This window comes from Candidatus Pelagibacter sp. HIMB1593 (assembly GCF_052047755.1).
Classification (GTDB): Bacteria; Pseudomonadota; Alphaproteobacteria; order Pelagibacterales; family Pelagibacteraceae; genus Pelagibacter.
On sequence record NZ_JBNAJK010000001.1, the window covers coordinates 692,060 to 747,888 of the forward strand.

Annotated in this window: 64 protein-coding genes (2 of these 64 running past the window's edge); 34 read left to right on the plus strand and 30 right to left on the minus strand. The window is 30.5% G+C overall.

Annotated features, from left to right (window positions below):
* Window positions 1-451, minus strand: partial view of a tyrosine--tRNA ligase gene (tyrS, locus tag ACTTA0_RS03530; protein WP_440676123.1) — the 5' end (the start) only. The gene continues 779 nt to the left of window position 1, outside the view; only the first 451 of its 1,230 coding nucleotides appear in the window; its start codon is at window positions 449-451; its stop codon lies off the left edge, out of view.
* A gap of 45 nt (window positions 452-496) precedes the next feature.
* On the opposite strand from tyrS, the gene ACTTA0_RS03535 reads away from it, so the two are divergent.
* Entirely contained in the window at window positions 497-1,642 is a 1,146-nt protein-coding gene (locus ACTTA0_RS03535) for an anhydro-N-acetylmuramic acid kinase (RefSeq protein ID WP_440676124.1), read from the plus strand.
* On the opposite strand, the gene ACTTA0_RS03540 is transcribed toward ACTTA0_RS03535, so the two are convergent.
* Complete coding sequence (locus ACTTA0_RS03540; RefSeq protein ID WP_440619478.1) at window positions 1,639-2,283, minus strand: alpha/beta hydrolase; 645 nt, start codon at window positions 2,281-2,283, stop codon at window positions 1,639-1,641. The genes ACTTA0_RS03535 and ACTTA0_RS03540 overlap by 4 nt on opposite strands.
* Before the next feature lie 148 nt (window positions 2,284-2,431).
* Here ACTTA0_RS03540 and ACTTA0_RS03545 point away from each other — a divergent pair, with 148 nt between their 5' ends.
* The 9 genes from ACTTA0_RS03545 (at window position 2,432) to ACTTA0_RS03585 (ending at window position 8,829) form a co-directional block, all read left to right on the plus strand.
* Window positions 2,432-2,857 (plus strand): Rrf2 family transcriptional regulator, encoded by a 426-nt coding sequence (locus ACTTA0_RS03545; protein WP_440614619.1) that lies wholly within the window; start codon window positions 2,432-2,434, stop codon window positions 2,855-2,857.
* Window position 2,858: 1 nt separating this feature from the next.
* Window positions 2,859-4,301: a Fe-S cluster assembly protein SufB gene (gene sufB / locus ACTTA0_RS03550; protein ID WP_262589522.1), complete on the plus strand. Its 1,443-nt coding sequence runs from the start codon at window positions 2,859-2,861 to the stop codon at window positions 4,299-4,301.
* Entirely contained in the window at window positions 4,302-5,036 is a 735-nt protein-coding gene (gene sufC / locus ACTTA0_RS03555) for a Fe-S cluster assembly ATPase SufC (protein WP_440618646.1), read from the plus strand.
* Complete coding sequence (gene sufD, locus ACTTA0_RS03560) at window positions 5,036-6,274, plus strand: Fe-S cluster assembly protein SufD (RefSeq protein ID WP_440676125.1); 1,239 nt, start codon at window positions 5,036-5,038, stop codon at window positions 6,272-6,274. Before sufC ends, sufD begins: the two co-directional genes overlap by 1 nt.
* Entirely contained in the window at window positions 6,271-7,491 is a 1,221-nt protein-coding gene (locus ACTTA0_RS03565; protein ID WP_440676126.1) for an aminotransferase class V-fold PLP-dependent enzyme, read from the plus strand. The genes sufD and ACTTA0_RS03565 overlap by 4 nt, the downstream gene beginning before the upstream one ends.
* Window positions 7,488-7,952 (plus strand): Fe-S cluster assembly sulfur transfer protein SufU, encoded by a 465-nt coding sequence (gene sufU / locus ACTTA0_RS03570; RefSeq protein ID WP_262589517.1) that lies wholly within the window; start codon window positions 7,488-7,490, stop codon window positions 7,950-7,952. The genes ACTTA0_RS03565 and sufU overlap by 4 nt, the downstream gene beginning before the upstream one ends.
* A 2-nt stretch (window positions 7,953-7,954) precedes the next feature.
* Window positions 7,955-8,254 carry an SUF system Fe-S cluster assembly protein gene (locus ACTTA0_RS03575; protein ID WP_075506523.1) on the plus strand — a complete coding sequence of 100 codons (300 nt, stop codon included), beginning with the start codon at window positions 7,955-7,957 and terminating at the stop codon, window positions 8,252-8,254.
* Window positions 8,254-8,586, plus strand: coding sequence for a HesB/IscA family protein (locus ACTTA0_RS03580; RefSeq protein ID WP_075506524.1), 333 nt, complete (start codon window positions 8,254-8,256; stop codon window positions 8,584-8,586). The genes ACTTA0_RS03575 and ACTTA0_RS03580 overlap by 1 nt, the downstream gene beginning before the upstream one ends.
* 72 nt (window positions 8,587-8,658) lie before the next feature.
* Window positions 8,659-8,829, plus strand: a complete 171-nt coding sequence (locus ACTTA0_RS03585) for a hypothetical protein (protein ID WP_262589515.1) — start codon at window positions 8,659-8,661, stop codon at window positions 8,827-8,829.
* A 7-nt stretch (window positions 8,830-8,836) separates the two neighbouring features.
* Here ACTTA0_RS03585 and glnA read toward each other — a convergent pair whose 3' ends face one another.
* Complete coding sequence (gene glnA, locus ACTTA0_RS03590; RefSeq protein WP_440676127.1) at window positions 8,837-10,243, minus strand: type I glutamate--ammonia ligase; 1,407 nt, start codon at window positions 10,241-10,243, stop codon at window positions 8,837-8,839.
* Window positions 10,244-10,383: 140 nt separating this feature from the next.
* Here glnA and ACTTA0_RS03595 point away from each other — a divergent pair, with 140 nt between their 5' ends.
* Both ACTTA0_RS03595 and ACTTA0_RS03600 read left to right on the plus strand, forming a co-directional pair.
* Window positions 10,384-10,866 (plus strand): YbaK/EbsC family protein, encoded by a 483-nt coding sequence (locus tag ACTTA0_RS03595; RefSeq protein WP_440676128.1) that lies wholly within the window; start codon window positions 10,384-10,386, stop codon window positions 10,864-10,866.
* Complete coding sequence (locus ACTTA0_RS03600) at window positions 10,863-11,744, plus strand: DMT family transporter (protein WP_440676129.1); 882 nt, start codon at window positions 10,863-10,865, stop codon at window positions 11,742-11,744. The genes ACTTA0_RS03595 and ACTTA0_RS03600 overlap by 4 nt, the downstream gene beginning before the upstream one ends.
* Window positions 11,745-11,763: 19 nt before the next feature.
* On the opposite strand, the gene ACTTA0_RS03605 is transcribed toward ACTTA0_RS03600, so the two are convergent.
* Both ACTTA0_RS03605 and ACTTA0_RS03610 read right to left on the minus strand, forming a co-directional pair.
* Window positions 11,764-12,354, minus strand: a complete 591-nt coding sequence (locus tag ACTTA0_RS03605; RefSeq protein WP_440676130.1) for a putative 2OG-Fe(II) oxygenase — start codon at window positions 12,352-12,354, stop codon at window positions 11,764-11,766.
* Window positions 12,355-12,390: 36 nt separating this feature from the next.
* Window positions 12,391-13,137: a sulfite exporter TauE/SafE family protein gene (locus tag ACTTA0_RS03610; protein ID WP_440676131.1), complete on the minus strand. Its 747-nt coding sequence runs from the start codon at window positions 13,135-13,137 to the stop codon at window positions 12,391-12,393.
* A gap of 15 nt (window positions 13,138-13,152) precedes the next feature.
* On the opposite strand from ACTTA0_RS03610, the gene ACTTA0_RS03615 reads away from it, so the two are divergent.
* On the plus strand, window positions 13,153-13,653 hold the full coding sequence (locus tag ACTTA0_RS03615) for a molybdenum cofactor synthesis domain-containing protein (protein ID WP_440676132.1): 501 nt from the start codon (window positions 13,153-13,155) through the stop codon (window positions 13,651-13,653).
* On the opposite strand, the gene ACTTA0_RS03620 is transcribed toward ACTTA0_RS03615, so the two are convergent.
* From ACTTA0_RS03620 to moaA, 8 genes are read right to left on the minus strand one after another with little or no spacing between them, the layout of a single operon-like run.
* Window positions 13,634-14,050, minus strand: a complete 417-nt coding sequence (locus ACTTA0_RS03620; protein WP_440618637.1) for a YqaA family protein — start codon at window positions 14,048-14,050, stop codon at window positions 13,634-13,636. The genes ACTTA0_RS03615 and ACTTA0_RS03620 overlap by 20 nt on opposite strands.
* Window positions 14,051-14,071: 21 nt before the next feature.
* Window positions 14,072-14,317 (minus strand): DUF1244 domain-containing protein, encoded by a 246-nt coding sequence (locus tag ACTTA0_RS03625; protein ID WP_075506533.1) that lies wholly within the window; start codon window positions 14,315-14,317, stop codon window positions 14,072-14,074.
* Complete coding sequence (locus tag ACTTA0_RS03630) at window positions 14,310-14,894, minus strand: sulfite oxidase heme-binding subunit YedZ (protein ID WP_440676133.1); 585 nt, start codon at window positions 14,892-14,894, stop codon at window positions 14,310-14,312. Before ACTTA0_RS03630 ends, ACTTA0_RS03625 begins: the two co-directional genes overlap by 8 nt.
* Window positions 14,894-15,799 (minus strand): protein-methionine-sulfoxide reductase catalytic subunit MsrP, encoded by a 906-nt coding sequence (msrP, locus tag ACTTA0_RS03635; RefSeq protein ID WP_440676134.1) that lies wholly within the window; start codon window positions 15,797-15,799, stop codon window positions 14,894-14,896. The genes ACTTA0_RS03630 and msrP overlap by 1 nt, the downstream gene beginning before the upstream one ends.
* Complete coding sequence (locus tag ACTTA0_RS03640) at window positions 15,786-16,238, minus strand: molybdopterin synthase catalytic subunit (RefSeq protein ID WP_440651172.1); 453 nt, start codon at window positions 16,236-16,238, stop codon at window positions 15,786-15,788. The genes msrP and ACTTA0_RS03640 overlap by 14 nt, the downstream gene beginning before the upstream one ends.
* On the minus strand, window positions 16,238-16,507 hold the full coding sequence (locus ACTTA0_RS03645) for a molybdopterin biosynthesis protein MoeD (protein WP_440654510.1): 270 nt from the start codon (window positions 16,505-16,507) through the stop codon (window positions 16,238-16,240). Before ACTTA0_RS03645 ends, ACTTA0_RS03640 begins: the two co-directional genes overlap by 1 nt.
* A gap of 5 nt (window positions 16,508-16,512) precedes the next feature.
* Complete coding sequence (gene moaC, locus ACTTA0_RS03650) at window positions 16,513-17,058, minus strand: cyclic pyranopterin monophosphate synthase MoaC (RefSeq protein WP_440676135.1); 546 nt, start codon at window positions 17,056-17,058, stop codon at window positions 16,513-16,515.
* Window position 17,059: 1 nt separating this feature from the next.
* Entirely contained in the window at window positions 17,060-18,052 is a 993-nt protein-coding gene (moaA, locus tag ACTTA0_RS03655) for a GTP 3',8-cyclase MoaA (RefSeq protein ID WP_440676136.1), read from the minus strand.
* Window positions 18,053-18,085: 33 nt separating this feature from the next.
* Between moaA and ACTTA0_RS03660 the strand changes: the two genes are divergently transcribed.
* The gene (locus ACTTA0_RS03660; RefSeq protein WP_440676137.1) at window positions 18,086-18,925 is read left to right on the plus strand and encodes a phytanoyl-CoA dioxygenase family protein; all 840 of its coding nucleotides are present in this window, start codon (window positions 18,086-18,088) and stop codon (window positions 18,923-18,925) included.
* A 35-nt stretch (window positions 18,926-18,960) separates the two neighbouring features.
* On the opposite strand, the gene ACTTA0_RS03665 is transcribed toward ACTTA0_RS03660, so the two are convergent.
* From ACTTA0_RS03665 to ACTTA0_RS03680, 4 genes are all read right to left on the minus strand, one after another.
* Window positions 18,961-19,923 (minus strand): aldo/keto reductase, encoded by a 963-nt coding sequence (locus ACTTA0_RS03665; RefSeq protein WP_440676138.1) that lies wholly within the window; start codon window positions 19,921-19,923, stop codon window positions 18,961-18,963.
* 3 nt (window positions 19,924-19,926) lie between these two features.
* Complete coding sequence (locus tag ACTTA0_RS03670; protein ID WP_440676139.1) at window positions 19,927-20,769, minus strand: amidohydrolase family protein; 843 nt, start codon at window positions 20,767-20,769, stop codon at window positions 19,927-19,929.
* A gap of 19 nt (window positions 20,770-20,788) precedes the next feature.
* Complete coding sequence (locus ACTTA0_RS03675) at window positions 20,789-21,643, minus strand: SDR family oxidoreductase (RefSeq protein ID WP_440614598.1); 855 nt, start codon at window positions 21,641-21,643, stop codon at window positions 20,789-20,791.
* Between the two features lie 75 nt (window positions 21,644-21,718).
* On the minus strand, window positions 21,719-22,723 hold the full coding sequence (locus ACTTA0_RS03680; RefSeq protein ID WP_440651178.1) for a substrate-binding domain-containing protein: 1,005 nt from the start codon (window positions 22,721-22,723) through the stop codon (window positions 21,719-21,721).
* 142 nt (window positions 22,724-22,865) lie between these two features.
* Between ACTTA0_RS03680 and ACTTA0_RS03685 the strand changes: the two genes are divergently transcribed.
* Window positions 22,866-23,885, plus strand: a complete 1,020-nt coding sequence (locus ACTTA0_RS03685) for a LacI family DNA-binding transcriptional regulator (RefSeq protein ID WP_440614596.1) — start codon at window positions 22,866-22,868, stop codon at window positions 23,883-23,885.
* Here the strand turns inward: ACTTA0_RS03685 and ACTTA0_RS03690 are convergent, their stop codons facing one another.
* From ACTTA0_RS03690 to iolG, 3 genes are read right to left on the minus strand one after another with little or no spacing between them, the layout of a single operon-like run.
* A complete protein-coding gene (locus ACTTA0_RS03690; RefSeq protein ID WP_440614595.1) occupies window positions 23,886-24,923 on the minus strand; it encodes an ABC transporter permease in 1,038 nt (345 codons plus the stop codon).
* Window positions 24,920-25,660: an ATP-binding cassette domain-containing protein gene (locus ACTTA0_RS03695; protein WP_440614594.1), complete on the minus strand. Its 741-nt coding sequence runs from the start codon at window positions 25,658-25,660 to the stop codon at window positions 24,920-24,922. Before ACTTA0_RS03695 ends, ACTTA0_RS03690 begins: the two co-directional genes overlap by 4 nt.
* 1 nt (window position 25,661) lies before the next feature.
* Complete coding sequence (gene iolG / locus ACTTA0_RS03700) at window positions 25,662-26,663, minus strand: inositol 2-dehydrogenase (RefSeq protein ID WP_440676140.1); 1,002 nt, start codon at window positions 26,661-26,663, stop codon at window positions 25,662-25,664.
* 138 nt (window positions 26,664-26,801) lie between these two features.
* Here iolG and iolE point away from each other — a divergent pair, with 138 nt between their 5' ends.
* Window positions 26,802-27,704: a myo-inosose-2 dehydratase gene (gene iolE, locus ACTTA0_RS03705; protein WP_440676141.1), complete on the plus strand. Its 903-nt coding sequence runs from the start codon at window positions 26,802-26,804 to the stop codon at window positions 27,702-27,704.
* A 43-nt stretch (window positions 27,705-27,747) separates the two neighbouring features.
* Here iolE and ACTTA0_RS03710 read toward each other — a convergent pair whose 3' ends face one another.
* Window positions 27,748-28,713: a hydroxyacid dehydrogenase gene (locus ACTTA0_RS03710; protein ID WP_440676142.1), complete on the minus strand. Its 966-nt coding sequence runs from the start codon at window positions 28,711-28,713 to the stop codon at window positions 27,748-27,750.
* Between the two features lie 112 nt (window positions 28,714-28,825).
* Between ACTTA0_RS03710 and ACTTA0_RS03715 the strand changes: the two genes are divergently transcribed.
* The 3 genes from ACTTA0_RS03715 to ACTTA0_RS03725 all read left to right on the plus strand — a co-directional run bounded on the left by ACTTA0_RS03715 (window position 28,826) and on the right by ACTTA0_RS03725 (window position 31,850).
* Entirely contained in the window at window positions 28,826-29,422 is a 597-nt protein-coding gene (locus ACTTA0_RS03715) for a TRAP transporter small permease (RefSeq protein ID WP_440614590.1), read from the plus strand.
* Window positions 29,422-30,711 (plus strand): TRAP transporter large permease, encoded by a 1,290-nt coding sequence (locus ACTTA0_RS03720; RefSeq protein ID WP_440614589.1) that lies wholly within the window; start codon window positions 29,422-29,424, stop codon window positions 30,709-30,711. Before ACTTA0_RS03715 ends, ACTTA0_RS03720 begins: the two co-directional genes overlap by 1 nt.
* Window positions 30,712-30,797: 86 nt before the next feature.
* On the plus strand, window positions 30,798-31,850 hold the full coding sequence (locus ACTTA0_RS03725; protein WP_440614588.1) for a TRAP transporter substrate-binding protein: 1,053 nt from the start codon (window positions 30,798-30,800) through the stop codon (window positions 31,848-31,850).
* A gap of 40 nt (window positions 31,851-31,890) precedes the next feature.
* On the opposite strand, the gene ACTTA0_RS03730 is transcribed toward ACTTA0_RS03725, so the two are convergent.
* Complete coding sequence (locus ACTTA0_RS03730) at window positions 31,891-32,361, minus strand: tetratricopeptide repeat protein (protein ID WP_440614587.1); 471 nt, start codon at window positions 32,359-32,361, stop codon at window positions 31,891-31,893.
* Between the two features lie 105 nt (window positions 32,362-32,466).
* Here ACTTA0_RS03730 and ACTTA0_RS03735 point away from each other — a divergent pair, with 105 nt between their 5' ends.
* Complete coding sequence (locus ACTTA0_RS03735; RefSeq protein WP_440676143.1) at window positions 32,467-33,699, plus strand: cytochrome-c peroxidase; 1,233 nt, start codon at window positions 32,467-32,469, stop codon at window positions 33,697-33,699.
* A 31-nt stretch (window positions 33,700-33,730) separates the two neighbouring features.
* A complete protein-coding gene (locus tag ACTTA0_RS03740) occupies window positions 33,731-34,813 on the plus strand; it encodes a Gfo/Idh/MocA family protein (protein WP_440676144.1) in 1,083 nt (360 codons plus the stop codon).
* Here ACTTA0_RS03740 and ACTTA0_RS03745 read toward each other — a convergent pair.
* From ACTTA0_RS03745 to ACTTA0_RS03765, 5 genes are read right to left on the minus strand one after another with little or no spacing between them, the layout of a single operon-like run.
* Entirely contained in the window at window positions 34,806-35,729 is a 924-nt protein-coding gene (locus ACTTA0_RS03745; RefSeq protein WP_440614584.1) for a hydroxyacid dehydrogenase, read from the minus strand. The two genes, ACTTA0_RS03740 and ACTTA0_RS03745, sit on opposite strands and share 8 nt — an antisense overlap.
* 37 nt (window positions 35,730-35,766) lie before the next feature.
* The gene (locus ACTTA0_RS03750) at window positions 35,767-36,687 is read right to left on the minus strand and encodes a DMT family transporter (RefSeq protein WP_440676145.1); all 921 of its coding nucleotides are present in this window, start codon (window positions 36,685-36,687) and stop codon (window positions 35,767-35,769) included.
* A 10-nt stretch (window positions 36,688-36,697) separates the two neighbouring features.
* Window positions 36,698-37,681, minus strand: a complete 984-nt coding sequence (locus tag ACTTA0_RS03755) for a phytanoyl-CoA dioxygenase family protein (protein WP_440614582.1) — start codon at window positions 37,679-37,681, stop codon at window positions 36,698-36,700.
* Window positions 37,682-37,712: 31 nt separating this feature from the next.
* Window positions 37,713-38,582 (minus strand): 2OG-Fe(II) oxygenase, encoded by an 870-nt coding sequence (locus tag ACTTA0_RS03760; protein ID WP_440614581.1) that lies wholly within the window; start codon window positions 38,580-38,582, stop codon window positions 37,713-37,715.
* Window positions 38,582-39,526: a ketopantoate reductase family protein gene (locus ACTTA0_RS03765; protein WP_440676146.1), complete on the minus strand. Its 945-nt coding sequence runs from the start codon at window positions 39,524-39,526 to the stop codon at window positions 38,582-38,584. Before ACTTA0_RS03765 ends, ACTTA0_RS03760 begins: the two co-directional genes overlap by 1 nt.
* A gap of 87 nt (window positions 39,527-39,613) precedes the next feature.
* On the opposite strand from ACTTA0_RS03765, the gene ACTTA0_RS03770 reads away from it, so the two are divergent.
* From ACTTA0_RS03770 to ACTTA0_RS03780, 3 genes are read left to right on the plus strand one after another with little or no spacing between them, the layout of a single operon-like run.
* Window positions 39,614-40,591 (plus strand): DUF1907 domain-containing protein, encoded by a 978-nt coding sequence (locus ACTTA0_RS03770; RefSeq protein WP_440614579.1) that lies wholly within the window; start codon window positions 39,614-39,616, stop codon window positions 40,589-40,591.
* Between the two features lie 28 nt (window positions 40,592-40,619).
* Window positions 40,620-41,033, plus strand: a complete 414-nt coding sequence (locus ACTTA0_RS03775; protein WP_262589473.1) for a MarR family transcriptional regulator — start codon at window positions 40,620-40,622, stop codon at window positions 41,031-41,033.
* Window positions 41,033-41,848 carry a 3-methyl-2-oxobutanoate hydroxymethyltransferase gene (locus tag ACTTA0_RS03780; RefSeq protein WP_440676147.1) on the plus strand — a complete coding sequence of 272 codons (816 nt, stop codon included), beginning with the start codon at window positions 41,033-41,035 and terminating at the stop codon, window positions 41,846-41,848. Before ACTTA0_RS03775 ends, ACTTA0_RS03780 begins: the two co-directional genes overlap by 1 nt.
* Here the strand turns inward: ACTTA0_RS03780 and ACTTA0_RS03785 are convergent.
* Both ACTTA0_RS03785 and ACTTA0_RS03790 read right to left on the minus strand, forming a co-directional pair.
* Window positions 41,845-42,639 (minus strand): HpcH/HpaI aldolase family protein, encoded by a 795-nt coding sequence (locus ACTTA0_RS03785; protein WP_262589470.1) that lies wholly within the window; start codon window positions 42,637-42,639, stop codon window positions 41,845-41,847. The genes ACTTA0_RS03780 and ACTTA0_RS03785 overlap by 4 nt on opposite strands.
* A gap of 2 nt (window positions 42,640-42,641) precedes the next feature.
* The gene (locus tag ACTTA0_RS03790; protein WP_440676148.1) at window positions 42,642-44,084 is read right to left on the minus strand and encodes an NAD-dependent succinate-semialdehyde dehydrogenase; all 1,443 of its coding nucleotides are present in this window, start codon (window positions 44,082-44,084) and stop codon (window positions 42,642-42,644) included.
* 94 nt (window positions 44,085-44,178) lie between these two features.
* On the opposite strand from ACTTA0_RS03790, the gene iolD reads away from it, so the two are divergent.
* From iolD to ACTTA0_RS03805, 3 genes are read left to right on the plus strand one after another with little or no spacing between them, the layout of a single operon-like run.
* On the plus strand, window positions 44,179-46,023 hold the full coding sequence (iolD, locus tag ACTTA0_RS03795; RefSeq protein WP_440614575.1) for a 3D-(3,5/4)-trihydroxycyclohexane-1,2-dione acylhydrolase (decyclizing): 1,845 nt from the start codon (window positions 44,179-44,181) through the stop codon (window positions 46,021-46,023).
* Window positions 46,024-46,029: 6 nt separating this feature from the next.
* Window positions 46,030-47,187, plus strand: a complete 1,158-nt coding sequence (locus ACTTA0_RS03800) for a Gfo/Idh/MocA family protein (RefSeq protein WP_440676149.1) — start codon at window positions 46,030-46,032, stop codon at window positions 47,185-47,187.
* An 18-nt stretch (window positions 47,188-47,205) separates the two neighbouring features.
* Complete coding sequence (locus ACTTA0_RS03805) at window positions 47,206-47,967, plus strand: SDR family NAD(P)-dependent oxidoreductase (protein WP_440676150.1); 762 nt, start codon at window positions 47,206-47,208, stop codon at window positions 47,965-47,967.
* Window positions 47,968-47,970: 3 nt separating this feature from the next.
* On the opposite strand, the gene ACTTA0_RS03810 is transcribed toward ACTTA0_RS03805, so the two are convergent.
* Entirely contained in the window at window positions 47,971-48,972 is a 1,002-nt protein-coding gene (locus ACTTA0_RS03810) for a 4-hydroxythreonine-4-phosphate dehydrogenase PdxA (RefSeq protein ID WP_440676151.1), read from the minus strand.
* A gap of 160 nt (window positions 48,973-49,132) precedes the next feature.
* On the opposite strand from ACTTA0_RS03810, the gene ACTTA0_RS03815 reads away from it, so the two are divergent.
* The 7 genes from ACTTA0_RS03815 to ACTTA0_RS03845 all read left to right on the plus strand — a co-directional run.
* Window positions 49,133-50,107 carry a Bug family tripartite tricarboxylate transporter substrate binding protein gene (locus ACTTA0_RS03815; protein ID WP_440614563.1) on the plus strand — a complete coding sequence of 325 codons (975 nt, stop codon included), beginning with the start codon at window positions 49,133-49,135 and terminating at the stop codon, window positions 50,105-50,107.
* Window positions 50,108-50,130: 23 nt separating this feature from the next.
* The gene (locus tag ACTTA0_RS03820; RefSeq protein ID WP_440676152.1) at window positions 50,131-50,637 is read left to right on the plus strand and encodes a tripartite tricarboxylate transporter TctB family protein; all 507 of its coding nucleotides are present in this window, start codon (window positions 50,131-50,133) and stop codon (window positions 50,635-50,637) included.
* Window positions 50,638-52,110, plus strand: a complete 1,473-nt coding sequence (locus ACTTA0_RS03825; RefSeq protein WP_440633985.1) for a tripartite tricarboxylate transporter permease — start codon at window positions 50,638-50,640, stop codon at window positions 52,108-52,110.
* 3 nt (window positions 52,111-52,113) lie between these two features.
* On the plus strand, window positions 52,114-52,863 hold the full coding sequence (locus ACTTA0_RS03830) for an SDR family NAD(P)-dependent oxidoreductase (protein ID WP_440676153.1): 750 nt from the start codon (window positions 52,114-52,116) through the stop codon (window positions 52,861-52,863).
* A 5-nt stretch (window positions 52,864-52,868) separates the two neighbouring features.
* Window positions 52,869-53,771: an ROK family protein gene (locus tag ACTTA0_RS03835; protein WP_440676154.1), complete on the plus strand. Its 903-nt coding sequence runs from the start codon at window positions 52,869-52,871 to the stop codon at window positions 53,769-53,771.
* A gap of 177 nt (window positions 53,772-53,948) precedes the next feature.
* Window positions 53,949-54,854: a sugar ABC transporter substrate-binding protein gene (locus ACTTA0_RS03840; protein WP_440676155.1), complete on the plus strand. Its 906-nt coding sequence runs from the start codon at window positions 53,949-53,951 to the stop codon at window positions 54,852-54,854.
* Window positions 54,855-54,926: 72 nt separating this feature from the next.
* A protein-coding gene (locus tag ACTTA0_RS03845; protein ID WP_440676156.1) for an ABC transporter permease crosses the window boundary here: on the plus strand, window positions 54,927-55,829 show its 5' portion. The gene runs 693 nt beyond the window's last position; the window shows 903 of its 1,596 coding nt (coding positions 1-903); its start codon is at window positions 54,927-54,929; the stop codon falls past the right edge of the window.

Here is a 55,829-nt window from a genome sequence, read left to right on the forward strand (position 1 = left end):
TAAGCATTCTATTGATGGTAAAATGTTTTCCTATATCTCTTAGAAAAGAAATATAATTTAAATCTTTAAGCCAGGTATAATTATTGACATATATAGGTTTTGTTTTTGGATCGTCATTATCTAGAAATTTTTTTAGGATATTTTGAATATTTTTAATATTTTTTTCAATTTCACTTTCATCTAAAATTTTTCTTGTTTTGTCTTTTCCTGAGGGATCACCTATTCTTGTTGTTCCACCTCCTAATAATACAATTGGTTGATGTCCATTTTTTTGTAGCAACCTCAAACACATAATTTGCAATAAACTACCAACATGTAAACTTTCAGCAGTACAATCAAATCCTATGTAAGCTTTAATCTTTTCTTTATCTAATAAATTAGATAAGTCAGTTTCACTTGTGCATTGATAGAAATAACCTCTATCTTTAAATTCTTTTAAAAATTTATTCATAAGATTATAGTTACTATATACAAATTTTTTTTAAAAATAATATCAATGAAAAAAAAATTATTTTCAGCAATGGGCTTAATGAGTGGCACATCCATGGATGGGGTAGATGTTTCAATAATTAAATCTGATGGATATGACGAGGTAGAACTAATTTTAGATAAATATTTTAAATACGATACTGATCTCTATAGGCAATTATCAACTTTGAGAGACAAAATTAAAAGTAGTGAAGATTTGATAAAATATTCTAAAGAATTAAGTAATTTGGAGAGAGCTTTGACTATTTTTCATGCTGAAAAAATCAGCAAAATAACATTAAAAAATGAAATAGAAATTGATCTTATAGGTTTTCACGGCCAAACGATTTTCCATAACCCTCAGATTAAAATTACTAAACAACTAGGTGACGGCAATTTGTTATCTCAATTGTTAAAAAAACCAGTAATTTACAATTTTAGACAAGCAGATATCAACAACGATGGTCAAGGAGCACCACTAACACCAATTTATCACAGATTATTAGTTAATAATTTTTTAAATAAAGAAAAAGATAATTCAACCCAACCTATTTGTATTGTTAACATTGGAGGAATATCTAATGCTACAATAATTAATAATATATCCAATAATATAGAAGATGATTTGATTGCTTATGATATTGGTCCAGGTAATTGTTTAATAGATGAATGGATCAGGAATAATTCAAATTTTACCTTTGATGAAGATGGTAAGATTGCAAAATCTGGAAAAATTGATCAATTAATTCTAAATCAAGCAATAGATAATTTCAAAATTGAAACTTATTCAAAATCACTTGATGTAAAAGAATTTGATATATCTTTTGCAAGAGGTTTATCTTTAGAGGATGGGTGTTCAACAATTACAGAATTCACAGCATATTTGATTGCAGAAGGAATAAAATTTTTAAATAAAAATAATTCTAACAAATATTTGTTTTGTGGTGGAGGTCGAAAGAACCAATTTTTGATTGAATCAATTATTAGAAATTCAAATTTAAATAAAAATAATTTTGATATGATAGATAATTTTGAGCTGAATGGAGATTATATCGAGTCCCAAGCGTTTGCTTATTTAGCTATCAGATCTAAATTAAATTTACCAATTTCTTTCCCAAACACGACAAGATGTAATGCCCCGGTTATTGGAGGCAAGCTCACAAATAATTATTAATATAAAGCTGTTTCTTTTTTTATATATTTATCCAAAGTTTTTGTTAAAGCATCATCAGTTTTAGAAAAGAAATGATTTGCTTCGGTTATTGTTTGGAATTCAACTTTGATACCTTTTTGAGCGCTTAATCTTTTATCTAATTCAGTAATATATTCTACTGGCACCAATTCATCTTTTTTTCCATAAACAACCATCCCAGATGTTGGACATGGAGACAAAAAAGAAAAATCATAGACATTAGGTTGTGGAGATATTGCTATAAATCTATTTATTTCTGGTCTTCTCATAAGTAGCTGCATTGCAATCAAAGAACCAAAAGAAAATCCTGAAACCCAACATTGCGAATTATCAAAATTTTCTCTTTCCAGCCAATCTAATGCTGCTGCAGCATCCGCCAGTTCACCTTGACCATTATCAAATTCTCCATCACTTTTTCCAACTCCTCTAAAGTTTACTCTGCAAACTGAAAAATCATTTTCCATGAATGTATGAAATGTATCTACAACTACTTTATTGTTCATAGTTCCCCCATACTGCGGATGAGGCTGTAGGACTAATGCAATAGGAGAAGTGTTTTTTTTACTTTTATAATATTTAGCTTCTAATCTACCAGCAGGTCCAGGTATAAAAATTTCTAAAATTTTATTATCCATATATGCAATTGATTATTGTTCTCAAAAAAAAGGTACGTTTATCACAACTGAGCGACAAAATGGTAGTCTTTTTTTACTTTATAAACTTGACCATTTTAGTCGGGTATGTATAAAAAGCCAGATTTTAAGGGTAAAAATGAAACTAACATCAAAAGGAAGATATGCCGTAATGGCATTAGTTGATCTAGCAAGGTTTGATAATATCAATCCTGTATCATTAAGAGATATTTCTTTAAGACAAGGAATTTCATTAGATTTTTTAGAGCAAATATTTTCAAAACTTAAAAAAAATCAAATTGTAAAAAGTATTAGAGGTAATCAAGGAGGTTACATTTTATCAAAAGACCCAAGTGAAATAAAACTTACAAATATTTTCAATGCAGTAGATGAGAAAGTTAAAACTGTTCAGTGTAAAAAAGAGTCTAAAAAAGGTTGCAATGGTAAAGCAACAAAATGTATTACACACAATCTATGGGATGAGCTTGAGGTTCATATTAATACTTTCTTTGAAAATAAAAGCTTAAACGACTTATTAAAAAATAATAAAGAGAACAGAGTATAGTATGGATAGTAGACAGAAAGAAATAGATAGTTTGAAAGATTACAAATATGGTTTTTCAACAGATATAGAAAATACAAAAGCTCCCAAGGGTTTAAATGAGGATGTAATAAAATTTATCTCCAATATTAAAAAAGAGCCTCAGTGGATGCTAGATTTTAGATTAAAAGCTTTTGAAAGATTTAAACAATTAAAAGAGCCTGATTGGCAGAAACCGAAATATCCTAAAATAGATTATCAGGATCTTTACTACTACTCAGCTCCCAAAAGCATGAAAGATAAACCAAAAAGTTTAGATGATCTTGATCCTAAATTATTAGAGACATATAAAAAATTAGGAATTCCTCTTCAAGAGCAAGCAAGATTAAATGGTATTGCTGTGGATGCAGTTTTCGACTCTGTTTCTGTTGCAACTACTTTTAAAGAAGAACTTACTAAGCAAGGTATTATATTTTGTTCGATGTCTGAAGCTATTCAAAAGCATCCTGAGTTAGTTAAAAAATATCTTGGATCAGTTATTCCTACAACTGATCATTTTTTTGCAACTCTTAATTCTGCAGTTTTTACTGACGGCTCATTTGTATACATTCCAGAAAATGTTAAATGTCCTATGGAACTGTCTACTTACTTTAGGATTAATGCATCAGAAACAGGACAATTTGAAAGAACATTAATCATAGCTGATAAGGGAAGTTATGTAAGTTACCTAGAAGGTTGCACAGCTCCAATGAGGGATGAAAATCAATTGCATGCAGCTAATGTTGAATTAATTGCTCTTGACGATGCAGAAATAAAATATTCAACAGTTCAAAATTGGTATCCAGGAGATAAGGATGGAAAGGGTGGTATTTATAATTTTGTTACTAAAAGAGGATTGTGCAAAGGTAAAAATTCTAAAATTTCTTGGACACAAGTAGAAACTGGTTCAGCAATTACTTGGAAATATCCAAGCTGTATTTTGAAAGGTGATAATTCAGTAGGTGAGTTTTATTCTATAGCGATTACAAACAATCATCAAAAAGCTGACACTGGTACTAAAATGATACACTTAGGAAAAAACACAAAAAGTAAAATAATTTCAAAAGGAATTTCAGCAGGTAAATCAGATATGATGTACAGAGGATTGGTAGATATATCTTCAAAAGCCGATAATTCTAGAAACTTTACTCAATGTGACTCTTTACTAATGGGCAACAAATGTGGAGCTCATACAATTCCTTATATTAAGAACAAAAATCTTAAATCAAATATAGAACATGAAGCAACAACATCAAAAATAAGTGATGAACAACTATATTACTGTAATCAAAGAGGATTAAATCAAGAAGAGGCAGTTAGTTTAATTGTAAATGGTTTTTGCAAAGAAGTACTGCAGCAGTTACCAATGGAATTTGCAGTAGAAGCACAAAAACTTGTTGGTATTAGTTTAGAGGGGAGCGTTGGATAGATGTTATCAATAGAAAATCTCAAAGCAAAGATTGATGAAAAAGAAATATTAAAAGGATTAAATTTAGATATTAAACCAGGAGAAGTTCATGCAATTATGGGTCCAAACGGATCTGGAAAAAGCACATTATCAAATATTTTGTCAGGTAAAAAAGGTTACGAAATAAATGGTAAAGTTACATTTGATGGAGAAAACTTATTAGAATTAGAAACAGAAGAAAGAGCTCATAAAGGAATTTTTTTAGCGTTCCAATATCCAATGGAAATACCAGGTGTTAATACAAACACTTTTTTAAAAACATCAATAAATGCAATTAAAAAAGCTAGAGGCGAAAAGGAGCTAGATGCAATTGAATTTTTAAAATTAATAAAAGAAAAATCTGCAGAATTAAAATTTGATGAAAAAATTTTAAATCGACAACTTAATGTTGGATTTTCAGGTGGAGAAAAGAAAAAAAATGAAATTTTACAAATGTCTATCCTAAATCCAAAATTATCAATCCTAGATGAAACAGACTCAGGATTAGATATAGATGCTTTAAGAATAGTTTCAGAAGGAGTTAATTCACTAAGAAATAAAAACAATTCTTTTTTAATAATAACTCACTATCAAAGATTATTAGATTATATCAAACCTGATTTTGTTCATGTTCTTAAAAATGGACAAATTATAAAATCAGGTGATTTTGAATTAGCAAAAGAATTAGAAAAAGTAGGTTATGAGGATTTTAATTAATGCAAAATGAACTTAAATTAAATTTTGATAAAATTATTAGTCTAAATAATTTTTCTGATAGTCAGAAAAAAATTAAACAAGAAAATTTTAATAATTATTTTGAAAAAGGTTTACCAAATAAAAGAAATGAGGATTGGAAATTTTCAGATATAAATCAAATTATTTCAAAAAATTTTGACAATTTAAACTTTGTTGTTGATCAAAAAAAAGTTTTTGAAGAAAAAGATTTTCCACTAGATTTTGAACATAATAAAATAAGTTTTGTTGATGGAAAATTATATGATTTTGATTTTAAACATGAAGACAAAGATAAAATCTTAGTTGATCAAGATTTAGACTTAGATGATACTATTTATCAAAATACTCTTTTAAATTTGAATTCAGCCTTTCTTACTAGTGTTTCGAATATTACTATTAAAAAAGGTTATAATGTTAAAAAACCATTGATTTTATTTAATTATTTGAGTGATGGTTTAAAATCTTCTGCAATTAATTCTAGAGTAGATATTAATTTAGAAGATGACAGTTCATTATGTGTAGTTAATTTTTTAAATGAAAATTCTGAAAAAAATTTCATTAATTTTAGACAAAAAATTAAGATTGGAGTGAATTCAATTTTAAAAAATTATAGTCTAGATTCAAATACTTCAGAAAATATAAAGTATTTCAACAAAGATATTAATTTATCTAAAAATAGTCATTTAGAATATTTTATCTTGTCAGAAGGTTCTAAATTTATAAAACAAGATATCAATTGCAGTTTAGATGATGAATATGGTTCTATTGCATTAAATGGAATTATCAATTTAGAAAATAAAAAACATCATGAAATAAAAACTGTAATTAATCATAAAAAAGAAAATTGTAAAAGTTATCAATTAATTAAAAGCGTATTGAATGATAAATCAAAAGGTATTTATCAAGGTAAAATTTTTGTAAGTCCTGAAGCGCAAAAAACAGATGGATACCAATTAAGTAGAGCGTTATTGTTAAATGAAAGTGTTGAATTTAATGCGAAACCAGAATTAGAAATATATGCAGACGATGTTAAATGTTCACATGGATCTACATCAGGAAATATTGATGAAAATTCAATTTTTTATTTAATGTCTAGAGGTCTCAGTTATTCAGAGTCAAAAAAATTATTAACAAATGGTTTTCTTAACGAGGTAATTGAAAAAATTTCTAATGAAGATGTAAAAAAATTAGTTAAAAAATTATCAGGTATAAATGTATGAACATAGATCAAGTTAAAAAAGAATTTCCAATATTTGATGAGAAAATCCAAAATAATGATTTGGTTTATTTGGATAGTGCAAATTCATCACAAAAACCAAAAGTAGTGGTAGAAAGAATTAATGAATTTTATACCAAACAATTTTCTAATGTTGGTAGAAGTGTTCATTATCTTGCGGTTGCTGCAACAAATTTATATGAAAATACTAGAACATCAGTTCAAAAATATATTAATGCTAAAGATAAAAATGAAATAGTATTTACTAAAGGTGCTACTGAAGCATTAAACCTTGTTGCTAATACATTGGGTCAAAATCATTTAAACGAAGGTGATGAAATATTAATTACCGAATTAGAACATCATTCAAATTATGTACCTTGGCATTTTTTAAGAAAATCTAAAAATATAAAAATTAATTTTGCAGAAATAAATGAAGAAGGAGAAATTACACTAGAAGAAATTGAAAAGAAAATTACTCCTAATACAAAAGTTATTTCAATTACTCATTTATCAAATGTGACTGGAGCAATATTACCAGTAAAAGAAATTACTGATTTAGCACATTCAAAAGGAATAATAGTTGTCGTAGATGGTTGCCAAGGAGCTCCTCATTTGAAGCTAGATATGCAAGACTTAGATTGTGATTTTTATGCAATTTCTTGTCATAAAATGTATGGCCCTACAGGATTAGGTGTTCTTTATGGTAAGAAAAAGTGGTTGGATGAACTTCCTCCTTACCAAGGTGGTGGCGGAATGATTAGAGAGGTTAAAAAAGATAGAATTACCTATGGTGATTTACCTAATAAATATGAAGCTGGAACTATGGCTACAGCGCAAGTTATTGCTTTTGATCAATCAATTAAATTTCTGGAGAGCGTAGGTATTGAAAATGTTATGAGACATGAATCAGAATTAGTTGAGTATGGCCAAGAATTATTAAAAAAAAATAATTCAGTAAAATTAATTGGAAATCCAAAAAATAAAGGTGGAGTTTTGTCTTTCACTTTAGAAGGTGTGCATCCTCATGACATTGCAACAATTTTAGATGAAGACGGAGTTGCGATAAGAGCTGGTCATCATTGCTGTCAAATTTTACATGACAAACTTAATATACCAGCAAGCGCACGAGCTTCTGTTGGAATATATAATACTAAAGAAGATTTAGATAAACTTAATGATGCAATAAATAACTGTAAGAAAATATTTAATTTAAAATGAATTTAAAAGAATTATATCAAGAAATAATTTTAGAGCATGGAAAAAATCCAAGAAATCTTCGTAAGACGGAAGATTTTAATAAAGATGCTAAAGGCAACAATCCACTTTGTGGTGATAACGTTCATGTCTATTTAAAATTAAATGGCCAAAGAATTGTAGAAGATATTTCATTTGAAGGTAGTGGTTGTGCCATTTCTATGGCTTCTGCATCAATAATGACTGATTTAATTAAAGGCAAAAATGAAAATGAAGCAAAAGAAATTGTTGAAGATTTTTTAGGGATGATTAAAGAAAATCCTGAGCTTAAATCAGAAAATCTTAAAGAAGATGAAAAAACAAAACTAATGTGTTTATCTGGAGTAAAACAATATCCAATGAGAGTAAAGTGTGCAACACTATCTTGGCATACACTAGTCTCAGCTTTTGATAATAAAACTGATGAGGTTAAAACAGAAAATTAATTATGTCGAAAAAAGATCAAATTATTGAGGAAATTAGAAAAATTTATGATCCTGAGTTACCAGTTAATATTTATGAACTAGGTTTGATTTATGATATTAAAGTTGAGGATGATAAATTTGCAAAAATTAAAATGACTTTGACCACTCCTAATTGTCCAGTTGCTGAAAGTTTGCCTAAAGAAGTTAAAGATGGTGCAATGCAAGTTGAGGGTATTGAGGACGTTGATCTTGAATTAGTTTGGGACCCACCTTGGAATAAAGACATGATGTCAGAAGCTGCAAAACTGGAGTTAAATTTATAATGAATCCAATTATTAAATTAAGTGATAATGCTGCGGAAAGAATTAAAGAAATTATGTCTAATGCAGAAAAAGATTCTTTAGGTGTAAGAGTTTCAGTTAAATCAGGAGGTTGTGCTGGTATGTCTTACGTCATGGAGTATACCAAAGAAGTAAATCCAAATGATGAAGTCATTGAGGAAAAAGGTGTAAAAGTATTTGTTGATTCTGCAGCTATTATGTATTTGCTTGGAACAGAAATGGATTACAAAAAAGAAGAGCTATCTTCTTCGTTTGTTTTCAATAATCCCAACGAAACAGAGAGATGTGGTTGCGGAGAGTCCTTTAAAATCTAGCAAAAGTTGAATATTCCCATTTAACGCATATCAGTATTGCGTCATATGCATACCTAGTATATATATTTAGGTATGAACAAATTTGAATTTAAAAATCTTGTTAAGAACCTAAAAGACACAATTAAAGAAAGAACTTTCTTTAAAGATTTACGTAAAGAAGTTGAGACCGGTGCAAACGGTACTCAAGATTACGTTGTTAAAAAAGGTATTAACAAAGATACAATTGCAACAACCAAACAGTAATTAAATATTAACTACTGTAATACATCTCAAACTCTACTGGATGAGGTGCATGTTCAAATTTATGAATTTCCTCAAACTTAAGAGCTATATAAGCATCGATTTGGTCGTCAGTAAATACACCACCTTGAGTTAAAAACTCTCTATCTTTATCTAAACTTTCCATTGCTTCTCTTAAAGATCCACAAACAGTTGGTATAGCTTTTACTTCTTCTGGTGGTAATTCATATAAATCTTTATCAAAAGACTCACCTGGATGTATTTTATTTTTAATTCCATCGATACCAGCCATTAACATTGCTGCAAACGTTAGGTAAGGATTACCTGCTGCATCTGGAAATCTAATTTCACATCTTGCACCTTTTTTACTTAAAGTAATTGGAATTCTACATGATGCCGATCTGTTTCTTGCAGAGTAAGCTAGTAATACTGGTGCTTCAAATCCAGGAATTAATCTTTTGTAACTATTAGTAGTAGAGTTAGCAAAAGCATTAATTGCTTTAGCATGTTTTAAAATTCCACCAATATAGTGTAATGCAGTTTCTGAAAGTCCTGCATATGCTTCACCTGAAAATACAGGGGTATCACCTTTCCAAATGGATTGGTGAATGTGCATACCTGAACCATTATCACCTGCAACTGGTTTTGGCATGAAGGTTGCAGTTTTTCCAAATGAATGTGTTACCATTTGAACTACATATTTATAAAGCTGAACATTATCTGCTTGGTCAACTAAAGTTCCAAAATACATACCAAGTTCGTGTTGACTTGGAGCAACTTCATGGTGATGTTTTTCAACTTTGATACCAACTTCTTTTAAGTTTTTTAAATATTCACCACGCATATCTTGTTCACTATCTACAGGTGGCACAGGAAAATAACCTCCTTTGATTTGAGGTCTATGTCCCATATTTCCATTTTCATATTCTTTACCTGAATTATATGGACCTTCTTTACTATCAATTTTAAATCCACTTTCATTCATGTCATTTTTAATTCTTACATCGTCGAAAACAAAAAATTCTGGCTCAGGTCCAAAAAACGCTTTATCACCAATACCTGATGCTTTTAAATATTCTTCTGCTTTTTTCGCAACTCCTCTTGGATCTCTTTCGTAAGGATCTTTTTTGATTGCATCTAAAATATCACAGAACAAAACTACAGTATTATGAGACGTGAAAGGATCCATGAACATTCTTGCAGTATCAGGTTTTAAAATCATGTCAGATTCGTTAATTGCTTTCCATCCAGCAATAGATGAACCATCAAAAAACACTCCTTCTTTAAGCATGTCAGCGTCCACTATTGATGCATCCATAGTTAAATGTTGAAGTTTTCCCCTTGGATCAGTAAATCTTAGATCTACGAATTCTGCTTCTTTTTCTTTAATAAACTTTAAAACGTTTTCTGCACTCATTTTGTCTCCTATGTAATTTTGATGGAGCCTAATTAGCAAAAAAAAGTTAAAAAATAATGCTTATTTAATAAATAACACCTATGCATTTTTTACATAAGTAGTGTATCTACTCAATCAAACTAAAGAATTTAATAAATTCAATGGAATCAATACTAAATAAAGAACCGGTAAAAAGAGTAGAAAAAGCTCTTAAAACATTCGATCAAAATTTAAATGTTATCGTCTTAGAAAAAACAGCAAGAACTGCCAATGATGCTGCTACAGCTTTAGGTTGTAATGTTGGTGCTATTGTTAAAAGTTTACTTTTTAGGGCAGGAGACAATCATATATTAAGTTTGGTATCCGGAGACAAGCGTTGCTCATTAAATAAGTTAAAAAAAATTCTTAATGAAAAAGACGTGTCCATGGCATCTCCTGAAGCTGTTAAAGAAAATACTGGATATACAATTGGAGGAGTGTCACCAGTAGGTCACTTAAAGCAATGTAAAATCTTTATTGATAAAAGTCTTGAGAGATTCCCAGATATATTTGGAGCAGCTGGACATCCAAATGCTGTTTTCAAAATAAATTATAATAAGTTAATTGAAATAACAAACGGATCACCAGAAGATATTATTGAATGAGAGAACCAAAACTAATTGATTATAGTTTATTAACGTTGCTAGCATTAATTTGGGCATCTGCTTTTTTTAATATTAAAATTGCAACCTATTCATTTGGACCTGTTACGATTGCATTCCTAAGAGTTTTTTTTGGTTCAATTCCAGTTTTACTACTTTGTTTTTATAAACAAATTAAAATCGAGGCATTTTCAAAAGATTGGCATTGGTTTGCGATGATTGGATTTATAAATTTAGTAGCTCCATTTTTTTTGATAGCATATGGAGTTAAATCTGTTCAAAGTAACTTAGCAGCAATTTTAATGTCATCAACTTCACTTAGCTCAGTAGTACTAGGACATTTTTACACCAAAAATGAAAAATTTAATTTAATTAGAACAACAGGAGTTTTAATTGGATTTTCAGGAATAGTTTATTTATTTTCAGATAATTTATTAATTAATGAAAATAACTTTACTTCAGCATTATTAATTTTGTTAGGTGCTACTTGTTATGTAATTGGAGGTCTCTTAACATTAAAAATAAGTAAGAAAAAAAATGAAAATGTAACCAGTTCAATTTTGATTTGGGCTACTATTATATTATTACCTTTAGTATGTTTGATTGAACAACCTTGGAAAACTGTTCCAAGATTAGATTCTACTATTTCAGTTATTTATCTTGGGTTGGTATCTACTGGAATTGCTTGGTTATTGAGATTTAGAATCTTAATTAACAATGGTTTAATTTTTCAATCTCAAGTATCTTATTTAATTCCAATATTTGGTACCATTTTAAGTTATATCTTTTTAAAAGAATTAATAACAACGAAAGTTATAATTTCATTGATAGCAGTTGCTACAGGTATCTATTTTGTAAGGAAAGGTACAAAATTTAAATAATATTACTAAAATTTATAAATTATTTATTAAAAATTATTTTAGCATTGAAAGAAAATGATCTTCTTTCTTCTTCAATATTAAATGGGTATGCTGTATGCATTAAGTAGTTAGGAAATATTAAAAGATCACCTGTTTTTGGTATTAAATTAAAAATACTTTTTGAAAGAAAAGCTTTTTGTCCATTTATAAAATCAATTGTTCCATTGGTTTTAATCTTTTTATTTTTAACATTTTTATTTTTAGTCATATGTTTAGGGATTTTTAAATAACCAACTCCCGATAAGTCTCCTTCATGATAATGTATAGGATTATACTCATTTTTGTATTGGCTAACGACCCACAGGTTTAAAATTCTAATTTCTTTAATCTTTTTAATATTTTCTTTAGTTAGAAAAATTTTAATATTTTTTATTAATTCTTTTTCCAAATTTATTTTTATAAAATTTTTAGAAATTTGAACTTCTTTTCTAATTTGACTTGCTAATTTTGGACTATAATCATTCGATTTTGAGAAGATTTTTGTATCAACTTCTTTGTTAAGTTTTTCTAAAAATTTTTTAGAAATTTTAGATTTTCCTATTGAAGGCCCAAATGGTTTAAAATTTTTCATGAGAGATTAAATATATCAAAAAATAATTAATTCAACTTATGCAATAAATATTATGCCCATTCTTATAGCAACAAAAATTACTAGACATGCAGTCATTAGAGCTAATATTTTGTTAGACAGGAATTTTATATTTAAAAAACTTCCAATTTGGCCACCAATTAAGACAGCAATAAATAGTGGCCAGTAATTTAAGAATTCGTTGAAGACTATATCTTTTGTTAATTGTCCACTTATACCAAAAATTGAATTTACTAAAATAAATAAGGATGCAGTACTTGTTATATGCTTTGGAAATCCTGCTTTCATCAAAAATAAAATAGGACTTAAAAATATCCCACCACCAATTCCAACCAAACCAGATATAAAACCAATTATTGATCCTATTAATATTGATAAAACTAGGGGTATTTTTTTAATTATAATTTTTTGTTTGTTAAAGGATTTGCTTTCAATAAGTAAAAAAACTCCAGCTAATATTAAAATAAAGAAAAGTAAAATTTCAAATAAATTTTTGTCAATAGAGATCGATGCTCCTATAAAAGTAAGAGGTATAGAACCAATTAAATAAGGATAAAGTAAATTAAGGTTAATATTCTTTGATTTTAAAAAATTTATGGAATTTCCAGAAACTACAATAATATTACAAATCAAAGCTAAAATTGGAAAAATATAGTATGGTACATCCCAAATTAAAAGCAAAGCAAGATAAGTGGAGCCACCACCAAATCCTATACTCGAATATAATATTGCAGTTATAAAAAAAAATATTGTAAGTATAATCATTAAAAAAATTTATTTATGATTGTAAATATAGCTTTACTAACTGTAACAGATACAAGAACAATTGATAATGATAAATCTGGTGCGATCTTGGTTGAAAAAATTAAAGAGGCCAATCATCAATTAATTGACAGAAAAATTTGTAAAGACAATAAAGGAGATATAGTTAAAATTCTAAAAGACTGGACTAATCATAAAGATATTGATGTTGTCATTACAACTGGTGGCACAGGTTTAACTGGAAGAGATATTACACCCGAAGCTGTTGATGAAATAGCAGATAAACATATTCCAGGATTTGGCGAAGTTTTTAGGACTATTAGTTTAAAAACAGTTGGTACGTCTTCAATTCAATCTAGAGCTTGTGCAGTTCTATCAAATGGTAAATACATATTTGCCTTACCAGGATCCTCAGGAGGAGTAACAGATGCTTGGGACGGTATCCTTAAACATCAATTAGATATTAATCATAAACCTTGTAATTTTGTCGAATTGTTTCCTAGACTAAAAGAGAAATAAAAAAATATCTCATTATTTTTCCAAAACTCACAAGCAATAAAAAAATTAAAAATTTAATTCTCATCGTTCCAGCAATAAAAGTAATTGGATCACCAATAATTGGTACCCACGCAAATAACAAAGACCATTTACCATACTTTTTAAACCACCTGGATGATCTATCAATTTGTGTGTTAGTAAAAGGAAACCATTTTTTATCTTGAAATTTCAAGAAATAAATTCCTAGAAACCAATTGAAGATAGATCCTAAAATATTTCCAAAACTTGCAAAAAATATTAACAAAAATTTGTTATAAGTTTCTGATAACAGATAAGTTGCTAATATAGCCTCAGATGAAAAAGGAAGTATTGTTGCAGCTAAAAATGAAACAATAAATAGACTTAAATAGGCAAACATTAACTAGAATTGAATAGAAAGTTACTTCTGGTATTTTTCTTTCCACTCAGAGTAGGGCATTCCATAAATATGCTGCCTTGCATCAGGATCTGATATTTCTACTCCTTTTTTTTCAGCTTCTTCTCTATACCATCTAGACAAACAATTTCTGCAAAATCCAGCTAAATTCATTAAATCAATGTTTTGAACATCTTTTCTTTCATCTAAATGTCTCATTAATCTTTCAAGTGTAGCTGATTGAATTTCTTTTTTTAGATTATCATCCATAATTTACGTTCCTATTTTTAATTTTAATTCTTAAAGCAAGTAAAACAAGTATTATTACCAAATATACTAGTGGTCTAAAAAAAATTGTTTTAGATAACCATATATAATGAAGAGCTCCAAATATCGCTATTACGTAAATTAATCTGTGTAATTTTTTCCAATTATTTTTAAGCAACCTCATCATCATTTGAGAAGATGTAATTGCCAATGGAAGCAGTAATACCCATGCTGCAAATCCAATAAAGATGTATTTTTTTTTCAGAACATCATCAAGTATTGGCTGTAAATTAAATCTATAATCTATACCTATGTAAGTAAGCAGGTGAAGAGATGCATAAAAAAATACAAACAATCCCAACATTCTTCTAAAACTTATCCAAATATTTAAATTAGTTAGCCTTTTAAGTGGCGTCATACTTAATGTTAGACAGATAAATATTAAAGTCCATTCGCCAGTAAAATGAGTAATTTCTTTTACAGGTTCTGGCCCAAGTTTATTGAAGTATATTTTATAAAAAATTAATATAAACGGAATTGTGCTTAAAATAAATACACCTGGTTTAAAATATTTTCTCATTAAAAATATTTTTTTAGATCCATCCCTGTGTATAAATTTGCAACTTCATCTCCGTAACCATTGAACATAAGTGTTTTTACTCTTGGCACCCAAATATCTTTACCAATTATTCTTTCTGTTGCTTGAGACCATCTAGGATGATCTACATTAGGATTAACATTAGAGTAAAATCCATATTCTCGTGGAGAGGCCCACATCCATGAAGAAGTCGGCATTTTTTCTACAAATTTTATCTTAACAATTGCTTTTGCACTCTTGAAACCATACTTCCAAGGGATAAATATTCTCAGAGGCGCTCCATTTTGATTTGGAAGCTTTTTACCATACAAACCTGTCACAACTGTAGTTAAAGGGTGCATTGCTTCATCAATTCTTAATCCTTCTTTGTAAGGCCAGTTCAAAACCGGATATCTTTGACCTTTCATTTGTTCAGGATCATAAACACTTTCAAATTCAATATACTTTGCTTTGCTAGTTGGGTTTACTTTTGACAATAATTTACTTAACGAAAAACCCATCCATGGAATTACCATTGACCATCCTTCTACACATCTTAATCTGTATATTCTTTCTTCAGAGGTAAATGTTTCGGTTATTTCTTCCATAGAAATTTTGATAGGTTTTTCAACTTCACCCTCTATACTTATTGTCCATGGTGATGTTTTAAAATTTTGTGAATTAACATAAGGATCACTCTTTGAAGTACCGAACTCATAATAATTATTATAAGTTGTTATATCTTCAAAACTTGTAAGTTCATTCCTATCATCAGCTTGAGATTGACTTGCAAAAGGAATTGTGGCTAAAGCTAAAGAACTTGCTCCATACCCAAGAGATTTAACAAAAGATCTTCTATTTTTATAAATTTTCTCTGGTGTTATTTCTGAATACTTAATTTTTTTCATGAATAATAGGATTTCCTTTTAACCAATCACTTTGATTATTTGTGTAATGTTCTTTTTTCCATATAGGAGACCTTTTTTTAATTTCTTCAATTATATATCTTGATAGTACATAAGCCTCATCTCTATGCTTGCACGCAACTGCTATAATAATGCTAATTTCGCCTAAGTTTAAGTAACCTTTGGCATGTTCAATAAAAACACTCTTATTCTTTATGTTAAGTTTTTCTTCTGCCTCACTATAAATTTCTTCAAAACTTTTTATTACCAAAGCATCATGGCTATCATATGTAATACCTAAAACACTTTTATTATTATTTTGATTACGAACTGTGCCACTAAAAATTAGCGATGCTCCAAAATCATTGGATGCTATAAATTTTTCAGCATCAATTAATGATAATTTTTTAACTTTACTATCTAAAATGTCAGTATGAAGCATTAACCTCCTCCAATTGGAGGAATAATACCAATTTTTTCATTATTTGTGATTTTATAATTGTCGCTAACAATATTATTTTTTTCTGAACAAAAAGCTGAAGAGTTAATGATTTTTATATAATTTTCATTTCCATTAAATTTCTGCTCTACATATTGGATTATTTTATTCCTTATATCCTTGATTGTTGTCTTTTGACCTAGATCTAGTTCTAATAAATTTTGGTTACTAAAATCTCTTGCAGCTCCAAACAACTCAATTTTAACTTTCATAAAGTTTAGAAAAAATCTTTTAAAAAATTTGGAAGTCCATCTGGATTTTTCCATAATCCAGTTTTTCCACCTTCTTTAATTAATAATTTTACATTATCTATTTTTAGATGAGGATTTACAATTTTGCTTAAATCGTAAATTGTAATCAGAGCTGCATTTACTCCCATTATTGCCTCCATTTCCACACCTGTTTTGGCATAAGTAGAAACCACACAGTATACTTCTAGAGAACACTCTTCTTCATTCATTATGATTTTAGTAGCGGTATGATCTATTGGAAGAGGATGACACAAAGGTATTAATTCACTTGTTTTTTTAACTCCTAATACTGCCGAAACCTCTGCTAAAGTAATTGGATCACCCTTAGGCATCTTTTTATTTTTAATAAGTTCAAATACCTCTTTGCCAACATATATTTTGCCTGATGCCAAAGCTCTACGGAAAGTTTCTTTTTTTTCAGAAACATCAATCATTTTAAATGAATTTTTTTTAAAAATTTCTTTTGCCCAGTTTTTTAAATCGTTGTTAGTTACAATCTTTAAATTTTTCATCTTATCCACCTGTTGTTGATAGATTTTTTGTTAATCCTGTTTCTCCTATTTCAAGATAGTGAGATTCTTTTTTATAATTTAATTGTTTCAAAATTAAATCTTTCAGTTCTTCAGTTTGGTCATCTCTTTGCATCAAGTGTCTAATATTTATTCCAGTATTTCCAAATAAACACAATCTTAAATCACCCTTGGCAGTTATTCTTAGTCTATTACAACTCTTACAAAAATCTTTTGAGTAGGGTGCAATAACACCAAATTTTCCTTTGTATTCAGGATTTATATAATTCTTTGAAGGACCAGCATCTTTACCAAATGTTTGAATAACCCAATTATTATTTTTTAAATAATTTGTAAATTTATTTGCAGACACATGATACTGATTAAAATAATCTAAATTATCTCCAGTTTGCATTAATTCTATATATCTAAAATCAATTTGATTATTTTTTATAAAATTAGCCCAACTTTTAAAATCTTCTTCTTTATCATTAACGCCTCTAAGAAGGACTGCATTAACTTTAATATTTTTAAAATTTAGTTTTTGTAATTTTTTAATTCCTTCTAAAATTTCATTTAATCTATCATGTCCAGTAATTTTTCTAAAAGTCTTTGGATCAAGACTATCAATACTTATATTTATACCATCAAGACCACTCTTATTTAAATCATCTGCAATTCTATCTAAGTGATATCCATTAGTAGTGATTACAGTTTTTTTAATACCTGAATTTTTTTTAATTATTTTAATTATATCCAAAAAATCTTTTCTAACTGTAGGCTCTCCTCCAGTTAATCTTATTTTAGACACACCTAATTCTGATAAAGCTTTTGCAAGTCTTCCAATTTCTTCTTTAGTGATAAAGGTTCTGTTATCACTTTTATCAATTTTATAACCATTAGGTAAACAGTAGCCACATTTAAAATTACACACATCAGATATTGACAATCTTATGTATGGAAACCTCCGTCCAAAACTATCTTTGAGAATATTCATATGGTATATTGAGTATTATTTCTTAAATAATCTATGAGTCAAATTTTAAATGATAATGAGATCAAACTATTTAAAAGAGATGGAGCGGTATTTTTAAGAAATAAATTTGATATCAAATGGATTGAGCTTCTAAGATCTGGAATAAATAAAGCAAAAAACAATCCAAGCCCAAGGTTTACTAATCATACCACAGATCCAAATTTACCTTGTTATTTAGAGGATTTTTGGACATGGAACTTGCATAAAGAATTTGAGAATTTTGTTTTTAATTCACCTACAGCTAAAATTGCCTCTGAATTACTAGATGCTAAGCAGATTAATTTAGTAATGGATAATTGGTTTTTTAGAGAAGCTGGCTCTACATCTAAACCACCATTTCATCATGATATTTCTTATTTTGATTTTGAAGGTTCCATGTGTGTTTTGTGGATACCTCTTGAACCAGTAAGAAAAGAAGACTCTATAGCCTGGATAAAAGGCTCTCATTTGTGGGATAAATTATTTCTAAGAACTCGTTTTAAAGATGGCCATAAAGTTGATGGAGCAGAAGGAGTTGTGAATGGTGTTAAGTATGAATTAACACCAGATATAATTTCTAATAAAGAAAATTATGAGTTTTTAGAATGGGATTTAGAAGTAGGAGATTGTGTATATTTTGATATTAGGACTTTGCATGGAGCTCTGCACGAAACTACTCCAAAATCAGATATAAATAGATTTACACTTAGAATGGCGAAAGAAAATTCAAAAATAATTTATAGAGGTGATTGGGCTAGAGAAGAAAGATCAATTATAGAGGCTAATGGATATAAAAACGGTGATGATTTAAGTGGTAAAATGTTTCCAACCCTTTATGAAAATAATTCAGATTAATTATAAAATCTATTTGTCTTAAATTTTTTTAAAATTTAACCTGGAGTATATTTCCTCTCAGACTCTGGATCTTTCGTTGAGTAAGGTAATTTTAAAACTTCATTCCAAAATTCTTCTGGAATATCTGTTTCAGCCCATGAAATATTTTTCTCAATACTCTGAACACTAGTAACACCACAAATAGTAGATGTTATTCTTTTATCTTTCATAGAAAATTGTAAAGCTGCAGCACCCATTTCAACATTATATTTCTTACAAACTTTTTCTATTTCTCTAGCTGGTGCAAGTTTTTCTTCAGTAGCATCCTGGTAAGTTATTTTTTTAAAATTACTTGGACCTTTTGCCAGAACACCGCCCGCGTAAGGGGCAGCGTTGAAAATAGATATATTTTTACTATGAGCATAGCTGTACATTTCATCTGCTTCTCTATTTAACAAAGTGTATCTGTTGTGATTTATTATGACATCAAAGTCCCACTTTCTTAAGATTGGGAACATAATATCTATTCTTCCCATAGCTAAACCGACTGCTTTTGCCAAACCTTCTTCTTTAATTTTAAACAATTCATCCAAAGCCCCATCTTTTTTAGTTACGTCATTTATATCTTTTACGTATTCTGGGTCATGTAGAAATAAAACGTCTACAGAATCAACGTTTAAAGCTTTTAAACTTTCTTCAACAGACTCTCTTGTTCTTTTTTTATCAAGAACTAATGTGTCCATATTTCTATCAATTTTAGTTGATAAGACAAAGTTTTCTGGCCATCCACCGTTTTCTTTTATTGCTATACCAATTCTTTTTTCACTTTCTCCCATTGCATAATTTCTTGAAGTATCAAGCAAATTTACTGGACCTTGAAAAAATCTTTTTAGTGTTTCTTGAGCTCTTTGTTCAGGTACTTCATAACCGTAAGTATCAGGCATACTTCCTAAAGAAGAAGTTCCAAAACTCAATTCAGTGACTTCAACACCAGTATTTTTGATTTTATTTTTTTTCATAAATTATATTTTTAGTTTATAAAACTTTACTGCATTATTATAAAAGATGTTTTGTTTTTCAGCTATACTTAATTCTTTAAGTAAATTTGTTGCTGCATTATACCATCCTAAATAGTTTGTTCTTAAGTTGCAAACAGGCCAATCTGACCCCCACAAAATTTTTTTATCAGTAAATAGATTTAATATTTCATCTATATATGGCTTTAGATCTTGCTCAGTCCAATTTTCGCAGGCTTCTGTGACCATACCAGAAAATTTACAATATACATTTTCTAGCTTAGATAATTTATTCATACCTTTTTGCCAATGAATAAATTCTTCTTGTTTATTATTACAGATTTTTGGTTTCATTAAATGATCTATGATAAATCTTAGAGAAGGATATTTTGTAGCAATTTTGTAAAAATTTTCTAAGTGCACTGGAAATCCTAGTGCATCAAAGCTTAAATCTAAATTAATTATATTTTTAAAAAAAATATCAAAATTTTTATTTAAAACCCAATTTTCATCTGGAATATCTTGTATCATAGGTCTTACACCAAGAAATTTAGGATGTTTTGAGAAAATTTTTAATTGTTCTAATTGATTTTGGTCTTCAAAATTTACCCAACCAATAACTCCACAAACTAAATCAGAACCTTCAGCAATGTTTAACATATATTCAGTTTCTGCATTAGTTGCTGCAGCTTGAACTAAAACAGTTTTGTGTAAATCTATTGAGTCAGAAACTTGAATTAAATCTTTAACTTCATATTTTTGATTTAATATTAGATTGTCTTTTGGCATCCAATGATAATCACCCCTTGAAGGATCCCAAAAATGTTGATGTGAATCAATAACTTTCATAAGTTATTTTAAATTAGGTTCACTCTCCCAAAATACTCTCATCTAAAATCTTAGTGTCATATGCTGAATAAGAATGCCATCCTGCAACTGTTTGATCAAAATCAACAATACTTCCAGTCATAATACCCGACTCATCTGAACACAAGAAAGCTAAGATCTTAGCAACATCCAAAGGTTTGTTTAGTCTTTTAAATGGAACTTTGGCTTCCGCTTTTTTTAACCAGTCATCATCTGCATTATGAAATTTTTTTTGAATTACTGTTTCTGCTGGCGTATCTGTCCAACCTAAATTTACACCATTCACTCTTATTTGGTGCCCAGATACTGAATTTGCAACATTTTTAATCATTATAGCTAATGCTGCTTTAGAAGAGCTGTAAGCAGTTAAGAAAGGCATACCACTATATCCAGCCATTGATAAAATATGAGCAATAGTTCCTTTTTTTTTATCTCTAATCATTATTTTTATAACATCTTGCATCATAAAAAGAGGAGCTTTTACATTTACATTAAAATTTTTGTCATAATTTTCCTCTGTAGTGCTTAAGATCGTTCCTCTTTCTGTAAAAGCAGCAACATTAATAAAACTATCTACAGTGTTGAATTTTTTATCAGTCTCAGAAACTATTTTTTTACAATCTTCAAGTTTTTCTAAATCAGCTTGAACGTATAAGCATTCCACGTCCATACTTTCTATTTCAGCTTTTACCTTGTTTCCTTTATCTTTATTTCTTCCACAGATAGTTATTCCTTTAGCACCTCTGCTTGCAAGCAATTTTGCTGTCTCAGCTCCACTACCTTGAGTACTTCCTGTTACAATTATTATTTTATTTTTAAACTGGTTAGCTTGATCAGATATATATTTATTAGTCATAAAATTTTAAGTTATACAGACAACTAAGCCCAATATAAAAATTGGGCTTAGAAACTTTTAAGAAGAATAATGATTTTATCCCGCAATACAAGATCCAATGTTTGGCTTCATACAAACATCAAGACCTGTATAGATTGCTTTTAGTGATGGGTTGTCAAATTTTAATGCTTTACCATCTACTATATCTTTAAGAACATACATAGCTTTGTAGCCCATCATATAAGGTTGTTGACCTACTTGACCATGTGTTCTTCCAGCATCTAAATCTTCCATTTGCATTGGAAGAGTATCTGCAATTACAACAGCAGTTTTCATAGAACCAATTCTATCTGCGTGCTTTTCAGCAACTCTTCTGAAAGCTTTAGATACGAATTGAGGAAAACCTCCAGTTGGTACAAATGCTGTTAGGTTTGGATGTTTTGCAAAGATATCTTCCATTTGTTGTACAGAAAGAGGGAAATCATCGTTCGTGTACAGAGGACATCCGCTAGCTTCAGTCCATCCATTTTCACCTTTAAGAGCTGCACTAGGATAAGTTCCTGAATCTGCTCTTCCAGCAATAGTGTCTCTTATTCCTGACATTCTTTCATTGTGGTTTGCAGCTGCAGCACCACCAGATTGTATACAAATTTCACCACCGTTAGGTTTTAACATCATAACGATTTGCGCAAGGTATACACCAATGTCATAGTTTTTTGTTCCAACATAAGCTGCTCTTAAACCAGCATCTTTAGTTAAAAGATCTGAGTCCCAAGTAATAATTGGAATATCTGTTCCTTTAACAGCTTTTGCCATTGCAGCCGCATTAGAAGATGCAACAGCAATTCCATCAACACCTTTAGCAATTAAATCTTGAACAATTTGAACTTGTTCTTGTTCAGTATGCTCTCCAGGTCCAATGTATAAACACTCTATCCCACCAATTTCTTTCTCAGCAACTTTACAACCATCTCTCGCTAAATCAAAAAACGGGTTGTTCATAGCTTTTGGAACTAATGCAAAAACTTTATCAGCTGCATATGAAATTCCAGAAATTGACACAAAAATAAATGCTAACATTGCAATTATTGTTTTTCTCATATTTCTCTCTCTATTAGTTAGTTAATTTATTAAACAAATACTATTTAGAATGAGTCTTAGTTTCAAGTAAAATGATGTAATACAACTAAAAAGTGATACATCAAATGATTGATTTTACATCATTTAATGATACCATGTTTGCATGAAAAATCATTGGAAAAATGTCTCTATAAAGAAAATTTCTGATGAGTCAGGGTATGGTACAGCGACTGTAGATAGAGTTTTAAATAACAGAAAAGGTGTGAGTAAAAAAACTAAAGATAAAATCTTAAAAATTTTAAATAACCTTCAAAACGGAAATAATAAAAATCAAACTAAAAATATTTTAATTTGTTGTCAATCAGGACCTTCATATAACAAGACTCTTGAGGAGAGTTTAGATAAAATTAATAATGAAATTTATAAGTTTAATCTGATAAAATATTTTATTCCTGCAAAGGAATTTAAACCTAGTCAATTTGTAAAAATTTTAAAAGAAACTTCAAAGTTTGATGCAGTGATTATAGTTTCACAGGAGGATCAAAATATAAATAACGAGCTAAGTAAAATTGCAAGTGAAGGAAAACCTGTAATTACATTAACCACTGATTTTCCAAATTCGAACAGATCAGCTTATATAGGTAATAATCAATCTAATGCTGGATCTACTGCTGCAAATATAATTGGAAAAAATGTTGGGAAAAGATCAGGTTCAATTTTGATGGTCATGAGCATGCCATACAGGTGCCAACAGGAAAGAGAGCTAGGTTTTAGAAAAGTATTAAGATCAGAATTTCCAAATCTTAAAATTAAAGAAAGTGTTTTTAATTTAGATACATCGGAACAAAGTTACAAATATGTTAAAAAATATATTAAAGAAAATGGACCACCGTTAGGAATTTATAATATTGCTGGAGGAAATTTAGGTGTCGCAAAAGCAATTAGTGAAATGGATGTAAAAGATCATATTGTATTTGTAGGTCATGAACTAAATAAAAATTCTAGAGATCTTTTAGAAAATAATAAAATGGATTTTGTTATAAGCCATGATGTCGAATTAGAAATTAAAGTTGCATTTGATAAAATTTTAGATTTTGAGAAAAATTCAGATAATCAAAATTCTTTTTTTTCAGATATATTAATTTTCAACAAATATAATTGTATGGATAAAAAAGTTTATTAATTAATTCTTCTTATTTTTAACTTTTTCCAACCAAACCGCACCTACGATAAATATTCCTAAAAATGTTCCTTGCCAGTAAGGGTCAATTCCAGCCATTAGAAGACTGTTTCTAATTGTTTCCATTAATGCAGCACCAATAAATGCCCCAAAAGTACCACCAACACCACCCATTAAGTTAGCACCACCAATAACTGTTGCTGCAATAACTCTTAATTCGTAAGTATAACCTAAAGCATTAGTTACAGAGCCCATCCATCCAACTATCATAACAGCAGAAATTGCCGCAAATAGTCCACTGATCATGTAGACTGACATTTCAATCCATCTCGTATTAATTCCAGATAATTCAGCAGCTTTTTTATTACTACCAACTGCAAAAACATGTTTGCCATATGAGGTATATTTCAATACTAAACCCATAACTATCGTAAGAAATATTAATAACCAAGTTGCGTTAGCAAGACCTAGCATTGAACCTCCTCCAATTTCATAAAACATTTCATCTTTAGGTCCAAATTCATAAAACATTTTATTGTTTGAGACTACTAAAGCTAAACTTCTTGCAGCAGCCATCATTCCTAAAGTGACTACAAAAGGAGAAAGTTTAACATAAGCAATTAGATATCCATTTACTGCACCAATTAATGTACCAGCAAGTAAAGCTAAAATTATTGATACCCAAACGTATACTCCCTCAAAGTAAGAAGCTTTGGAATACCATTCAGGCAAAAATTGTGCATCCAAAAATAAACCACATATTACTCCTGTGACACCCATTATTGATCCAACTGATAGATCTATTCCAGCGGTAATAATTACAAATGTCATTCCAATTGCCATTATTCCAATGAAAGAAAAGTTTCGTGTAATATTAAAAAGATTGTCTTTGCTAGAAAAAGCATCTTCTACAAAAAACATAATAAAACAAATCCCAAATAAAGCTACTGTTACCCAAAAAGATTGTTCAGAAACAAGTTTTTGAAATACATTTTTTTCTGTCTTAGAGATTATTTCTTGATTAAATTTTAGTGAACTCATACTCTGTCTATTGCTCCTGTAATTAGGCCTGTTGCTTCTTCTGTAGAAGAATCTTTTATATTTTTTTCACAAACCTTTTCGCCTCGTCTTAATACTACTAGCTTGTCACATACTTCAAATATATCTGGCATTCTGTGACTAATTAACATTACAGCTATTCCTTGATCTTTTAATCTTTTTATAAGATCTAATACTTCAGCAACCTGTCTAACACTAATTGCTGCTGTTGGTTCATCCATTAAAACTAATTTAGGATTTGTAAGTCTAGTTCTTGCAATAGCCACAGCCTGTCTTTGTCCCCCAGACATTTGCATAACTAAATCTTTTGGTCGAGTTTCAGATTTAAGTTCCTCAAATAATTCAGAAGATTTTTTAAACATTGCTGGATAATCCAAATATTTAAATGGCCAAATACCTTTTTGTATCTCTCTACCTAGAAAAACATTAGATGCTGCAGTCAAATGATTACAAAGAGCTAAGTCTTGATAAACTACCTCAATACCAGATTTTCTTGCATCTATTGGTTTTTCAAATGATACAGTATTATTTTCAAACTTTATTTCACCATTTGAAGGTTTAAAATTACCAGCTATAATTTTTAGTAGTGTAGATTTACCCGCTCCATTATCACCCATTAATCCTACAGTTTCAGCTTCTTTAATATCAAAACTAACCCCTGTTAAAGCCTGTATGGCTCCAAAATTTTTTTCTATATTATTTAAAGAAAGAATGCTCATTTTAGAATTTTACATCTACAACTTTGCCACTTTCAAATGATTCATATGCTGCATTAGCTATTATTAAAGCGTTTCTCCCATCTTCAAATCCTACTAATGGTTTTGTTTTATCTTCAACACATTTTACAAACTCATTAAATTGATCTCTGTAAGCTTGCTCATATCTTTCAATAAAAAAGAAATGTATGGGTTCTTTTTCATTTGTAGATGTACTTGTGTATCTTTCTAAAGAAGTTGGGGTTTGATTGTTTGAAATTACCATGCCTTTACTTCCAAATACCTCTACTCTTTGGTCATATCCATAAACTGCTCTTCGAGAGTTATTAATATGGATTAAAACGCCTTTTTTTGATTTTAGAATAAACATTGCTGTATCTAGATCTTTTTCTTGCTGTGAATTTTTATCAAACAAAGCACCTCCGAATGCAGATATCTGAACTACAGGATCATCCCCTAAAATAAATCTTGTTAAATCGAAATCATGTATAGTGGTATCTCTAAAAAATCCTCCTGCAGCTTTTAGATAGTCAATCCCTGGGGGCTCAGGATCTCTACTTGTAATAACAACCATTTCTAATTCACCAATTTCTTTTTTTACTCTTGCTTGTTGAGCTTTTGCATGACTTGCATCAAATCTTCTATTAAAGCCGATTTGAATAGGAACGTTTGTTTCCTTTATATTTTCCATGCATTCATTTACTTTATTGATATCTAAATCAATTGGCTTTTCACAGAAAATTGCTTTTCCTGCTTTTGCAGCCATTGTGATAAATTGAGTGTGTGTTGGTGTAGCTGAAGCGATAAGAACTGCATCTACATCATCTGAATTTATTGCTTCCTCAGGTGAAGATGCAATTGAACATCCTGTTGATTTTGATACTTCTTTAGCAAATTCTGAATTAACATCATATATATATTTTAATTTTGCATTCGGATGTGCTGTAATAAATTTAGCATGCATTTTTCCAATTCGTCCTGCTCCCATTAAAGAAAAGTTAAGCATAAGAATATAGAACAGAATTAAAAAATAAAATCAAGAAACATTTTTAAATGATGAATTAAACATCAAATTAAATTATAATTTTCTTGATGCACAAAACATCATAATTTAAAAATAAATTTAACTTTTTAAATAATTAATATGTCAGTAAAATTAGGAATAGCACCAATTGCTTGGAGTAACGATGATATGCCAGAATTGGGTGGTGATACTTCTTTAGAACAATGTTTATCTGAAGCTAGTCAAGCAGGGTTTATTGGAATTGAATCTGGTGGTAAATTTCCAAAAAAATCAGAAGAATTAATACCTAAGCTTAACGAATTTAAATTAAATCTTTGCTCAGGTTGGTATGGAGCTAATTTAAGAACAAATAGTGTTGATGAAGAAAAAAATCTCATTCAAGATCAACTAAAACTTTTTAAAGATTGTGATTCACCATGTATGGTTTTTGCTGAAGTTTCTGGCTCAATTCAAGGAGATCCAAATCGAAAATTATCTACAAGACCTCAAATGGATCTTGAAGAGTCTAAAAAATATTATGAAAAAATTTCTGAAATGGGAAAATATCTTGAGGATGAAGGTATGCCGCTTGCTTATCATCATCATATGGGAACTGTAATAGAGACAGAAGAAGATACAGTAAGATTACTTGAGAACACTCATGATAGTGTAAAACTTACATTAGATACTGGTCATATGTTGTTTGCTCAGGGAGACTCATTAAAAATATTAAACAACTTTAGTGAAAGATTAATTCATATGCATTGTAAAGACATTAGAAAAAATGTTTTAGAAAAATCTTTAAAAGAAGACTTAAGTTTTAGAGGGGCATTTTTAGAAGGTGCATTTACAGTTCCAGGCGATGGATGTATTGATTACAAGCCTTTATTTGATGTTTTAAAAGAAAAAAATTATTCTGGATGGTTAGTAGTAGAGGCAGAACAAGATCCTGCAAAAGCAAATCCATTCGAATATGCAAAAATAGGTTACAAGTATTTAACTGAAACTTTAAATCTTAGTGGTATTGAGATTTATAAAAGTTAATTTTCAATAAATAATAAATCTATTTTTTAGATTAAATCTTTTACTATAGTCTTACAATTTTTGATTTTTCCAATGTTTCATCGAAATAATCAATTATATTTTGAATTGTTTCTACCCCCATTCTTGTCATACATTCATCAGTAAATGCCGCTGTATGAGGACTTAAATAAACTTTTTCATTCTTTAAGAGAGGATTATCATTTTCTGGTGGTTCTTGTTTAAATACATCAATACCTGCTCCAAATATTAAATCTTCATTTAAAGCCTTATCAAGATCTTCCTCATGAATAATTCCACCTCTTGCAGCATTAATGATGATGCAGTTTTTCTTCATCGTTTTAAGTAAATCATAATTAATAAGATTTTCTGTTTTTTCTGTTAAAGGCATATGTAAAGATATTACATCCATTGTTTTTACTGCCTCTTCAAGACTATCAACTTTTTTTCCACCAAGCTTCTCTATTGTATCTTTATCTACAAATGGATCATAGACGAATACATTCATTTCAAATCCTAAACATCTTTTAATAAGTGCTTTACCGATTCTACCAAATCCCATAATTAGGAAATTTTTTTTCCATACTTCAATAGTCTTGGGTAATTTATTTCTATCCTTAAAATTACCTTCTTTAACCGTTGTATGATAAAGCTCTCTTCTTTTTGCAATATTTAGCAAGACAAACATAACATGCTCCGCAACTGTAACTGCATTTGCATTAGCTGTAATAGCAATTTTGATATCTCTTTCTTTAGCTGTTTTTAAATCAATATTATCGTAGCCAACTCCATGTCTAGATATTATTTTAAGATTTTTGGCTTCGTTAATTACTTCACCTGGTAGTTTTGCTATTCTAATTGAAGCACCATCACAATCTTTTATTTTAGCCTTTAAGTTTTCTACTGAAACATCGTCAGTTACCTCTACATCAAAATCTGGATGGTTATTAATTAATTCCATACCTTTATCATGAACTTTTTGGATAACTAGAATTTTCTTTTTATTACTCATAATTTTATTTAAGCTTTTCTGTTGAAGGCTTTTCTAATACGAAAAATATCTAACAATGTAAAATAGTTTTTTAAAAAGTTGTAATTATTTTCTTATTAAAATAAATTTAGTTGTGAATTTAACTATAAAAACTCTACTTTACATTTTTAACTTTCTTGAAAAGATAAATACTTTTTTTCTAAGAATTGGAAGACAATTTGCATGGATCGCAATTTTTTTAATGGTTGTCGTAATTATGATCCAGGTTTTTTTTAGATATGTTCTCAACAACGCATTACCTTGGCCTGATGAAGTTGCGAGATTTTTAATGCTATGGATGACAGGGTTAATTGCTCCTTCAGCTTATAGATGGGGTGGTTTTGTCTCAATTGATATGCTGGAAAGATTTTTACCTAAAATCATATCAACTTTTTTAACCTTATTTTTATTGATCATATCTTTATTTGTTTTGATCATTGGACTTGAATTAGGTTTGAAACACATTAATGCTGGATGGATATTTAATTCAGCTTCAATCAAAATTCCATTTAATCTAATTGGTGGCAAAGCAGAGCCAATAAAATTAGCTTGGATGTATATGTCGTTACCTGTTGGAATTGTTTTTTTGATTTCAGTAAACATAGAGTTAATTTTAAGAAATTTTTTAAGTAATTTTACAAAATTAGAATTACCTGAAGATTTAGATAAACAAAAATTGGAGACCCAATAATGTTAATTTGGTTTCTCCCTTTATTTTTATTATTTTTGTTAATTGGATTACCAGTATTTTTTGGATTGTTGGCTGCTCCTGGAATTTTACTTTGGCTGAATGATCAATCTAGAGATGGAGCAATGCTTTATAGAAATATTTACAATGGTATTGATAGCTTTCCTTTAATGGCAATTCCTTTTTTTATGTTAGCTGGTGAACTAATGAATAGGGGAGGAATTACTCAAAGATTAGTAGAATTTAGCCAGGCGATGATGGGGCATTTAAAAGGTGGTTTAGCACATGTTAACGTCTTAACTTCAATGCTTTTTGCTGGCCTATCTGGATCTGCAGTTGCAGATACTTCTGCAATTGGTTCGATGTTAATTCCTGCTATGGAGAAGCAAGGGTATACTAAAAAATTTTCAGCAGCAATTACCGCAGCGAGTTCAGTAATCGGTCCAATCATTCCACCTTCAGGAATAATGATTATTTATGCATACGTTATGGGAGAGAGCGTAGCTGCCTTATTCCTAGCAGGTATTATTCCTGGAATTTTAGTTGGTGTTAGTTTGATGGTTACAATCAAGTTTATGGCTAAAAGATATAATTTTCCTGCCGTAACAAAAAAGACAACATGGAGACAAAGAGGAAAAGCTTCTTTGAAAGCTTTTTTCCCATTGATGACTCCTGTTATAATTCTAGGAGGTATACTTGGAGGAATTTTTACTCCAACTGAAGCATCTGCAGTTGCAGCTGCTTACGCAATGTTTATTGGCTTGTTTGTTTTAAAATCTTTAGAGTGGAAAGACGTACCAAAGGTTATGACAAAAGCTGCAATGGTTTCATCTGTAGTATTACTTTTGGTTGGTGCTGCAATGGCTTTTAAAACAGTTGTTAGCTTATCTCATGCACCAGAATATCTTGCTGAATTTGTTTTAGGATTAACTGATAATCCCTATATTTTATTGTTTCTTATAAATATTTTACTATTTGTTGTTGGAATGTTTTTAGATGCAGGTCCTGCAATAATTATTTTAGGACCAATACTAGGACCAGTGTTTGTAGAATTAGGTGTACATCCAGTTCATTTTGCAATTATTATGTCAGTTAACTTAACTGTTGGTTTAGCAACACCACCAATGGGTTTAGTTTTATTTGTTGCATCATCAGTTTCCGGTGAAAGAGTTGAAACTATATCAAAAGCTATATTGCCATTTTTAGCAGTAGAAGCAATTGTAATATTTTTAATTACGTACTTCCCATCAATCTCAATGACCATTCCTTTACTTACAGGTTTTGCAAAATAATTATAGTTTTTAGATAATAGACACAGAGGTTCAATTTAGGTATATTTTCTGCACTTAAATATATATTTAATGAGAGGGAAAAAATAATGAGTAAATTAATAAAATCATTCTTTTCATTTTTATTTTTAATTAGTTTTACAGCTTCTGTTTCAGCAGCTGATTACAATTTAAGAATGACAATGAACTCCAATGATCAAGATGAAGACTATGATGGTGCAGTAGTATTTAAAAACTATGTTGAAGCAGCATCAAATGGAAAAATATCTGTGGAACTTTTTGTAGGTACACAGTTATGTTCTAAAGGAGCAGAATGTTTACAAGGTGTTTCAGATGGAAGCATTGATGTTTACATTTCTACTTCTGGAGGAGCAGCTGGTGTATTCCCATACGTTCAAGTTTTAGATTTACCATATCTAATGGCAGACGACAGAATTGCTGAAGATGTTATGCAAGGTGATTTTGTAAGAACTATGAGACAAATGGCTCTTAAAGATTCAGGCGACACAATAAGATTAATGACTATCGGAAATACTGGTGGATGGAGAAATTTTGCTAACACTAAAAGAAGAGTTGCAGAACCATCAGATATGAAAGGTCTAAAAATCAGAACTGTTGTAGCTGACTTACCTCAAGAGCTTGTTAGAGCTTTAGGTGCATCTCCAACTCCTATTCCATGGCCAGAATTATTTACATCTTTTCAAACAGGTGTAGTTGAAGGTTCTAAAAATGGAATAACTGACATCATGAATATGAAGTTTCCAGATGCAGGTCTAAAATATGTTACTTTAGACGGTCATGCATACATGGGAGCACTTTGGTGGATGAACAATGCAAAATATCAATCTATGCCAAAAGAACTTAAGAAAGTTATTACGGATGGATTTTATGCATTGCAGCAAGCTACATTTGCATCTCCAAAAAGAAAATCAATCAAAGCATATGAAGACTTTGTAGCAGGTGGTGGAGATTTATATGTTCCAACTCCAGCACAAAAAGCTAGCTTCAAAAAAGCTGCTAGTCCAGTTTATGATTGGTTTAAGTCAAATGTTAAAGGTGGAGGACAAATCTTTGACGCTTTAACAAGTGCAGTTGCTGATGCTGAGAAAAAAGCATCAAGTGCATACGACAAAGACTTATAATCTTAATTTAATGATGGGGCGGATTTAATTATTCGCCTCATTACCTAAACGGATAAATCCAAGCTTTGTAATCTTTAATAAGTATATGCGCTTTTTCAATTTGTTCAGGAGTCATTTTTTTAACAACTTCTTCTTGAGAAATCGCAGCATCAGGATCGCCTCCAATAGCAGACAAACCATACCACATGTAAGCTCTAACAAGATCAGCGGCAGGAAGTCCTCTACCGATTTCATAATACCACCCAACACCCGATTGAGCACCAGGATGACCTTTCATCGAAGATCTAAGATACCATTCAAAAGCTCTAACATCATCTTGCTCAACTCCAAGGCCCATTGCATACATTATTCCAATAAGTTCTTCAGCATCTGCATTTCCAGATCGAGCAGCTGGCATCAACTCTTCCATAGCTTCTTGAAATTTTCCAGCTTCCATCAAATCTCTAGCATTTTCAATTTCTGCAAAAACTATGGATGGAATAAAAAAAATTATAAAAAAGTATCTCAACATATAAAAATATTAATATTTATAATTCCATTTTTAATTTCAGCAAACAAAACATATTCAATTGAATTACCAAAACCTTTAACAGGTAATGATTTTCATAAAGTTGATATGGAAAAGGTTAAAATAGGAAGACTTTTATTTCATGACAAAATTTTATCAGCCAATCGTAATATTGCTTGTGCAACTTGTCATAGCCATGACCTAGGAGGGTCTGATGGACTTTCATTAGGAATTGGTGAAGGTGGACATGGTATTGGATTAGAAAGAACAGCTGGATCAGGGGATGATAAAATTAAAAAACGTATTCCAAGAAATGCTTTAGCATTATGGAATTTAGGATTTAAAGATATTACCACATTACTTCATGATGGTAGAGTGACTAAATCTGATATATTTGGAAATGGTTTTAATACCCCAGCACAAGAACTGCTTCCTAAAGGTCTTGATAATATAGTAGCGGTACAAGCTTTATTTCCAATGACAAGACAATTTGAAATGGCTGGAAATCCAGGTGAAAATGAAATTATAGGACTGGTTTCAAAAGTCGGTAAAGATAGTATGAGAATTGATAGAGTTTGGCCTGTGATTACTCATAGAATAAGAGGAGTTCCTGAATATATTGAGATGTTTAAACATGCTTTTGACGATGTTGATAATGCTTTAGACATAAATATTACACATATAGTAAACTCAATTGCAGCTTTTGAAATTCATGAATGGACATCCTTTGACTCTCCATTTGATGAATATTTAAACGGAAATAAATCAGCTTTAAATTCAAATCAGATTGCAGGTATGAATTTATTCTATGGTAAAGCTAATTGTAGCTCATGTCATTCAGGGTCTTTATTGTCTGATCAAAAATTTCACTCAATAGGTATTCCACAATTTGGACCAGGCAGAACCAGACCATTTGATCCTTATGCACGTGATGTTGGAAGAATGGTTGAAACAGATGATGTGGATGACATGTATAAATTTAAAACACCCGCTCTAAGAAATGTTTCTTTAACGGCACCTTATGGTCATAATGGTGCTTATCCAACACTTAAGGGCATAATTAAACATCATTTAAATCCAGTAACTATGAACAAAAATTGGAAACCTCAATATGCAAATTTACCAAATGCTCCATGGTTAGAACAAATAGATTTTGTGACTTTTTCTGACAAAAGAGAACAGGATAGAATTATTTCAAGTATAGATATCAAACCAATAGATTTAAGTGAAAAAGAAATTGATCAATTAGTCTCTTTTTTACAATCTCTAACTGGAAAAAGTGGAAATCAAAGACCACTCGGTAAACCAGAAAAAGTACCAAGTGGATTAACAATTGATTAAATTTATTTAATTAAACTGATAGATAATAAATATGGAAAAAATTAAATATGGAATAATTGGAGCTGGCACGATGGCTCGAGAACATATTTTAAATTTATCTTTGATATACGAGGCTGAGGTAGTTGCTCTTTCAGATCCTCACAAAGAATCTTTGAAACAATGTCAAGAACTACTCAAAAAGGAAGTTGTTTGCTTTGAAAATCATCAAGATTTGATTAAAGAAAATTTAGTTGATGTTTATATAATTTCATCTCCTAATTTTACTCATATTCAAATTTTAAAAGATGTAATTCAAACTAAGAAACACATATTGGTTGAAAAACCTTTGTGTACTAAGACAAAAGATTGTTTAGAAATAGAAAAACTTACTAAGGATTATCCATCAGTATTTTGGACTGCAATGGAATATAGGTACATGCCTCCTGTTTCAAAATTTATCAAAGAAATTCACAACAAAACAATTGGTGATCTAAAAACATTAACAATAAGAGAGCACAGATTTCCTTTCCTAAAAAAAGTAAATGACTGGAACAGATTTGAAAAAAATACTGGAGGAACTTTAGTTGAAAAGTGTTGTCATTTTTTTGATTTGATGAGATTTATTGTTAAGAGTGAACCTGTAAGTGTTTATGCGAGTGGGGGACAAGATGTAAATCACTTAGATGAAGAGTATGATGGGAAAAAACCAGATATTATTGATAATGCTTACGTAATTGTTAATTTTGAGAATGGTTCTAGAAGTATGCTTGAGCTTTGTATGTTTGCTGAAAATTCTGAAATGCAAGAAGAGTTAACCGCAACAGGAAATATTGGTAAAATTGAAACTTCAGTTCCTTCAAACGAGTCTGGGAAAACTACTTCTGATGTAAGAATTGGTATGAGAGATGGAAAAACAAAACAAGAAAGTGTTAGTGTAGATCCAAAAATACTTGAAGCAGGACATCATCATGGATCAACTTATTATGAGCATTTAGCCTTTATAAATGCAGTAAAAAATAAATTAAAGCCAGAGGTATCTTTGAATGATGGATTAATTGCAGTTGCTGTTGGAGAAGCTGCTGAGACATCAATTAAACTTGGAAGAGTAGTTAAGTTAAACGAAATAATTACTTAAAAAAATCAATTGCCTTTTTAACTATAAAATTGCTAACTCTAATATTTGACTCTGTAGTAACACCTGAAATATGAGGAGTTAAAATACAATTCATTTCAGATGTAATTCTTTCGTATAAATCTTTTTTAATAGGTTCATTTTCAAACACATCTAATGCAAATCCTGAAATTAGATTTTGATCATAAGCATCTATAAGATCATTCTCATTTACAACACTACCTCTAGAAGTATTGATTATAATTGGCTGTTTTTGCATTTTAGAGAATGAAGACTTGTTGATTAAATTTTTAGTCTCTTCTGTTAATGGTAAATGTAAAGAAATAATATCTGCATTTTTAAATACTTCTTCTAATGAAGATAATTTATAATTTTTTTCATTATCTTCTAATTTTTTAATATAAGGATCATAAGCCAAAACATTCAGTCCATTTTTCAAACTATAGTCAGCAACTTTTCTGCCGATGGTACCAAAACCCACTATTCCAATAGACTTTCTATTTATTTCAGAGGATTTAATAGTTGTTCTAGGCCAATCACCTTTGATCGTTCGATAATGAAACATAGGAATTTTTTTTATTAAAGACATAGAAGATGAAATCACATATTCAGCTACAGAGTCTGCATTCATACCAGTTGCAGGTTGGACATGAATATTTTTGGTTCTACAAAATTCAGTATCAATATTATCTAAACCAACACCCAGTCTTCCTATAAATTTTAATTTACTAGCGTTAGATAAAATATCTTTGGTTACTTGAGTTTTATTTCTGACAATTAAACCATCATAATCTTTAATAATTTCTTTAAGTTCTTCTTTTTTTTCCCAAAGCTTTTCATCAAATTTGATTTCAAAAGTATTATTTAGATCATCTAAACTGTCTTGGTTAATAAACTCTGTTATTAAGATTTTAGCCATACTTACTTATATATATTTTTAACTTAAATTGAATAACTTACTTTTTTATTGAAATTGTTGTTGGTCTTATTGAATTTGAAACAATATTTCTAGAAAGTTTTATCTCTCTTAAAACGATATAAATTCCAGCTCCAATTATAAAAACATTTCCTAAATAAATATTCCAAGTAGGGATTTCATTAAAAATATAAAAACCAATCAATGCACCAATTAATAATTGAACATATTGTGTATTTGCAAATATTGAGGCAGGAAGATGTCGAGCAGAGTTTATAATAAAAATCATTCCCATTCCTCTTAATAAACCTGCATTAAAATTTAAAAAAAAATCTGTTTTAGTCATTGGAATATAAAGCTCAAAGGTAATCACACCAGAAATCACAATTAAAATTAACTTCCCAATTATTAAAAATGAATACACGCTTTCTGATTGACCATATTTTTTAACCAATAAATGACCTACAGACCCAAAAATTGGTATCAATAATGCTAATAACACATAATTATTTATTTCTTTTCCAAAAGGGTTAATTGCAATTATCGTTCCAATAAAACCGATCAATATTGCCGTATATCTTCTCCAACTTACTTTTTCTTTTAAAAAAATTACAGATCCAATTGTTAATACAAAGGGTGTAAAGAAGATGATGCTATACATGGTTGTAAGTGGAAGTTTATTTATACAAAGAAAAAATAATCCCATTGAAATTATTAAAGTTATTGCTCTAACCAAATGTACAAAAAAGTTTTTAGTCTTAATTTTTTTCCAAGAATTTCTAACTTGCGTGTAAAGTAAAATTGGCAGTAATGCCGATAAAGAATTAATAAATATTATTTGTGTTACATGATAATAATTTGTCAATTCTTTTGCTATAGAGTCCATGATAACAAATAAGGAATAGCCAAGAATTGCTAAAAAAAAGTCTACCGAGTAGACACGGGTAGTTACTGAATTCATTTGTTAATTTTTATAATAATTTTGAAAGATCTCTTTTACTATTCTTAAACGTTGGCAAAGGATATTTAAAGGCATATTTACGTGGAATACATTTTTCTTTTGCTTTTTCCCAAAGAGCTAACCATTGTTTAAAATTCTGAATTTTAAGATTTTTTTTATTTTTGCTTCTTACATAGAAATTTGGAAGTGGATCTCTCCCAGAAGGTTGACCAGCTACATTGTATCTAAGGTCTGCACTTATTCTAAAATCATTTGATCTATTAGGTAAGGAGCAGTGAATTGAATGTTTATGCAAAAGAATTACATCTCCAACGTCTGCCTCTAAGTGAATATGCTGCATTTTATCCAGTAATTTACTGTCTTTAATTTCTACTTGGCCTCTATAACCAGCAATATGATTTAATAATCCCATTTTATTAATTTTCTTAACAGTAATCATGCACCCATTTTTTTTTGTAGTTTTTGTAAAAGGTATCCATACAGTAACCATGTCAGTCAATTTTTGCCCTTTAGGACTGAGAACTGCAGCATCCTGATGCCAAGGTGTTCTTCCACTTAAACCGTCTAAAATTGAACCTTTTGGTAATTTTTTTTCAGGTTGTTTAATTCTAGTATTTTGAACTGGATTAGACATGATTTCTTTTCCCAAAATTTTTTCAACAACATCTAAAATATTTTTATTAGTAATTAAATTCCATAAAGATTGAGTAGCAAAGTAATCACTATCTTTCTTAACGTGATCTCTTGGCAATCTAGTGTTAAAATATTGATCTAAATCATCAATTTTTAATTTTGATATATAAGAATATTTTTTTTTAAAATCTAAATTAAGAACTTTTTTTAAATCTTTTTTTTTTGCAAATTTTTGGATTAAACAATCCATCACAAATTCCATGTCATTAAGGATTGGTTTTAAATCTCTTTCATAGTTAAGAACATTTTTTACTCTCAAATATCCTTGTTCAAATAATTTCTTTTGTAGATTATTTGCCATTAATAGAACCTAGTAGAATTTTTTAACAATATCAATTCTTAGGAGCAGTTGTTAAATAGTTTGCATCATGAAAAGAAGTTAACATTTTTTTCTTTGTGCTGATGATGTGAGGATAGTAAGCTGTTCCTTTATAATTCCAAATAACTGGCTTATTGAGTGCATAACTTCCATAAATAAAAAATCTTTTTGGACAGTTTTTTTCTATAAAACGTTTAACTCCGTGATAAGAATTTGGTGTAGATTGAAAAAATACCACAGTTCCTTTCCTTGGAGTAAATGCTTTTACTATTTCTAATTCACTCATTTTTGGAAATCGTCTGAAACTTTTTCTTAAATTTTTCTTTGATTTTTTTCTATAAATTGTAAGTGATCCTCCATTTTTTTTGGGAATATCTGTTAGATAAATTAAGAAATTATACAATCTGGTAATATCGTCTCTATGAGGACGTAATCTGTATCCTCCTTTAGAAACCGAAAAATCAATATCTAAATTAACTTTTGGGTTAGTGTAATTGTTTCCTAACATTTTTTTTAATTCACTTGAATTTAATTTCTTTTTAATAGTAAATTTTTTTTGATTAAATATTTTTGGTTTGTGAGTGTTTGTCCAAGACCCATCTTTAAAGTTTTTAGAAAAAAGAGTTTCAATTTTTTTATAAAATGCCTTGCTATTAAAAAGTTTGAAGAGTTTTGCAGAATTATTTGAAGATTTAATATAGTTATTAAAATTTTTTGAGCCTTTATTAATTCTGCTTCGACCACCCATAATCATGTCGTCAAAAGCTTTAGATTTACTAATCTCATCAATTAATAAATTACACGTATTTTTTTCAACAACCTTTTCTCCAACTAGTACAGGAAAATTACTTTTAATTTTTTTTAATCGATTGATTTTAAGCATTAACTATACATACCTTCTTTAACCTTAATCATTTTATACATCAGGTCATTTAAAGGCGTTTTTACTCCATGTTTTTTTCCAATTTTAGAAACAGCACCACTTATAAAATCAATTTCTGTTTTTCTTTTGTATTGAACATCAAAAGCCATTGAAGATTTATTAGTTTGCATCGAATCTACAATTTTATTGAACATAAATAGACATTCATCTTCAGAAACATTAACTCCATCAGCAAGCGCTACTTCTCTTGTCTCTAAAATGATTTCTTTACCAAGCCCTCTTGAAACATCATTAGCTTTATTATTTACGTATAGATCGGTGTGATGTAGATCAAATATAGCTGAAAGAGGACCAATTGCTGTTAGAGCAAAAAGTTTCATCCATTTTCTTTTTTTTACATCTTCAGCTGCAATCATTTCTAAATTATGTGCGGTAAAAGTATTAGCTATTTCTGTAATTCTCTCTGTTATACCTCCTTCATACTCACCAATCCATGAAGGCAATGCGCCATGGTTCATTATATGACCTGGTCCTAAAATATTTGAAGCTTGTGTTGTTGTTCCACCGATCACTTTTTCATTTCCAACGATACTTTGAATTATTGCTTCATGACCAATTCCATTTTGAAAAGACATGAAAACTGTTTTTTCTCCGATAATATTTTTAATGCTATTTAGAGCTGGTTCTAATGCAGTTGCTTTACACATAACAATCACTGCATCCATTTTATCTAACGATGATGGATCAGAAGTAGCATTAACTTTAATTATACGATCGCCTCCGTGACCATCTATTTTTAAACCATCTTTATTTATCGCATCGACATGTTCTTTCCAAACGTCAATTAAAGTTACATTTAAACCTTTTTCAGCTAGCAATCCTCCAAACAGGCATCCCATTGCACCTGCACCTAATACGGCTACTTTTAAATCTTTATTTATCATCGTTACCTTTTTTAAATTATTTATGTATAGAAATTATATATATTATCTATAGACAATATGCAAAATAAATTATAGCTTATTAACATCATGCAATTAAAAATAGAAAAAGGAACTTTCACAAATCATTCACTTGAAGATATAGCGAGTGCATTAAAAAAAGGACTCTCAGAAAATTTTAAAAATGTTGAAGTAGAAGTTGTAGATTGTCCTAATCTTCGTGAATGGGATTGTCCATCTGAAGGGATGAGTGGCAATCAAAAAATCATCGATGTTGGTGGTGAGCCATACATGCATGATCCTAATTTTATTGGTGCTGAATTTGATTACCAAGAAATTTCTAAAATGATTGGATCAGAAAAATCTTATGCTTTAGGTGCTGGATCTGGTGCAATGTCGTGTTTGGATGGTCACTGTGGAGAATTAGTAATTAATGAAAATTTAATTACTGACGAGTCTAGATCTATAATTGCAAGAGTAAGTCCTGATAAAAAATGTATTGTTGAAAAATATAGCGCACGAAAACATGGAGGACTTGGAAATATTTATTATACAGATGGTAAACAAGGAAAAGTAATTAAAATAAAAATTAAAGGTAGATCAGGAGATCAAGGTTCGCTACCGCAAGCAATGAGGTCCTCATTATCAAATAATTTAAATCTTAAAGAAAATGAACATGTTGCTATCGCAGGTGTATTTAGAATATTAGAAGGTAAAGTAAGATCTCATGTTCAACCAGATTACAAAGATATTACACATGAATACTATGATCCAAAACAAATGAAGTGTGTAAAAGATTTTCTTCAATTTTACGAACCTGTTGGTCCAAAATTGCAGTGTTATACAGTACTTTGGACTGGAGATCCTACAGGAGGAGAATTGAATTTAAGGGAGTCTGGTGAACATACACATTTTCATTCTTATGAAGACGATAAAGATGCTGGTCATTACCATTTTGATGTAACACCAGATGAAATAGAATATGAAGGATATTTTAATACAGCTTCAGAAGTTCATAGAGTGAATAATATTTATAAAGAACTACTAAGCAAAAATAGTATTGAATAGAAAACTTAATAAGTTTAAGTTTATTTAAATGAAAAGACAGTTTAAGTATCCAAAAAATTTTGAAGAACAGAAAAAAATTTCAAAATCAACTCAGAAAAGAATTACATTAGCTGAAATTTCACTTGGAGATTTTGAGGGAAGGTTAGCAAATGATTTATTAAATTGGTTTTCTCTGACACCTCAACATTGGATTATGCTGCACATGGTAATGCTTGCTTATTATAAAAATAAATCTATTACAAAAAATGAACTATTGAGAGTTATAGAGAAATCTTATTTAACTTCTAATGTTTATATCGATACAGCAATCAAAAAAGGTTATTTTAGAATTATTAGAAACGAAAAGGACAAAAGATCAATTTTTATTTTACCATCAGTTGTTACCATTAAGACTTTTGAGGAATTTATTGATCGAAGAGACGTTCTTTATAAAGGTATTTAATGAAGAATGTATACACATGGGCTGCAAAACCAGCCAAAAGATCAACTACAGTAGGTGATTTAAAAGCGGCAAAAGGAAAAAGAAAATTTACTCAAGTTACCGCGAATACTGTTGATGAGGCTGCTGCTGCAGAAAAAGCTGGCTTTGACATGATTATTGCTAACGCTAAAAATGTTATTCCAGTTAGGGAAGGGTCCAAAAATCTTTTTTTAACCGCAGCTTTAGTTTTGAACGAATTTGTTACAGCAGATGATATTATGCGTGGAGCGTTCAAAGCTTTAGAAAATGGTGCTGATGCAGTGATGACGCCAAGAAGTATGGATATAGTAGAAATGCTAGCAAAGGAAGATGTACCTGTTATGGGTCACTTGGGACTAGTTCCAAGAAAATCAACTTGGATTGGTGGACTTAGAGCAGTTGGTAAAACAGCAAATGAGGCTCATGAGTTATTTCAAAAATTTAAAAGATTAGAAGATGCAGGAGCTTTTTCTGCCGAGTGTGAAGTAATACCTGAAAACGTAATGGGTGAAATTTCTAAACGAACAGATATTGTTACTGTTTCTTTAGGATCTGGAAGAAATGCAGATGTGATGTATTTATTTATGGAAGATATTTGTGGCGATACTGAAAATCCTCCAAGACATTCTAAAGCTTATGGAAACTTATTAAAACTTAGAAATGAAATTAAAGTTGAAAGAGTTAAAGCGCTTAAAGCATTTAAAAAAGATTCTATGGCTGGAAAGTTTCCAAGTAAGAAACAATCCTCTAATTTAGATAAAAATCAGTTTGAAGAATTTTTAAATCAACTTGATTAATAAGTAGCGTCGTCGTCTTTTTTAGACAAAGAACCTTTCATCTTATCAACAGTTGCTTTAGCACCAGCACTTAAAGCTCTTAAATCAGAAGCTATCGTTACAAAATCAAAACCTTTTTCAATCATCTTAGTTGCGTATTCTGTTGTACCATTGTGAATTCCTGCAAAAATATTATTTTTCTTTGCATGTTCTAGAATTCTCAAAATTTCTGAATAAGCCTTTGTTGTTTCAGCTCGATCAAATCCAGGTTTTTCACCAATTGCCAAACTTAAGTCTGCCGGTCCAATATAAATTCCATCAACACCTGGTGTAGACATTATCTCATCTAAATTTTCCAAAGATTCTTTAGTTTCTATCATTGCTAATTTAAGAATTTCTTCATTAGCGTGATCTGCATAATCTGCACCACCATAAATTAATCCTCTAACAGGACCAAAACTTCTATAACCATCAGGTGGGTACATACATGCCTGAACAAAATTTTCAGCTTCTTTTCTATTACTGACCATTGGACAAACAATTCCATAACAACCAGCATCTAAAATTTTCATTATTTGTCCTGGCTCATTCCAATTAACTCTAGCAAGTGGAGTGACATCCGTTGTTGAAATTGTTTGAAGCATTGGAAGTGCATTACTGTAATCAACTAAACCATGCTGCATATCTATAGTTAATGAATCCCAGCCTTGATGTGCCATTGCTTCTGCAGATGCAGTACTTGGAATTGCGCACCAACCATTAATGACGGGCTTACCGTCTTTCATCATTTGTTTTATTTTATTTTTTCTCATTATTATACCTTTAATGCCATGTGGGTGTATTTAACGTTTAGATAATCTTTGATCGCCATTGATCCACCTTCACGTCCATAACCAGTTTGTTTGATACCACCAAAAGGAGCTTCTGCTACAGCAACTGCACCAGTATTAACAGCAACACAGCCAGACTCTAACATTTCAGAACCTCTGTTCGCTTGATCCATGTTATTTGTATACAAATAACTACACAAACCAAGGTCGTTATTGTTTGCTCTTTCAATAACTTCATCAAATGTTTTAAATGTAAGAACGGGTACGAGAGGACCAAATGGCTCTTCTCTCATAATCGTAAAATCGTCTTTTACATTATCAAAAACAGTTGGCTCATAAAAATAACCTTTGTTAAAACCTGAAGGTCTTTTTCCTCCCATCAAAACATCGGCCCCTTCATTTTTTGTTGTCTCAACTAGTTTTTCAATTTCATCCAATCTTTTTGCAGTAGTTAAAGGACCTAAGATAGTTCCTTCATCCATACCATTTCCGATTTTTAATTTCTTTGCTCTATCCATAAAAGCTCCAAGAAATTCGTCTTTTTTATTTTCTTGGATATAAAATCTGTTTGGAGAGATACAAACTTGTCCATTGTTTCTGAATTTTGCAGTAATCGCAATATCTGCAACTTTATTCATATCAACATCATCACAAACAATAAAAGGTGAATGACCACTGAGCTCCATAGTTACTCTTTGAACTTTATCTGCAGCTTTCTTTAATATTAATTTTCCAACTCTTGTTGAACCAGTAATTGATACTTTTTTAATAATATCAGACTCTAATAGTTCATTTGAAATTTCTGCAGGATCACCAGATAATAAATTAACTACACCATCAGGAACACCTGCTTCTTTACAAATATTAACTAATTCCATAACTGCACCAGGCGTAATTACATCTGGTTTACAAATTACAGAGCAACCCGCAGCTAGTGCTGTTGAAATTTTTCTTGCAGCTAAAATGATTGGAAAGTTCCATGGTATTAAAGCAGCCACAACTCCTACTGGCTGATAATAAACATGAACTCTTGTATCAGGAAATCTACTTTGAACAGTTTGACCATAAATTCTTTTTGTTTCTTCAGCATTCCACTCAAATATATCCGCTCCTCCGCCAACTTCTCCAACTCCTTCAGCAAGAGGTTTGCCAACTTCAAGTGTTAACCATTTAGCAAGAACATCTTTTTTCTCTCTCATTAGATCTGCAATTTTTCTAATTACATATGATCTTTGCCAAGGAGTAGTGTTACTCCAAACTTTAAGACCTTTCTCAGCTGACTTTAATGCTTTTTGTACATCTGCTGACGATGCTTTTGATGCTTTTCCAATCACTTCCTCTGTTGCAGGGTTGATTACATCATAGGTTTCTTTTTTTTCTGCTTCTTGCCATTCTCCATCAATGAATTGTCCAAATTTGCTATACATAATTTTTTATTTTTTAAGGTTTACTAAGTTGGGTTTTTTAATTTATAAATATAAATATATATAAACATTATACATAAAAAAAATAAACCCAATTATGAAAAAAATCACTCTAACTTGTGCACATGCAATCGTTAAATATTTAATTGCTCAAAAAATATTAATTAATGGCAAAAAAGAACCACTCTTTCCTGGTGTCTTTGGAATTTTTGGACATGGAAACGTAGCGTGTTTAGGTCAAGCACTTGAGGAAAATCAAAAAGAATTACCAACTTATAGAGGCCATCATGAGCAGAATATGGCTTTAACTGGAATAGGTTATGCCAGAGCAAAAAGAAGACAGCAAATTTTTGTTGCTACTTCATCTGTTGGCCCAGGAGCAACCAATATGGTTACTGCAGCAGCAGTAGCGATGAGTAACAGATTGCCAATTTTATTTTTACCAGGTGATACTTATGCAAATAGAATGCCAGATCCAGTATTGCAACAAGTTGAACATTTTAACAATCCAAGTGTAACTGCAAACGATGCTTTCAAACCAGTTACAAGATATTTTGATCGTATAACTAGACCTGAACAAATAATTCAATCATTTCCTATAGCAGTTCAAACAATGTTAGATCCTGCTGATTGTGGCCCTGCTTGTATTGCTTTAAGCCAAGATATCCAAGGCCAAACTTTTGATTATCCAGAAGAATTTTTTCAAGAGAAAGTTCATACAATTAGAAGACCAAGACCAGATGAATTTCAAATTAAAGAGGCAGCTGAAAAAATTAAATCTTCAAAAAATCCAATCATAATATCTGGAGGGGGAGTTTTTTATTCAGATGCAATGGAAGAGTTAAGTCAGTTTGCAATTAAACACAATATTCCAGTTACACAAACTGTAATGGGTTATTCAACAATGAAGAGAGATCATTCTCATTTTGCAGGTCAAATCGGAGGACTTGGTGGAAAAAATACAAACTCATTAGCAAAACAAACCGATCTTGCTATTGCAATAGGTACAAAGCTAGCTGATTTTACTACTGGATCATGGGCAAATTTTGAAAACGAAAATTTCAAATTAGTTTCAATCAATGTATCAAGATATGATGCTAACAAACATTTGGCTCAAGCTGTTGTTGGAGATGCAAAAGTTTCATTAACTGAACTTTCTCAAGCCTTAGGTGATTGGAAAGCAGGTGAAGATTGGAACAAGAAATCTCAAACAGAACTTAAGTCATGGAATGAACATATAGATAAAGAGAGCGCTCCAACTAATCAGGAAGTTCCAAGTTATGTTCAAGTAATTGGAGCTATTTATAGAAATTCTGATCCAACTGATATTGCGGTTACAGCTGCAGGAGGTTTGGTAGGTGAAGTAATCCAAGTATGGAGACCAAGAGAACTTAATACTCATGAAACAGAGTGGGGTTTTAGTTGTATGAGTTACGAAATATCTGGAGCATTAGGAATCAAGATGGCTAATCCAGATAAAGAAGTAATCTCATTTGTAGGTGATGGATCTTATCTATTAAATAATACTGATATTTATTCTTCAGTGATTACAAAAAATAAACTGATCATAGTTGTTTGTGATAACGGTGGCTTTGCAGTTATAAACCGACTTCAATTATTCAAAGGTGGAAAAGAGTACAATAACTTATTGAAGAGCTCAAACACACCCGGCTTAGTTGATGTAGATTTTGCAAAACATGCTGAAAGTATGGGTGCAAAATCTGAACACGTTACTTCAATTTCAGATCTTGAAGCTGCATTTAAAAGAGCTAAAGCATCTGATGTAACTTATGTTATTTCAATTAAAACTCATGCTTATAAATGGGTAGAAGGATCATCTTTTTGGGATAGCCCAACTTTAGAAATTCCAACTACTAAAGAAAATGAAGAAGCTTTAAAACTTTATAAAGAAGGAAGAAGCAAGCAAAGACAAGGTATTTAATCCTTTATGAACAAAGTATTTAAAGTAGGCCTTATAGGATGTGGTCATATTTCAGAAACTTATTTTAGAGCTCAAGAGTATTTCAACAATATCAGGATTGTTAAATGTGCTGATATCAATATGGAAACAGCAAAGAAGTGTGCAATCCATTATAATATTGAAGCAGTAACTGTTGAAGAACTTCTTAAAGATAAAGAGATTGAAATAATATTAAACCTTACAATTCCTGGTGCACATTTTGAAGTTTCAAAAATGGCTTTAGAAAATGGTAAGCATTCTTATGCTGAAAAACCTATGGCTGTTAACTTTGAAGATGGAAAAAAATTAGTTGAACTTGCTAAAGAGAAAAATCTTTATATTGGAAATGCACCAGATACTTTTTTGGGTGGGGGCATTCAGAAAACTCGTGAACTCATTGATAACGGTGTAATTGGTGACATTAAATTAGGTAATGCTATTTTTGCTTTCCCTGGAGTGCAATCTTATCATCCAAACCCAGAACCTTGGTTTGCTGAAAATGAAGGGGGTCCCGTAATAGATATGGGTCCATATTATCTTACGGCATTAGTAAATTTAATTGGTCCAGCAAAACAAGTACAAGGAAGATGTACAAAAGTTTTTGAAGAAAGAGAAATTGGGATAGGCCCAAAAAAAGGTCAAAAATTTAAAGTAGAAACTCCAACAACTTATCTTGCAACTATACAATTTGAAAATGATTGCATCATACAGATTACTTTATCTTTTGATGTAGTTGCTCATCAAAGAAACCACATAGAGCTATATGGTAACAAAGGATCAATTATTGTTCCTGATCCAAATATGTTTGGTGGATCTGCTTTTGTTTCAGTAACTGCTGGTGGTAATTGGGGTGAGCATAAAACAGATATGATGCCTTTAGGAAAAATTAATATTAAAAGTCAAAGCTCAAGAGCAAATGAATCTCCAACAAATGCAAATTATAGAGGAGCTGGTCTATCAGAGATGGCTTATGCAATTGAAAATAATTTAGAACATAGATGTAATGGTGAGCTTTCTTTACATGTTTTAGATATAATAGATTCAACTATGAGAGCATCTCAAACAGGTATTCCACAAGAAATAAAGACAACTTGCAAGAAACCAAAACCTTTTACTTTAGAAGAAATAAAAAAAATATTAAACTAATCATAATTTTTTATTTTAATGAAAGTTCAATATTTTGATTTAAAAGATAAACGTGCTTTAGTTTCAGGTGGAGCATCTGGTATTGGTGCATCAATAGTTGAACATCTTTGTGAACAAGGTGTTGAGGTTTATTTTTTTGATATAGATAAAAAAGAAGCTCAAAAATTAATTTCTAAAATTAAAAAGAAAAAACAAAAAATACCTACTTTTCAATTTTGTAATATTAAAAATATAAAAAAATACAAAACTCTAATTCAAGGTATTATTAAAAAAAAAGGTCCAATTGATATTTTGGTAAATAATGCATCCAATGATCAAAGGCACACACTTGAAGAAGTTACTGAAAAATACTGGGATGACAGAATGGCAATAAATTTGAAGCACTATTTGTTTGCTATTCAATCAGTAAAAAAAAGTATGATTAAAAATAAAGGTGGATCAATAATAAACTTAGGTTCTGTTAGTTGGATTAGGGGAGCCGTAATGTTTCCAGCATACAGTACTGCAAAAGCTGCAATCTATGGTTTAACTAAATCTCTAGCTAGAGATTTAGGACAACACAATATTAGAATAAACTCAATTGCACCTGGTTCAGTTGCAACTAAAAGACAGTCAAAATTATGGTTAAATCCAAAATTTAAAAAAGAAATTCTGGATAAACAGTGTCTTAAAAAACAAGTATTACCTGAGGATGTTTCAAGGATGGTTTTATATTTGGCATCAGATGTTTCATCTGGATGCACTAAACAAAATTTTACGGTAGATGCTGGTTTAATATAAGGCTTAACTTAACTTCTTTTTATTTTCAGCCATTGATAAAGCAATTTTAAATGAATTTAAAATTGGAGCTAAATTAGCTTCATTTTTTCCAGCAATTGCAAAAGCTGATCCATGTGCAGTAGTTGTTACAGGAACTGTTAACCCACCTTGAACTGTAACTCCTCTGTCAAAACCAAATGCTTTAAGTCCAGACTGAAGTGCATCATGATACATACCAACCATACAATCATGATTTTTATTTTTATAAGCAACCACAAAAGATGTATCGCAAGGTAACGGACCATCTGTATTAAATCCAAGTTTTTTTGCTTCTTCTATTGCTGGAATAATTTCATCTTTTTCTTCAGTACCAAATTCTGCATGTGGATTAAGTGCTTGAACTGCTATTCTAGGATTTTTTACGCCATTTAATTCCATAACTTCATTAATTAATTTAATAGGCTTTAAGATATTTTCTTTTGTGATGTGCTGTGCAACTTCTTTAATTGGAATGTGAGAGGTTACTCTTGCAGTCCAAAAATTATCTATAACATTAAACTCACAACAAAAACTTTTTACATCTAATTTTTCAGCCATTAATTGTAATTCATCTGAATGAGTGTTTCCTCCAAGTTTTAAACTTGTTTTATTCATTGGAGCAAAATTGATTGCATCAATTTTTTTTTCTTTAGCAAGATTTAGTGCTAGATCTAAAGCCTCTAAAACACTTTCACCTGATTCTTTTGAGGGTTCAGCTATTTTATATTTATGGTTTTTTCCTTTTGAAATATCTAATAAAAATCTGTTTGATTTATTAAAATCAATTTGATCAAAACTTTCTACGACTTCAAGTTGGTGAGAATTGCCAGTTACATTATTTCCACTCTCGAGAATTTGTTTTTCGCCAATAACAACAATATTTGCTTTATTAGTTATTTCTTCACTTAATAATTTTGAAATAAGCTCAGGCCCTATTCCTGCTGGATCACCAAGTAAAACTGCAATATTAGCTTTTGTTTGTGTCATTAATTTTTTTAAATACTACTAAGTGTAACTATATATAGATATTATATATAGAATCTAAACAAATATTTTTTACTTTTTACTTTACGTTTTATATCTGAATGTGATTATATATTTACATATAACTTATATATATAAATTAAATAAACTAAAGAGGGAAATAATGAAAAAAAGCTTTAAACTATTTTTAGCAGCTGCTTTTTTAGTAACTGAATTTTTTGTTGTAGCTCTTCCATTAATGATCACTTCAGCTAAAGCTGATGGACATCCAATACAAGCAATTACTCATGCTGGTTTTGGTGGTGGAACTGACGTTACTACTAGAATGATGTTACTTAGAGCGAGAAGAGTTCTTAAACAAGATATGCAGTTAGTTAACAAAAAAGGTGGCGGTGGAGCAGCATCTATGGATTACATGATGTCTTTACCTGCAGATGGTAACCATACTTTAACTTGGACTACTGGTCATGCAGTATCAATGGCTTTAGGAAAAACTAAAGTAAAATTAAGCGATATGCAGCCTTTAGCAAGAGGTACAGACGATCCTCAATTATTTGTTGTTAACTGTAACAATGAAATTAAAGATGCTAAAAAATTCATTAGCGCGCAAAAATCAAAATCACTAAAATATGGAACAACACACACTGGTGGTATTGATGACGTTAGTGCAATTGCATTTACTAAAAAAGGTGGATTAACAGATCCAACTATTGTTGCTTACAAAGGTGTAGCGCCAATTAAAACTAACCTTATCAAAGGTGATATCGATGTAGGTGTTTTAAACTTAGGTGAAGCATTAACTGAAATTAACGAAGGTAAACTTTGTGTATCAGTTGTTTTAGCAAATAATAGAATGGCTAAAATTGGAGACTCTCCAACAGCTAAAGAATTAGGAATTCCTGTTTCTTTATCTACTGTTAGAGGTTTCGTAACTAAAAAAGGTGCTCCAGCAGAGAGAGTTAAACAACTAGAAGCTGGAATGATGAAAGCTATGAGCCACAACTATTACAAAAATTTCTTAACTGAAATTGGTCTTGATGACACTAGTGTAGTTGGTGCTGACGAGTGGGGTAAGCAAATGGAAGAAATGCTTGCTGAAATGACTGCTCAGCTAAAAGCTTTAGGTTACATTAACTAATCTAATTAAAAGTACATTTGCAAATGAAGAATGTACAAAAACAAAAAAGGGCAAACAAAAGTTTGCCCTTTTTTTTTAGAGATGAATTTAAAGTCTCTTTTGTAATTATTTTTATATCTGTAGCGTTATTAATCACTACTTTTACCTTTGATATTGTTCCTCCAATTTTAAATAGAGGAATACAACCTGCAACATTTCCAAAAGCACTTTTGGTTTTAATAATAGTTATGACTTTATTGATCTATTATTTAGCAACCAAAAATCCTTGGAAGGTTCAAGAAAAATTACCTAAATCATTCTTTTTAACACTTTCAAATTTTGTGATTTTTTTAATTATTTCAAAAACTTTAGATTTCTTTTTAGCAATTTCAGTTTTATCTATTTTTGTTTCTTATTGTTGGGGAGAGAAAAGAATATTTTATTTATTTCTTGTTGGAATAATTTTTCCAGTGATTGTCTTTATTTTCTTTGAAACAATTTTAGGTTTAAGATTTCCACCTGGAATTATAACTAACATTTATTATAGCTAGATGGATAATTTATTATTAATGATGGCTCCATTATTTAGCTCAAAGCTATTATTAGTTTTATTTTTTGGAACATTGTTTGGATTAATCTTAGGCGTGTTACCTGGTTTAGGTCCAACTACTGGTGGTGCATTAATTTTGCCTTTTACAATGACACTTGATCCATTGTCAGCAATTGTATTGTTAACTTCTATTTATTGTGCAGGTACTTATGGTGGTGCGATAACAGCAGTTCTGATTAACACACCTGGAACACCAGCTGCTGCTGCAACTTGTTTAGATGGTTATCCTTTGGCACAAAAAGGAGAAGCTGGAAGAGCGTTAGGAATGGCTACTGTTTCAAGTACAGTTGGTGGTATTTTTAGTGTTGTAATACTTGTCTTTTTTGCACCTATATTGGCTCAGCTTGCATATGAATTTGGACAGCCAGAATATTTTGCATTAGCTATCTTTGGTTTAACGATGCTTGCATCAATTGGAGAAGGAAGCCCTATTAAGAATTTGATTGCAGGTGCATTTGGAATTTTAATTTCAACGGTTGGTAAAGATTTTATGACATCAATTGATCGTTTTACTTTTGGAATTAACGAGTTAACTGAAGGGATTGGTTTTATACCAGTAGTGGTTGGTTTATTTGCAATGAGTGAAATGTTAACTCAATCAACTTTAATTAATCAAGTATTTAACAGAATAGCTTTAAAAGCAATCAAACTTCCAAGTAAAGATGATTACAAAAAAACTTGGAAAACAATTTTAAGATCTAGTGGAATTGGTTCTTTTATTGGAGTGTTGCCTGCAGAAGGTGGAACAGTTGCTTCTTTAATCGGATATTCAGAGGCAAAAAGATTTTCAAAAAAACCAGAAGAATTTGGTAAAGGTTCTATAGAAGGTATTGCTGGTGCAGAAGCTGCAAACAATGCAGCTACTGGCGGTGCGATGGTTCCAACACTTGCACTTGGAATTCCTGGTAGCGCAACAACAGCCGTTATCTTAACTGGATTAATTATACATGGAGTTAGACCTGGACCTGATTTGTTTAGAGAGCAACCTGATTTTTTATATGGAATTTTTGGTGCAATGCTTATTGCTAATGTTTTGTTCTTTATATTTGGTTTTTTCGGTGCAAAAATTTTTGCAAGAATAACATTGGTACCTAATAAAATATTATGGCCGATGATTTTTGCAGTTTCAGTTTGTGGAACCTATTCATTAAATCAATCTATAATTGATGTTTGGATCATGTTATTTTTTGGAGTGCTTGGTTTTTTTATGAGAAGATATGGTTTCTCAGTTGTCCCTGTTATAATTGGATTAATTTTAGGTGAGTTGGTTGAAGGTACCCTAAGACAATCTCTGGTTATATTTGATGGAAATTGGTTAATGTTTTTCACAAGACCAATAGCTTTAACATTCTTTATTTTATCTTTAATTGCTCTAGCTTTTCCATTAATAAGATCTAGAAAAATTAAAAAATAAACTATGATTAAATTTGATTTAAATAACAGAGTGGCAATTGTAACTGGTGGAGCCCAAGGGTTTGGATTGGCTATCACTGAAAGATTTATCGAGTCTGGTGCTAAAGTAGTAATTTGGGATATAGATGAAGGTGAAGCTAAAAAAGCTCTAGAAAAAGTAAATTCAGAAAATTTAACTTATCAAATAGTTGATGTGAGCAACTATGAAACAATTAATTCAAAATTATGTGAAGTTGAAAAATCTCATGGTAAAATCGATATCTTTATTAATAATGCAGGTGTAGCAGGTATGAATACTACCGTTGCAGAGTATCCAATAGAAGAGTGGAACAAAGTAATTAATTTAAATTTAAATGCAGTCTTTTATTGTTGCAAAGCAGTTGTTCCATTTATGTTAAAGAATGATTATGGAAGAATTGTTAATATTGCATCTATTGCAGGTAAGGAAGGAAACCCAAATGCAAGTGCTTACAGCACTTCAAAAGCAGGAGTTATAGGATTAACTAAATCTTTAGGTAAAGAACTTGCACAAAAAAATATTGCAGTAAACTGTGTTACTCCAGCTGCCGCAAAAACTAGAATTTTTGATCAAATGACTGAGGAGCATATAAATTATATGCTTTCAAAAATACCAAGAAATAAATTTGCTAAAGTAGAGGAATTGGCTTCCTTAGTTGCTTGGTTATCAAGCGAAGAAAACTCTTTCTCAACAGCTGCAGTGTTCGATCTAAGCGGTGGTAGAGCAACTTACTAATAATTATGCAAGTAGGTATAGATGTTGGTGCAACAAAGATAGAGAGTGTTGTACTTGAAAAAGATGGACAAGAAAAGCACAGATCAAGAATAGCATGTCCAAAAAACTATACTCAAATTATTACTGCAATAAGAGATATTCATAAAAAATTAGAAGAAGAGTTTAAACAAGAACTTCCAATCGGTGTTTGCCATCCAGGAGTTCACTCTCCACAAACAGGGTTAGTTAAAAACGTTCCTAACATCAGTTGGTTGGAAAAGAAACCTTTTCAAAATGATTTACGTAAAGCACTAGGTAAAGAAGTGTTTTGTGAAAATGATGCAAATTGTTTTGCTTTATCAGAGTCTATAGATGGAGCGGGGAAACATTATAAAATAGTTTATGGAATTATTTTAGGATCTGGTGTTGGAGGTGGTTTGGTCATTGATAAAAAAATAGTAAGTGGTCCTAATGGTGTTGCAGGAGAGTGGGGTCATAATCAAATTCCTTATTTTGCTGCAAAGAAAGAAAATTTCGACTCGAGTAACCCAAGAGAAGCTGAGATTGAGAGTTTTTTATCTGGTTTAGGTTTGGCTAAAAGATTTAAAAAACTTTATGGAAAAAATTTAAAAACAAATGAAATTTTTGAGTTAAATAGACAACATGATTTAGATGCTGAAAAATTTATAGACGATTTTAAAGTTAATTTAGCAATGTCACTTTCAAGTATAATAAATATTTTGGATCCTGATGCTTTTATATTTGGAGGAGGAGTTTCAAACGAAATTGATTTCTTGCATGAAATAGATTCATTGGTGCGAAAATTTGTAATTGGTAGAGAATATGAGGGTGTTTTTTTAAAACCAAGATACGGTGATGCTAGTGGCGTTAGAGGTGCTGCAAGATTAGGAAGAAGCGCGACATATTAGATTTAAATTCAAATTTAGAAAAATTCTAAATTTTAAAGACAAGCAAAGAAGCGAAAAAAAATTTAAAAAAAAAAATCAATCAAAAGTTGTATTTATATTTTTTGTTATGAACTTTGCTCAAACTAGGTATATTTCGTTTTTTAAATTAATTTAAAAACAAAAAAAAAGGGAGAAATAATGAAAAAACTTATACTTTCGATTGCAGCTCTTGCATTATTTGCAACTTCTGCGTTCGCTGAAAGATATGTCATGATTACTCATGGTGAAGGAAAAGATCCTTTTTGGCCAGTAGTTCAAAAAGGTGGTGAAGATGCAGCTAGAGCAATCGGTGCTGACTTCGAATATATCTACAACCCTTCTGCTGATATGGCTGATATGGCAAGCTCAATTCAAGCTGCTGCAGCTACTCAACCAGATGGTATGGTAATTTCTTTACCAGATCCAGATGCATTAGGCCCAGCTATTAAAGCTGCTGTTGCTGCTGGTGTTCCAGTAATTACAATGAACTCTGGTTTAGAGTCTTCTGCTAGCCTTGGTGCTTTAATGCACGTTGGTCAGCCTGAATTACTTGCTGGACAAAAAGCTGGTGAAAGAGCAAAAGCTGAAGGTGCTTCTAAAGCACTTTGTATGATTCAAGAAGCATACAACACAGCTCTTGTAGACAGATGTGAAGGTTACGGTTCTGCTGTTCCTATGCAAATGACTGATACTACATCTGACCCTGCAACTATTCAAACTAGAGCAACTGCTGCTTTACAAGCTAACAGTGATATCGATGCGATCCTTTCAGTAGGACCACACGTTTGTGAAGCTGTTGATAAAGCTTTAGCTGATCTTGGTATGTCAGTACACCACTCTTGTTTCGACTTGAGTCCTGCAGTTATGGACTTAATCGGATCTGGAAGAGTTGCTTTCACTATCGATCAACAACAAAGACTACAAGGTTATATGCCAGTTATCGTATTACACTTGTACAACAACAGTGCTGGACTTTTACCAGGAGCTAACATCCCATCAGGACCTGGCTTCGTTGACAAGTCTAACGCTTCTTCAGTTGCTGCTTTAGCAGGTATTGATAGATAGTCTGTAATAATTTAAAGGGTCGATTATTCAATCGGCCCTTTTTTTTTAACAAAATTAATAAGTCTTTTATAAATGAATACATCAACAACAAAAAAACCAAGACAAGAGTCAGACCGACAGGGTGAAAAAAAATGGTACTCTGCATTTATGTCTCGTCCAGAGGTTGGACCTTTTGGAGTTATGGTTTTACTTTTTTGTATGTTGGGATATTTCTCTATTCCAGAAGGACAATTTTCTCTTAACCCATTCACAGGTGAAGGCTTTAACGCATTAGGAATTAGAAATAATTTTAGGGTAATTGCTCAATTAGGGATCGTTGCACTTGCTGCTGGAATGTTAATCATTGCAGGTGAATTTGATCTTTCTGTTGGATCAATGATTGGATTTGCTGGTGGTTGTATGGCAATGATACTAAAATGGGGTTTTGCTGTTGTTATTCCTTATATATCTTTTGAAGGTGGTTTTCATTTTGAAGGATTTACATTATTTAAAATTCAAGATGTATCTCCATTATTAGCAATATTAATTACATTATGTATGACGCTATCTTTTGGATGGATACAAGGATGGATAATTGTTAAAAGTGGAATAGCTTCTTTCATTGTAACGCTAGGTGGACTTTTCTTTTTACGAGGTTTAACAGAAGTTTCGTACAGAGCTTTTAATAGAGCTCCTGACCAAACTGCTGGATCAACAACTGTTACAGATTTACCAGATATTAAAAACATTATAAATGTTCCAGGTCATGGAGAAATGGAAAGAGATGCCGCTAAAGCCTTACCAAATGACCAATTATTAGAAATTCTCAGCACTGTGCCTGCTAGTACAGTTGCAAAATTAACTGAACGATTAACATATATTAACGAGAAAGTCGCAGCCTACAAAACTGCCATGAATGCTGAAAAGATGGTTGCAACTTTAGAGAAATCTTTAGCTGGAGCTAAAAAATCAGGAAATGATTCAATGGTGGAAATT

Bases quoted from the DNA above. Each gene is read 5' to 3' on its own strand.
- ACTTA0_RS03535 (WP_440676124.1), top strand. From the start codon at position 497: ATGAAAAAAAAATTATTTTCAGCAATGGGCTTAATGAGTGGCACATCC.
- ACTTA0_RS03545 (WP_440614619.1), top strand. From the start codon at position 2,432: ATGAAACTAACATCAAAAGGAAGATATGCCGTAATGGCATTAGTTGAT.
- sufB (WP_262589522.1), top strand. From the start codon at position 2,859: ATGGATAGTAGACAGAAAGAAATAGATAGTTTGAAAGATTACAAATAT.
- sufC (WP_440618646.1), top strand. From the start codon at position 4,302: ATGTTATCAATAGAAAATCTCAAAGCAAAGATTGATGAAAAAGAAATA.
- sufD (WP_440676125.1), top strand. From the start codon at position 5,036: ATGCAAAATGAACTTAAATTAAATTTTGATAAAATTATTAGTCTAAAT.
- ACTTA0_RS03565 (WP_440676126.1), top strand. From the start codon at position 6,271: ATGAACATAGATCAAGTTAAAAAAGAATTTCCAATATTTGATGAGAAA.
- sufU (WP_262589517.1), top strand. From the start codon at position 7,488: ATGAATTTAAAAGAATTATATCAAGAAATAATTTTAGAGCATGGAAAA.
- ACTTA0_RS03575 (WP_075506523.1), top strand. From the start codon at position 7,955: ATGTCGAAAAAAGATCAAATTATTGAGGAAATTAGAAAAATTTATGAT.
- ACTTA0_RS03580 (WP_075506524.1), top strand. From the start codon at position 8,254: ATGAATCCAATTATTAAATTAAGTGATAATGCTGCGGAAAGAATTAAA.
- ACTTA0_RS03585 (WP_262589515.1), top strand. From the start codon at position 8,659: ATGAACAAATTTGAATTTAAAAATCTTGTTAAGAACCTAAAAGACACA.
- glnA (WP_440676127.1), bottom strand. From the start codon at position 10,243: ATGAGTGCAGAAAACGTTTTAAAGTTTATTAAAGAAAAAGAAGCAGAA.
- ACTTA0_RS03595 (WP_440676128.1), top strand. From the start codon at position 10,384: ATGGAATCAATACTAAATAAAGAACCGGTAAAAAGAGTAGAAAAAGCT.
- ACTTA0_RS03600 (WP_440676129.1), top strand. From the start codon at position 10,863: ATGAGAGAACCAAAACTAATTGATTATAGTTTATTAACGTTGCTAGCA.
- ACTTA0_RS03605 (WP_440676130.1), bottom strand. From the start codon at position 12,354: ATGAAAAATTTTAAACCATTTGGGCCTTCAATAGGAAAATCTAAAATT.
- ACTTA0_RS03610 (WP_440676131.1), bottom strand. From the start codon at position 13,137: ATGATTATACTTACAATATTTTTTTTTATAACTGCAATATTATATTCG.
- ACTTA0_RS03615 (WP_440676132.1), top strand. From the start codon at position 13,153: ATGATTGTAAATATAGCTTTACTAACTGTAACAGATACAAGAACAATT.
- ACTTA0_RS03620 (WP_440618637.1), bottom strand. From the start codon at position 14,050: ATGTTTGCCTATTTAAGTCTATTTATTGTTTCATTTTTAGCTGCAACA.
- ACTTA0_RS03625 (WP_075506533.1), bottom strand. From the start codon at position 14,317: ATGGATGATAATCTAAAAAAAGAAATTCAATCAGCTACACTTGAAAGA.
- ACTTA0_RS03630 (WP_440676133.1), bottom strand. From the start codon at position 14,894: ATGAGAAAATATTTTAAACCAGGTGTATTTATTTTAAGCACAATTCCG.
- msrP (WP_440676134.1), bottom strand. From the start codon at position 15,799: ATGAAAAAAATTAAGTATTCAGAAATAACACCAGAGAAAATTTATAAA.
- ACTTA0_RS03640 (WP_440651172.1), bottom strand. From the start codon at position 16,238: ATGCTTCATACTGACATTTTAGATAGTAAAGTTAAAAAATTATCATTA.
- ACTTA0_RS03645 (WP_440654510.1), bottom strand. From the start codon at position 16,507: ATGAAAGTTAAAATTGAGTTGTTTGGAGCTGCAAGAGATTTTAGTAAC.
- moaC (WP_440676135.1), bottom strand. From the start codon at position 17,058: ATGAAAAATTTAAAGATTGTAACTAACAACGATTTAAAAAACTGGGCA.
- moaA (WP_440676136.1), bottom strand. From the start codon at position 18,052: ATGAATATTCTCAAAGATAGTTTTGGACGGAGGTTTCCATACATAAGA.
- ACTTA0_RS03660 (WP_440676137.1), top strand. From the start codon at position 18,086: ATGAGTCAAATTTTAAATGATAATGAGATCAAACTATTTAAAAGAGAT.
- ACTTA0_RS03665 (WP_440676138.1), bottom strand. From the start codon at position 19,923: ATGAAAAAAAATAAAATCAAAAATACTGGTGTTGAAGTCACTGAATTG.
- ACTTA0_RS03670 (WP_440676139.1), bottom strand. From the start codon at position 20,769: ATGAAAGTTATTGATTCACATCAACATTTTTGGGATCCTTCAAGGGGT.
- ACTTA0_RS03675 (WP_440614598.1), bottom strand. From the start codon at position 21,643: ATGACTAATAAATATATATCTGATCAAGCTAACCAGTTTAAAAATAAA.
- ACTTA0_RS03680 (WP_440651178.1), bottom strand. From the start codon at position 22,723: ATGAGAAAAACAATAATTGCAATGTTAGCATTTATTTTTGTGTCAATT.
- ACTTA0_RS03685 (WP_440614596.1), top strand. From the start codon at position 22,866: ATGAAAAATCATTGGAAAAATGTCTCTATAAAGAAAATTTCTGATGAG.
- ACTTA0_RS03690 (WP_440614595.1), bottom strand. From the start codon at position 24,923: ATGAGTTCACTAAAATTTAATCAAGAAATAATCTCTAAGACAGAAAAA.
- ACTTA0_RS03695 (WP_440614594.1), bottom strand. From the start codon at position 25,660: ATGAGCATTCTTTCTTTAAATAATATAGAAAAAAATTTTGGAGCCATA.
- iolG (WP_440676140.1), bottom strand. From the start codon at position 26,663: ATGCTTAACTTTTCTTTAATGGGAGCAGGACGAATTGGAAAAATGCAT.
- iolE (WP_440676141.1), top strand. From the start codon at position 26,802: ATGTCAGTAAAATTAGGAATAGCACCAATTGCTTGGAGTAACGATGAT.
- ACTTA0_RS03710 (WP_440676142.1), bottom strand. From the start codon at position 28,713: ATGAGTAATAAAAAGAAAATTCTAGTTATCCAAAAAGTTCATGATAAA.
- ACTTA0_RS03720 (WP_440614589.1), top strand. From the start codon at position 29,422: ATGTTAATTTGGTTTCTCCCTTTATTTTTATTATTTTTGTTAATTGGA.
- ACTTA0_RS03725 (WP_440614588.1), top strand. From the start codon at position 30,798: ATGAGTAAATTAATAAAATCATTCTTTTCATTTTTATTTTTAATTAGT.
- ACTTA0_RS03730 (WP_440614587.1), bottom strand. From the start codon at position 32,361: ATGTTGAGATACTTTTTTATAATTTTTTTTATTCCATCCATAGTTTTT.
- ACTTA0_RS03735 (WP_440676143.1), top strand. From the start codon at position 32,467: ATGGAAAAGGTTAAAATAGGAAGACTTTTATTTCATGACAAAATTTTA.
- ACTTA0_RS03740 (WP_440676144.1), top strand. From the start codon at position 33,731: ATGGAAAAAATTAAATATGGAATAATTGGAGCTGGCACGATGGCTCGA.
- ACTTA0_RS03745 (WP_440614584.1), bottom strand. From the start codon at position 35,729: ATGGCTAAAATCTTAATAACAGAGTTTATTAACCAAGACAGTTTAGAT.
- ACTTA0_RS03750 (WP_440676145.1), bottom strand. From the start codon at position 36,687: ATGAATTCAGTAACTACCCGTGTCTACTCGGTAGACTTTTTTTTAGCA.
- ACTTA0_RS03755 (WP_440614582.1), bottom strand. From the start codon at position 37,681: ATGGCAAATAATCTACAAAAGAAATTATTTGAACAAGGATATTTGAGA.
- ACTTA0_RS03760 (WP_440614581.1), bottom strand. From the start codon at position 38,582: ATGCTTAAAATCAATCGATTAAAAAAAATTAAAAGTAATTTTCCTGTA.
- ACTTA0_RS03765 (WP_440676146.1), bottom strand. From the start codon at position 39,526: ATGATAAATAAAGATTTAAAAGTAGCCGTATTAGGTGCAGGTGCAATG.
- ACTTA0_RS03770 (WP_440614579.1), top strand. From the start codon at position 39,614: ATGCAATTAAAAATAGAAAAAGGAACTTTCACAAATCATTCACTTGAA.
- ACTTA0_RS03775 (WP_262589473.1), top strand. From the start codon at position 40,620: ATGAAAAGACAGTTTAAGTATCCAAAAAATTTTGAAGAACAGAAAAAA.
- ACTTA0_RS03780 (WP_440676147.1), top strand. From the start codon at position 41,033: ATGAAGAATGTATACACATGGGCTGCAAAACCAGCCAAAAGATCAACT.
- ACTTA0_RS03785 (WP_262589470.1), bottom strand. From the start codon at position 42,639: ATGAGAAAAAATAAAATAAAACAAATGATGAAAGACGGTAAGCCCGTC.
- ACTTA0_RS03790 (WP_440676148.1), bottom strand. From the start codon at position 44,084: ATGTATAGCAAATTTGGACAATTCATTGATGGAGAATGGCAAGAAGCA.
- iolD (WP_440614575.1), top strand. From the start codon at position 44,179: ATGAAAAAAATCACTCTAACTTGTGCACATGCAATCGTTAAATATTTA.
- ACTTA0_RS03800 (WP_440676149.1), top strand. From the start codon at position 46,030: ATGAACAAAGTATTTAAAGTAGGCCTTATAGGATGTGGTCATATTTCA.
- ACTTA0_RS03805 (WP_440676150.1), top strand. From the start codon at position 47,206: ATGAAAGTTCAATATTTTGATTTAAAAGATAAACGTGCTTTAGTTTCA.
- ACTTA0_RS03810 (WP_440676151.1), bottom strand. From the start codon at position 48,972: ATGACACAAACAAAAGCTAATATTGCAGTTTTACTTGGTGATCCAGCA.
- ACTTA0_RS03815 (WP_440614563.1), top strand. From the start codon at position 49,133: ATGAAAAAAAGCTTTAAACTATTTTTAGCAGCTGCTTTTTTAGTAACT.
- ACTTA0_RS03820 (WP_440676152.1), top strand. From the start codon at position 50,131: ATGAAGAATGTACAAAAACAAAAAAGGGCAAACAAAAGTTTGCCCTTT.
- ACTTA0_RS03825 (WP_440633985.1), top strand. From the start codon at position 50,638: ATGGATAATTTATTATTAATGATGGCTCCATTATTTAGCTCAAAGCTA.
- ACTTA0_RS03830 (WP_440676153.1), top strand. From the start codon at position 52,114: ATGATTAAATTTGATTTAAATAACAGAGTGGCAATTGTAACTGGTGGA.
- ACTTA0_RS03835 (WP_440676154.1), top strand. From the start codon at position 52,869: ATGCAAGTAGGTATAGATGTTGGTGCAACAAAGATAGAGAGTGTTGTA.
- ACTTA0_RS03840 (WP_440676155.1), top strand. From the start codon at position 53,949: ATGAAAAAACTTATACTTTCGATTGCAGCTCTTGCATTATTTGCAACT.